The following is a 49,556-nucleotide window of genomic DNA, read 5'->3' on the forward strand; positions in this document are numbered from 1 at the left end:
CCCACTGTCACGGTGCTGGACTACGGCTCCGGGAATGTCCGGTCCGCCGTCCGCGCGCTCGAGCGGGCCGGCGCCGAAGTCGTCCTCAGTTCCAAGCCTGAGGACGTCCTTAACGCCGACGGCCTGGTGGTCCCCGGTGTCGGCGCCTTCGAAACCGTCATGCGCGAACTCAAAGCCGTGGACGCCATCCGCATGATCGGCCGCCGTGTCGCCGGAGGCCGCCCTGTGCTGGCCATCTGCGTCGGGCTCCAGGTGCTGTTCGAGGCCGGCGTCGAGCACGGCACGGAAGCCGAGGGCATGGGGGAGTGGCCCGGCAAGGTGGAACTGTTGCCTGCCGACGTCGTACCGCACATGGGCTGGAACACCGTCTCCGCCCCTGAAGGGTCCAAGCTGTTCGCCGGGGTCGAGGGCGAGCGCTTCTACTTCGTGCACTCCTACGGCGTCCAGCACTGGGACTTCGACGTCATCCAGCCGCGGATGGCCGCGCCGCTGGTGACCTGGTCCGACCATGGTGCCCCGTTCATCGCGGCTGTGGAAAACGGCCCGCTGTGCGCCACCCAGTTCCACCCGGAGAAGTCCGGCGACGCCGGCGCCCGACTGCTGCGCAACTGGGTCCAGGGCCTGCGTCCAGCCGCGGAACAAACCGCGGCGCCGGAACGGACCGCCTAGATGTGGTCCCTGGTGCTCATGGGCGTCGCGGGCCTGCTGGTTGGCGGCGCGATCTCTTTCCGGCAGCAGAAAAGTCCGTTGTGGGTGCAGATCGTTTTCTATGTCCTGGCCGGAATGTCGCTGCTGGCCGCCTACCTCCTGACCCTGCCGGCGTCCTGACGGCCGCTCCCAACTACCATCCCCAAGCTGAGGACTCCACGATGACCACCGAATCCCCGTTGCCCGTACTTGAGCTCCTGCCCGCCGTCGACGTCGTCAACGGCCAGGCCGTCCGCCTCGTTCAGGGCGAAGCCGGCAGTGAGACGAGCTATGGCACCCCGCTGGAGGCCGCCCTCAACTGGCAGCAGCAGGGGGCCGAGTGGGTGCATCTGGTCGACTTGGACGCCGCGTTCGGGCGCGGCTCCAACGCCGAGCTCCTGCGCGAGGTAGTTGGGCGGCTCGATATCAAGGTGGAGCTCTCCGGCGGCCTGCGTGACGACGAATCCCTTGAGAAGGCCCTCGACCTCGGCGTCGCCCGCGTGAATCTGGGCACCGCGGCACTGGAGAACCCGGACTGGACGGCCCGGGTGATCGAACGCTTCGGCGACAAGATCGCCGTCGGCCTGGATGTCCGCGGCACCACCCTCGCCGGCCGGGGCTGGACCAAGGAAGGCGGGGACCTCTGGGAGGTGCTCGGCCGCCTCGAGGACGCCGGCTGCGCCCGGTACGTCGTGACCGATGTGACCAAGGACGGCACGCTCCAGGGCCCCAACGTCGAACTCCTGCGCCAGATGGTCGAGAAGACCGGCAAGCCAGTGGTCGCTTCCGGCGGCATTTCCAGCCTTGAGGACCTCCTGGTCCTGCGTTCGCTGGTGCCGCTCGGGGTCGAAGGCGCCATCATCGGCAAGGCCCTCTACAACGGCAATTTCACCCTGCCTCAGGCCCTCGACGCCGCCGGCCGCCGCTAGGCGGTCAGTGTCCATGACGCCCACCGACAGTCCTCACGGCCTCCACGACCCAAACGATGCAGTGCAGCCGGGCTCCGGGGCGGGTCCGGTCCGGCATCTGCCCGGACACATCGCGGCCGCCCTGGCCGGCTCCGGCGGGGCCGCTGACTCTGCCGGCCAACCCTGGGCGGGCCGCAGCCTGTCCGGCGATGACGCGAAGATCCACAATTTCGAGGACGACGACGGCACGGCCGACGCCGGCTACCTTGCGGCTTTGGCCGACCTCGCCGCGGGCACGGGCGACGAGGCGGCCGTGGTGGCCGCACTTGCCACCGCAAGGGTGTTCGTGCCGATCCTCGCCCAGCTCGCCGAAGAGGGCGAAGCCGCTGCGGGGGCGCACGGGGACCAGGCGCACGGGGACAAACTTCGCTCCGACAAACAGGCCGACATGGCCCTCGTGACGCTCAAGGCGCCGGACGGGCGGACGGCCATGCCGGTGTTCACCTCGGCGGCGTCGCTGACGGCGTGGCATCCGGAGGCCAGGCCGGTCGCCGTGTACGCGGCCCGGGCCGCCCTGTCCGCGGTCGCGGAAGGCGCCGAGCTGCTGGTGCTCGATCCCGGCTCCGACCTGACGTTCGTGGTGCGCCGGCCTGCGGTTTGGGCCCTCGCGCAGCAGCAGGCCTGGACGCCGTCGTACGCCGATCCCGATCTTGCAGCAGCCCTCGGGGAGGGCGCGGTTAGCTTTCCTGCGGTCCGCCGTGTTGAAATTCATCCGGGGGGAGGAGTTGCCACGGCCACGGCCGATGGCAGGCCGCTCCCCGGTGGCGGAGCCGGCCCGGAACTCCGGGTGGTCCTCTACCTTGAAGACGGGCTCGACGCCGCCGGCGTGCAGTCCATTGTCGCTGGCCTCAACAACGCCTGGGCCCGGAATGAAATCTTTGCCGAGCGGGTTGATTCGATCGAGGTCAAGCTGCAGCGCGCAGCACCATAGCTGACGGCCCAACGGGGGGACTTCCCGGTGCTGCCGTGGGCAGTACCAGAAGGAAGTAGTTTCGTGAATTTCGCGCTTTACCGTCAGCTGCTGGCCGTCCGGCCCATCCGGCGGCTCCTGCTGGTCGGCATGATCGCCCGCATACCGCACTCGGCGGCCGGAGTCTTGCTGACCCTGCACATCGTCCTGACCCTCGGCCAAGGCTACGCGGCCGCCGGCGCAGCCGCCGCCGTGATGACGATCGGAATCGCTGTCGGTGCCCCCTGGCGCGGGCGCCGGGTCGACACCGTGGGGCTGCGTAAGGCGCTCATCCCGTCGATGGTCTCCGAGACCGTGATCTGGTCGATCGTCCCGCATGTCTCTTACGAGGTCCTGCTGCCCCTGGTGTTCATCGGAGGCCTGCTGACCCTGCCCATCTTCAGCGTGGTGCGGCAGTCCCTCGGCGTGCTGGCCCCCGGGGAACAGCGCCGCACGGCCTTCACCCTGGACGCCATCGCCACCGAACTGGTCTTCATGATCGGCCCCGCTGTCGGAGCCGTCGTCGCCACCAGCGGCCAGTCCGTCCTGGGCCTGACAATCGTGGGAGTGGCAACATCCGTCTCGGGACTCTTCCTCATGTGGTTCAACCCGCCCACCCGGAGCGCTTCTCCCGACGCCGGGCTCGAGGCTCAGGAGCTGGAATGCGCGGAAGCCGCCGTCGTCGCGGCCGCGCCGGCCCGCCTGCAGGAGGCCGCAGCCGAACTGGCACCCCTGGCAGCCGCGGCCGGGGAACGGCGCCGGCGGGGCTCCGGCCTGCGGCACAGGGTCATCCACAACTTCAGCTGGTTCACCGCCGCCGTGGCCTCCGTATTCGCCGTCGCGGCCGGTGCGGGCATGGTCCTCAGCGGCACCGACGTCGGCATCGTCGCGGCCCTCCAGACCGGCGGCCACGAGGCGGAAATCGGCCTAGTGTTCCTCTTCTGGTGCGCGGCCTCGGTGGTGGGCGGCATCCTCTATGGCGCCATGCACCGGCCGATCTCCCCGATCCTCCTGTTGCTGGGGATGTCAGCGCTGACCGTCCCGATGGCGTTCGCGACCGACGTCTGGACGCTCAGCCTGCTCGCGTTGCTGCCGGGTCTGCTGTGCGCACCGGTGTTGTCCGCGGCCTCGGAAAAGGTGGCGGAACTGGTTGACGAGAGCCGCCGCGGCGAGGCCATGGGCTGGTACGGCTCATCGCTCACCGGCGGAGTGGCCCTCGGTGCGCCGCTGGCGGGGCTGTTCATCGACCTCATCGGCCCTTCGGCCGGTTTCGTGTCCGTGGGGCTGGCTGGGGTGGCCCTCTGCCTGGTGGGACTCGTCCTGCAGCGGGTGCGGCGCCACCGCCTGGCCCGCGTTTGACCGTCCGGTGACGCCGCTTCAGGCGCCCGAATCCGGAGAGCAAGGGCGTTAACGACGGCGGCGGCGGTCGGACCGAAGTGTCCGCCCGCCGCCGCTTTATGGCTGGCTTTTGTGCTTAGATGACCGTGCTTAGTTGACTCTGCTTAGTTGACCGGGCCGGTGTACTTCTCGCCCGGACCCTTGCCCGGAGCATCCGGGATGATCGATTCCTCGCGGAAGGCCAGCTGCAGCGAACGGAGTCCGTCGCGCAACGGTCCCGCGTGCTGGGAGCCGATTTCCGGCGCCGCCGCAGTTACCAGGCCGGCAAGGGCGGTGATCAGTTTGCGGGCTTCGTCCAGGTCCTTGAGCTCCTGGGCATTTTCCTCGGCGGCGAGGCCGAGCTTTACCGCGGCGGCGCTCATCAGGTGCACGGCGGCCGTGGTGATGACCTCGATCGCGGGGACTTCCGAGATGTCGCGGATCTGCTGCGAGACGTCGGCCTGGGCGGTTGCGGGCTCGAAGACGTGGGAATTACGGTCTGATGTGCTCATGCTGGTAAGCTTGTCACAGACCGACTAAATGTCGTTATTCTCAGGCTTATATAGAACGCAGTGCTTCTGGCTGAACTTGGAGCCTGAAGATGGCGCCCGGCGACGCACATGTGCGTTGAACGGGTATCTTTCTGTAGAGTTGACTTTAGTTTGCAAGCGGAGTTCTCTCCCACCCGCGTCAGCCGCGAAACTTCCTTCGGGAAGCCCCTCCCTCCGGGAGTCAAGGTTGCCGGGTACCTGGTCGGGCACCACCTCGGACTCCGGTTCGCAGGAAAGTGCATGCCACCTCATTGAGGGCGGCAGCTCCGATCTCGAGGCCTTCGATTGCTCCGGCAATTGGGGGCCTTCTCTTTTTGCCGGTGGAATACCTCTCACGAACACAGGAGCTTTAACATTAGCGAGCCAAGAATCAATGAGCGTATCCGCGTCCCCGAGGTGCGGCTGGTCGGCCCTGCAGGCGAACAAGTAGGAATTGTCCGTATTGAGGATGCCCTGCGTTTGGCTGCCGAGTCCGATCTTGATCTCGTTGAAGTTGCACCGCAGGCGAAGCCTCCGGTGTGCAAGCTGATGGACTTCGGCAAGTACAAGTACGAAGCCGCCGTCAAGGCACGCGAGGCCCGGAAGAACCAGACCAACACGGTCCTGAAGGAAATCCGCTTCCGCCTGAAGATCGACACTCACGACTACGAGACGAAGCGCGGCCACGCGCTCCGCTTCCTCGGTGCCGGCGACAAGGTCAAAGCCATGATCCAGTTCCGCGGCCGTGAGCAGCAGCGCCCCGAGATGGGCATCCGCCTGCTCCAGCGCTTCGCCGACGACGTCGCCGAAGTTGGCGTAGTGGAGTCCAGCCCCCGGATCGATGGCCGCAACATGGTCATGGTGGTTGGTCCGCTGAAGAACAAGGCTGAAGCCAAGGCAGAGGCACGCCGCGCAACGCAGCGCGCAGAAGCCAAGGCTGAGAACGAAGCCAAGGCTTCGGGACGCGTCGATGTCTCCGGTGACAGCAACGCCCCGCTGACCCAGACGCTGGCAGACCTCCTGCCGGAAGGCTACGTCGTATCGCCGGAGGCTCCCGCAACGGAGGCTCCCGTCGAGGAAACCAAGGTTGAAACGGCCCCGGTCGAAGAAGCCAAGGTTGAAACGGCCCCGGTCGAAGAAGCCAAGGTCGACGAGGCTCCCGCGCAGGAAGCACCGAAGGCGGCTGCTCCCAAGGCCGCCGAGAAGCCGGCAGTGGCCAAGGCTCCCGCGGCTCCGAAGGCAGCAGAGAAGCCGGCAGTAGCCAAGGCTCCCGCCGCTCCGAAGGCCGCTGAGAAGCCGGCAGCAGCCAAGGCTCCCGCGGCGGCTCCGAAGGCCGCCGAGAAGCCGGCAGCCGCTCAGGCTCCCGAGGAAAAGACGGCCGCTCCGGCGGCGGCACCGAAGCCGGTTGCCGCTCCGAAGCCGGTGCCGAGGCCTTCAGCGCCGAAGCCCGCTGCACGGCCGGCCGCCCCCCGGGCTGCCGCCAAGCCTGGCAGCAAGAAGACCAACTAGTTCACGGCTGCCGGACAGCAATGTCCGGCAGTAGGCAACCAGCATGCCGCCCGCAGGGGCGGCTGCACGAAAGAGCTGCAGACTTTTCTGCGGATACGTAAGGAGATCGGTTCCCATGCCGAAGATGAAGACCCACAGCGGTGCTAAGAAGCGCTTCAAGCTGACCGGTAGCGGCAAGCTGCGCCGCCAGCAGGCCAACCGCCGCCACTACCTGGAGCACAAGTCCTCCCGGCTGACCCGTCGCCTTGCCGGCGACAAGATCGTCTTCAAGGGCGACGCCAAGGTCATCCGGAAGATGCTCGGCATCTAAGTTCCAAGTTTTCTGACTGTTCGCCACCTGGCAGCAGTCAACTACCAAAAAGGCTTCTCAGGCCAGCCGGACCGATCCGGCAGTAGACGCTTGGGATCAGAATTTTCTAAGGAGTACGCACGTGGCACGTGTGAAGAGGGCGGTTAACGCCCACAAGAAGCGCCGGGTTATCCTCGAACGCGCAAAGGGCTACCGCGGACAGCGTTCACGCCTGTACCGCAAGGCAAAAGAGCAGCTGCTGCACTCGTTTGTGTACAGCTACGGTGACCGCAAAAAGAAGAAGGGCGACTTCCGCCGTCTTTGGATCCAGCGCATCAACGCTGCATCCCGCGCCAACGGCCTGACCTACAACCGACTGATCCAGGGCCTGAAGGCCGCTGAGGTTGAGGTTGACCGCCGTATGCTGGCCGAGCTGGCCGTCTCCGACGCCAACGCCTTCGCCGCGCTGGTCAAGGTCGCCAAGGACTCGCTGCCCGCCGACACGTCCGCTCCGGCCGTTCAGGATGAGGCCGCTCCGGCTCCGAAGGCTGCCAAGAAGGCTCCCGCGAAGAAGCCTGCTGCCAAGAAGGCTGACGCCGAGGCCGCAAAGTAGTTCCTGCCGTAGTCGAAGACTGCTTCGTTCAAGAACCGGCTGTGAAAGCAACTAAGGTTCTTATATGAACGAAACCGGGCGCCCGCAAGATTTTCCACTTTCCAATCCTCGAGCTGATCGGGTGAGGAAGGTGGCACAACTTGCCGGGCGCCCGGCCCGTTTAAAGCGCAGCGAGTTCCTGGCGGAGGGCCCGCAGGCTGTCCGGGAGGCCCTGGTCCTGCACCAGAAGAGGATTGCCGCGGGGGAGCCCGGGATCGTCTATGAGGTGTACGCGAGCGAGGCCTGCCTCGACCGGCACCCTGACCTGGAGACACTCGCAGAGGGCACCACCGCATTCCTCGCCACCGACGAAGTGCTGGCAGCGATGGCAGACACGGTTACCCCGCAGGGCATCCTCGCGGTCTGCGGTTTCCTGGACGTGAGCCTTGAGCAGGTACTCGACGCCGGCCCGCAACTGATCGCGGTGCTGTGCCAGGTCCGCGATCCGGGCAACGCCGGAACCGTGCTCCGGGCAGCCGACGCGGCCGGCGCGGACGCCGTTATCCTGACCGCATCCAGCGTTGACATCTACAACCCCAAAGCCGTGCGCTCGACGGCGGGATCCCTCTTCCACGTGCCAGTGGTGCTGGGCGCTGATGTCGAGGAGCTGGTGGCCCGCTGCAAGGAACGCGGCATCGGAGTCCTCGCAGCGGACGGCCAAGGCCAGCTGAACTTGGACCGTCTCCAGGACGAGAATGCGGCCAGGCGCCTGGGCGCCTCCGCTGCCGAGTCGGTCTTTGCGCTGGAAAGCCCCACGGCCTGGCTCTTCGGCAACGAGGCCCAGGGACTGTCCGAGGACGAGATCGCGCTGGCCGACCACCGCGTGGCCGTGCCGGTCTATGGGGGAGCGGAAAGCCTGAACCTCGGCACCGCAGCCACCGTCTGCCTCTACGCCAGCGCCCGGTCCCAGCAGACGTCCTAGGGGCTCTGCAAGGAGCTGGCACGTCCGGCAGGGAAATCCGGCCAGAAGCCCTCCGAACAACGAACGGCGGGGCCCACCGAATGGTGGGCCCCGCCGTCGTACTGTCACCGCCGCCCCACACACAGTGTGCGGTCAGTGCCTTGTGGAATTTATGAGGTCTTGTTGCGCCCTGTGATGGCGCCGTAAATGCCCGCTACGGCGAGACCGCCGACAATGGCCAGGAGCCAGGAACCGAGATTCCAGAATTCCATCTTGCCGCCGCCGAACAGAAGGTCCCCGATCCAGCCGCCGACAATTGCGCCGACGACGCCGAGCACGAGGCTGGTAACCCAGCCACCGCCGACCCTGCCGGGCATTACTGCCTTGACGATTGCACCTACTATGAGTCCGAGAATGATCCAGCCAAGAAAGCCCATGTCTCCTCCTACATATTCGTCGGCACCCAAATTGTGGATCCCGAATATGGCTTCAAGCTAACATAGGGCGGATTCGTTGTCAGCAGGGGACTACCCAATCGTTACGTGGCCCCGATGGCCCCTGCCGCGGTTCGGCTATGGCCCGGAAACGGGTACGGTATTCCTTGTGGGCGCTGGGTTCTTCCGGTGTTCGCGTACACCCTGAAGAACCCCATAAGGAGAAGCTCACGTGGCTGCAAATGGCGGTACCAAGGCGATTCTCGCGGCACTGGCCGCAAACCTGACCATCGCCGTTTTGAAGTTCGTCGCCTACTTTCTGACGTTTTCCTCGTCCATGCTGGCCGAGGCGATTCACTCACTCGCAGACTCGGGCAACCAGCTGTTGCTCCTGGTCGGCGGCAAGCGCGCACAGCGGAAAGCCAGCCCCGAGCACCCCTTCGGCTACGGCCGCGAGCGGTACATCTACGCCTTCATCGTCTCGATTGTGCTTTTCAGCGTCGGCGGCCTGTTCGCCCTGTATGAGGCCTGGGAAAAGATCCAGCACCCGCACGCCATCGAGGGTGACTTCTGGTGGGTGCCGCTTGCCGTCCTGATCGGCGCAATCATTGCCGAGTCCTTCTCCTTCCGGACGGCGATCATCGAATCCAACCACCTCAGGGAAAAGCAAAGCTGGGTCAAATTCATCCGCAATGCCAAGCAGCCGGAACTGCCGGTGATCCTGCTTGAGGATTTCGGCGCCCTCGTGGGCCTGGTGTTTGCGCTCTTCGGCGTGGGCATGACGCTCTTGACCGGGAACGGCATCTGGGACGCCCTCGGCACTGCCATGATCGGCCTGCTGCTCGTGGCGATCGCCGTGGTGCTGGCCATGGAGACCAAGTCCCTGCTGCTGGGCGAGTCGGCCACCCGCGATGACGTCGCCAAGATCCGCGGCGCGATCGAAGCCGGCGGCACCACCATCATTCACCTCAAGACCATGCACCTTGGCCCGGAGGAGCTGCTGGTGGCGGCCAAGATCAGCATCGGCCGCTCGGACTCGGGCCAGGACATCGCGAAGGCGATTGATGAGGCAGAGGTCCGGATCCGCGAGGCCGTTCCGATTGCCCGGGTCATCTACCTGGAGCCTGACGTACAGCGCGTCAACGCCCCCTGAGCCGCCCGGTTCTAAATCGGCAAGGGCCCTAGACACTACGCAGTCCAGATAGACAACGGCAGTACCTAAAGAAAACGGCAGTCCTGTCCAGTACTCCACTGGACAGGACTGCCGTTCATTTTGAGCATGTCCGCCTTTGCTTGGCTGCATTGCCGGCCGCTTTGCCGCGGCTGAGGGAAATGGCTAGGGGCGGCTAGGAGGCCAGCGGCCGCCTGCGTTCCACGGCGCCGCTGATGGCAGCGACCCCGAGCCCCAGCACGGCAAGGACCGCGCCTACGAGCGCGGGAGCGACGTAGCCCCAGCCCCAGGCGATCACAAGGCCGCCCAGGAAGGCGCCCAGGGCGTTGGCGACGTTGAGCGCCGCGTGGTTAAGCGAGGAGGCCAGCGACGGTGCATCGGGAGACGCATCCAGAAGCCTGGTCTGCAGCGCCGGAACCAGCATGGACCCGGCGGCGCCGACCACGAACACCATGACCAGCGCGGACCAGGCCCAATGGACGCCAATGGCGTAGACCACCAGTGCCACCGCAGTGCCGGGCAGCACCCAGTAGATCGTGCCCATGACTGACCTATCGGCGATCCTGCCGCCCACGATGTTGCCCGCCACCATGCCCACGCCGTACAGCGCCACGACCAGCGGCAGCCAGGGCGCCGGGACACCGGCGACGGAGGTCATGGTGTGCGAAATGTACGTGTAGGTCGCGAAGAAACCGCCGAAGCCGACGATGCCGACCAGGATGGCGAGCCACACCTGGAGCCGCTTGAGCGCGCCGAGCTCACGGCGGAAGCTGGCATCTGCGTGCGGCCTCTGGAACGGGACGAACTTCCACAGCATGGCGAGCGTAATGATGCCGATCACGCCCACCAGCAGGAACAGGAGCCGCCACCCGTAGCTCTGGCCCAGCCAGGTAGCGAAGGGGACGCCAACGACGTTGGACACCGTCAGCCCGGCCATGACCATCGAAATGGCCCAACCCCGCTTGGTCGGAGCCACCAAAGAGGCAGCAATCACTGCGGCGACTCCGAAAAAGGCGCCGTGGGGCAGTCCCGCGGCGAACCGGGACACCAGCATGGAACCGTAGTCCGGGGCGAGGAAGGAACTGAGGTTGGCGATGCTGAAGAAGAGCATGAGCCCCAACGCCAGATACTTCCGCGGGAGTTTGGCCCCGACGGCGGCCAGCACCGGCGCGCCGATCACGACGCCGAGGGCGTAGGCCGAAATAAGGTGGCCGGCCTCGGGCGTGCTGATGTTCAGGCCCTGTTCAATCTCCTTGAGCAGGCCCATCATGGTGAATTCCGTGGTGCCGATGCCGAATCCGCCCATCGCCAGGGCGATGATGGCCAGGGCAACGTGACGGGTGCCGGTCTTGGACGGCGCCGGGGCGCGTGTGGTGGTTGTCATTCGTCTTTTCGGGGAGATTTTCCGGAAGGTCCGGAGGGATCGGACAGATAAATATGCTTTAAAGAACTGGGGAGCGGCGCCGAATATTCCGTAACCGGCCGCAGCCGGCCTGCACGGCCGCCTCCACCATTGTCCCTTACCCGGCCGCTCGCGGGTCCGGTCCGACGCGGGACCCGCTCCCGGGGCGGTCCCGGCTCCCGGCCACCGTCCAGGCCCGGGAGCCGGACCGGCCCCCGGCTGGGTGCCCGGCGGCGGCAATAGACTGGTGGGCGTGACTGGACTCATTGGCGTCGTTGGCGGCGCAGTAGTGGACTCCCTGGCCGAACCGGGCCTGCTTCTCGTGGCCCGGCGCACGGCGCCGCCGCAGTTTGCCGGAATGTGGGAGTTCCCGGGCGGAAAGGTGGAGCCTGGCGAAGCGGCCGAAGACGCCCTGCACCGCGAGCTCCGCGAAGAACTGGGCGTGCTGGTGCGGCTGGGGTCCGAGCTGCCGGCGGAAACCGCCACGGGCTGGCCGCTCAACGAGAGGGCGGCGATGAGGGTCTGGTTCGCCGAACTCGCTGAGGGAGAGCCGCGGCCGCTGGAGGACCACGACGAACTGCGCTGGCTCGACCTCCGGAACCCGGCGGAGGTCCTGGGCCTGCCGTGGATTCCGGCGGACTTCCCCATCGTAGAAGCCCTGCTGGCCGCAGTCCGGGCCACCGGGCCACGCGGAGTGGGCGCCGGGCTTAGCCGCTGACCCGCACGGGCCGACGGGCTCCGAATGCCCGCCTCTCGCCAAACAGTCAGGCATGTGCCTACTCTGAACGCAATCGAGAGGAGTGGCCGTGCAGGTCGGTGTCGGACGAGAGCAGCGAGCCGGAGAACGCCGCGTTGCGGCCACACCGGAGACGGTCCAGCAACTGACGGCCCTCGGGCTCCATCTCCTGGTGGAGAGCGGCGCCGGAATCGAAGCAGGGTTCGTGGACGCCGCCTTCAAGGAGGCTGGCGCCACTGTGATCTCCGAACTCCCGCTCGAGGCCCTCGATGTCCTGCTGCATGTCCGCCCGCTCACCCCGGAGGCCGCAGCCCGGCTTCGGCCCGGCACGGTCACCGTCGGCCTGGCGTCGCCGGCCTCGGAACTGTCGACTGTCCGCGCGCTGGCCGCCGCCGGCATCACCTCGTTCGCCCTCGAACTCCTTCCGCGGATTTCCCGGGCACAGTCCATGGATGGGCTCAGCTCGCAGTCCCTGGTCACCGGCTACCGGGCAGTGCTGGAGGCCGCCATGCGGTACCCGCGGTTCTTCCCGCTCTACATGACCGCCGCGGGGACCATCCCGCCGGCGAGGGTGCTGGTCCTCGGCGCCGGCGTCGCCGGGCTGCAGGCGATAGGCACGGCGAAACGGCTCGGCGCCCGGGTGTCGGCCAATGACATCCGGGCCGCCTCCGCCGACGAGGTCGCCTCGATGGGTGGCACTTTCATCAACCTGGACGTGGATTCGGCGGCCGAAGGAGCCGGAGGCTACGCCCGTGCCCTCGGCGAGGACCGGGCACAACGCCAGCGCAGCCTGCTCGCCCCGCACGTCGCCGCAGCGGACATTCTGATCACCACCGCGGCCATCCCGGGCCGGGCCGCTCCCTTGCTGGTGACCACCGCAATGGTGGCCAGCATGCGGCCCGGGTCGGTCGTGGTCGACCTCGCCGCGGAGTCCGGAGGCAATGTCGAAGGCGTGATCGCGGGCCAGGACATCCAGGTGCCGGTCGACGGTGGGTCGGTGACCCTCGTGGGCCTGCAGGACGCGGCATCAGCCATGCCCTCGGACGCGTCCCGGCTTTTCGCCCGGAACGTCAGCAACTTCCTTGCCCTCATGACCGACGCCGGCTCAGTGGCCCCGGACTTCAACGACGACGTGGTTGCCGGAACGTGCCTGACCTACGGCGGCTGCGTGCGGCATGAACCCACCGCGGCTGCACTGGAAATGGAGGCATGATGGGCCCTGTGGCATTGCTGACGGTGGTGGTGCTGGCAGTGTTCGTCGGCTTCGAAGTCGTCTCCAAGGTCACCAGCAAGCTGCACACACCGCTAATGTCCGGCGCCAACGCCATTCACGGCATCATCCTGGTCGGCGCCATCATGGTGGCAGGACAGGCCAGCGACCCCTGGGTGCTCGGCATCGCGTTGCTGGCCGTGGTCCTGGCAACCATCAACCTGGTGGGCGGCTTCGTGGTTACGGACCGGATGCTTGAGATGTTCAGCGGTCACAAGCGGCCGCGCGTAGGAACAGGCGCCGCTATAGCCGGCGGAACCGCGGGAGAAGGACACTCCGGCAACGGAGGCTCCGGCGGCGGCGGGGCGGGGGAGGGCCGATGAGTCTTCTGGGCCCGGAATGGACAGCCCTGCTCTACCTTGCGGCCGCCGTCTGCTTCATCCTTGCGCTCAAGGGCCTCAGCTCGCCACGGACCGCCCGCCGCGGCAACGCCATCGGTGCGGCCGGGGCGCTCCTCGCCGTCGTCACCGTGTTCTTCTCCGCGCGGCTGGAAAATATTCCGCTCATCCTGGCAGCCATTGCCGTGGGCTCCGCGATTGCCGTCCCCGTGGCCCGGCGGGTGCAAATGACCCAGATGCCCCAACTGGTGGCGCTGTTCAACGGCGTCGGAGGCGGGGCCGCCGCACTCGTGGCCGTACTGGAACTTGGCCACAACGAGGATCCATGGGTCCGCCTGGCCGTGGTCTTCACCATGCTGGTGGGCGCGCTGTCCTTCGCCGGCTCCGCGGTGACTGTGGGCAAGCTGCAGGAACTCATCAGCACCCGCCCCCTGCTCTTTCCCGGCATGCCGTGGGTTATGGGCGCCGCCCTGCTGGGTGCAGTGATGTCAGGGGCGCTGGTGGTCCTGACCGGGTCGCTCGGCTGGTCGCTCGCGCTGCTGGGCTTTGGGTCCGCCGCCGGGCTGCTCCTGGTGATGCCCGTCGGCGGTGCGGACGTGCCGATCGTGATCTCCCTGCTGAACGCCTTCACGGGACTGGCAGTGGCAGCGTCCGGCGTGGTACTGGGCAATGTCCTGCTGCTCGTCGCCGGGACGCTTGTCGGCGCGAGCGGCACAATCCTGACCAAGGCGATGGCCTCGGCCATGGGACGCGGAGTCGCGGGCATCCTGTTCGGGGCGTTCAAGGGCGGCTCGACGGCGGGTTCCACAGCCGTGAGCGACCGGCCCGTGCGTTGTTCGTCGCCGGAGGACGTTGCCGTTCAGCTTGGCTATGCCCAGCGGGTGGTCATCGTTCCCGGCTACGGACTTGCAGTGGCGCAGGGCCAACACACCGTGGCGGAACTTGCCGCGGCCCTGGCTGCCCGCGGCGTGGAGGTGGTCTTCGCCATTCACCCCGTGGCGGGACGCATGCCGGGGCACATGAACGTGCTGCTGGCCGAGGCCGACGTGCCGTACGAGTCACTGCGGGAGCTGGCCGAAATCAATCCCGAGTTCGCTAACACGGATATTGCGCTGGTGGTCGGCGCCAACGACGTCGTCAACCCGGCGGCCAAGACTTCCCCCGGTTCGCCGATTTACGGGATGCCGATCCTGGAAGTCGTGCAGGCCCAGCAGGTCGTGTTCCTGAAGCGATCGATGCGCCCGGGGTTTGCCGGCATCGAGAACGAGCTTCTGCACGATCCCAAGACCTCGCTCCTGTTCGGGGATGCCAAGGATTCGCTGTCCAGGGTGCTCGGCGCGGTCAAGGCACTCTAGTTCACTGCACACCAGGTTCACTGCACTCGAGGTTCACGGCTTAATCCGTTCACGCCACTCTAGGTTCACGGCACTCCAGGTTCACAGCGCGCAAGGTTCACAGCGCTCTAGTTGAAGCGGGCTTCAAAACAGTGTGGGCTGCGCTGAACTGGGAAGGGCTGTGCTGGAAGAGGCTGCACCGGAGTGGGCTGCGCCCGCGTGGCCCGGGTGGCCGGCGCGCCAGCCACCTGCGTGCCCGGCAGTGTCCGGGATGCTTCCGGCCGGATACTGGGCTTCTTCCTCGCGGGCATCGTGGTGGTCGGTGCCGCCGTCGAGATCCCTGTGGCTGAATCCCTGCGAGCCGGAAAAGCCGTGCAGGTCCTTGAAATAGCGGATGCGGCCGGCCAGCCATGCCCGGTATTCCTTGGACGCATAGGACCCGCTGCCGTACAAACGACGGTACTTGCCGGCCAGCTGCGGATGTTCACGGGCGATCCACTGCATGAACCATTCACGGGTGCCAGGTTTCAGGTACAGCGCGCCGGCAGTGACCCCTGTGGCGCCGGCCGCCGCCAGGGCTCCGAAGAGGGAGTCGAGGGCCTCGTCGCTGTCCGAGAGCCACGGCAGGATGGGCATGGCCATGACGCCGCAGGGCAGGCCTGCCTCCCGCAGCCGGCTGATGAGCTTCAGCCGCGCGCGCGGGCCCGGCGTGCCCGGTTCCACGGCCTCGGACAGTTCTTCATTGGTCATGGCCAGCGAAATGCCTACGCCCACAGGCACCTGGGCGGCGGCATGCTTCAGGAGCGGGATGTCCCGGGCAAGGAGCGTGCCTTTGGTGAGGATGGACAGGGGAGTGCCGGAGTCGGCCAGCGCGCCGATGATGCCGGGCATGAGCTGATAGCGGCCCTCTGCGCGCTGGTACGGGTCCGTGTTGGTGCCAAGGGCCACGTGCTCGTGCTGCCAGGAGGGCTTGGCCAGCTCCTTGCGCAGGATCTCGGCGGCGTTGATTTTAACCACCACCTGGCTGTCAAAGTCCAGGCCGGCGTCGAAGTCCAGATAGGTGTGGCTCTTGCGCGCGAAGCAGTAGACGCAGGCATGGCTGCAGCCCCGGTAGGGGTTGATGGTCCACTCGAACGGCATCCGCGAACCGGCGACCACCTTGTTGAGCACCGATTTGGCGGTGACCTCATGGAAGGTGATCCCGGCAAAGTCGGGGGTGGACACGGAGCGCACCAGCCCGGCCAGCGGCAGCAGGGCTGGTGCGGCTGGTGAATCGGCGGAAAGGGCGGCCGGGGAATCGCCGCGCTCAAGTGCTTGTGCGTCCCATCTCATGCCTATATTCGAATATATGTTCGACTGATTGTCAAGGATGCCGTCAGGCCGGCGAGGCGCCATGTCTGCGGGTGGGCGTGCCGTTCGCGGGGCGGGGGCAGCCAGGTCGCAGTGGGAGGGCGGATTGCTAGGCTGGGGCGATGATTCTCCTGACCGGGTTCGAGCCGTTCGGCGGCGATACCGCCAATCCGTCCTGGGCCGCGGCCCGTTCGGCGGCACGGTTGCTCCAGGCCGAAGGGCTGGATGTCCAGGCCGTGGAACTGCCCTGCGTCTTTGGGGACTCGGCCGAGGCGTTGGTTGAGGCCCTCGAGCGGTTCCGGCCGGAGCTTGTGCTGTGCGCCGGCCAGGCCGGCGGGAGGGCGCGCATTTCCCTGGAGCGGGTGGCCATCAATTGTGACGACGCCCGGATCCCGGACAACGCCGGCAACCAGCCGGTGGACGAACCCGTGGTCCAGGGTGGACCGGCGGCCTATTTCACGTCGCTGCCTGTCAAGGCTGCGCTCGCGGCGCTGACGGCGGAGCAGATCCCGGCTGCTGTGTCCCAGAGTGCCGGGACCTATGTCTGCAACCACGTCTTCTATGCGCTCATGCACGCCCTGCAGCTCCGTCCCGGCACCAGGGGAGGCTTTGTCCACATTCCCTACGCGGACACACAGTTACCGGCCGGGAGCAGCACCCCGTCGCTGCCGGCGCATCAGATGGCGGCGGCGCTCGCCGTCGTCGTCCGCACCACATTGGCGACGACGGCGGATCTCAGGCTCGCTGCCGGCGCAACGCACTAGCGGCCGGCGGGCCATTCGACGGCTCTTGCCGGTCGCGGCCGCCGCCGGTGACTCGGGGGCAATTACCCGGCCAAATACCCGAGCTTTACTCGAACAATGACTCGAACATCAGGCGAGCAGTTCCCAGACGACGCCGACCGTGGCGGTGACGCTCGACTCGCCAGCCTCAACGGTGAGCGAGTCCGCCGCCACCGCGCGCTGCATCTTCGCCACCGGGATCGGCGCCTGGAAACCGGTGTGCTGGGTGAGGGATAGGACCTTGCCCAGGCTGGCCCCGGAGAGGGTGGCGTAGTGCGCGGCGGTGGTGCGGGCGTCCTGCCAGGCGGCCTCCCGGGCCTGGGCCTCGACGGCGGCGGGGTCCGCGAAGCCGAGGCTCAGTCCGTTCAGCCGGACGGAGTCGCCGCCGGCGGCAACGGCGCCGGCAAGGATCTGTGAGGACGCGGACAACGCGCGGATCCTGACGGTGAGCGTGTTCGAGGCCAGGTAGCCGGTCACGGTCTGGCCGCGGCCATCCTGCCAGTTCAGCTCGGCCCGGACATTCAGCCCGGAGGTGGACATGTCAGCGTTGTCCACTCCGTGTTGCCGGAGCTCCGCCGTGATGGCGGCTGATCGTGTTCCTGCCTCGGCGTAGGCCTCGGCGACAGTGTCGCGGCGGCATTCAACGCCGATCGACAAGGTCAGCAGGTCCGGCGCCGCCTCGGCGCTCCCGGTTCCTGTGACCGAGATGCTTCTGGGGGTCTCTGTCATGTCAGGCCTCATAACGGTTGGGGGCTGCCGTGCCGATTCTTCGGTGCTTCCGAGGAGCGGTCCTGGGCGTGGTGGTGCCGGGCGGGGCGGTCCTGGGCATGCACGGCATACCGGGCCGGGGGTAGCCGCCTGCCTCCAAGCCGGCGCGGCGCTCGAAGAAGTTGGCGCTGCCGGGGTTGCCGGTCCGCCAGAGGGACCAGCCCGCGGCGATGAAGTACAGGGGAAGGAAGGGCCATCCAAGGCACCAGGCGTACTGCGTGCTGTGGCGCTCCTCGTGACCGAGCAGTGCCGGATTTGCGACGGCGGATTCCGGGCCGGCACGGAACAGGATCACGTTGCCCACAGTAAAGGCCGCGGCAAATGGAAGCCGCCAGCGGTAGCGGCTCGCGATCAGCAGCCCGCGCGGACCGGAGCTGACGGTTGTCCGGGCGCAGGCCGCCAGGAGGAGGCCCAGAAAGGTGGACCCGTTCAGCAAGTTGGCTATCTGGCGCAGCCGTTGTCCGGACGTCATGAGGCCATGGTAGCCGGGGGTATGCCCGGCGGTCAGGGGCCCGGCAGCACGTCCCGGTGCCCGTGGGGACGTGCGCGGGTTCAGCGTCCGGGTTCAGCGTCCCGGGTTCAACGTCCGGGTCCAGCGTCCATGGGGGCCGCGGCGACGGGGCGTCACGAACGCCTGACGTTCGACTGGCGATTGGCTGGCGGCCGACGGCCGTCTACTAGACTGGGGACAGTGACCATAAGCCTTGCCGAGAACCCGCGCCGTGCCCTGTGCCCGTGCCGTGTGCTGTCGGCATGATCCGACTCGTAGCTAAGAACAGTAGATGACTGAAACTTTGCCGGGCGCCGCCGTCCCGAACCCTCTGGATGAAGCCGCCATTACCGCCGCCGTAGACCAGGCCGTTGCCGCCATCGCCGCGGCCTCCACCCTCGATGAACTCAAGGCCGTGCGCCTCGCGCACACGGGCGAAAAGTCCGCGCTGAGCCTCGCCAACCGTGAGATCGGCGCGCTGCCCAAGGACCAGAAGGCCGCCGCCGGCAAGCTCATGGGCGCCTCCCGGGGACGCGTCAACAAGGCGCTCGCCGACCGCACGGCGGAGCTCGAGGCCGAGAACGACGCGCGGATCCTCGTCGAAGAGACCGTGGATGTCACGGCGGCGCCGCGCCGGCGCCGGGCCGGTGCGCGCCACCCGCTGTCCACGCTGCAGGACCGCGTAGCGGACATCTTTGTCGGCATGGGTTGGGAAATCGCCGAGGGGCCCGAGGTGGAGTCCGAATGGTTCAACTTCGATGCCCTGAACTTCAAGCCGGACCACCCTGCCCGCGACATGCAGGACACCTTCTTCGTTGAGCCGCCCGAGGCCCACCTGCTCATGCGCACGCACACCTCGCCGGTGCAGGTCCGCTCCATGCTGGAACGGGAGCTGCCCATCTACGTCCTGTGCCCGGGCAAGGTGTTCCGCACGGACGAGCTCGATGCGACGCACACCCCGGTGTTCCACCAGTTCGAGGGCCTGGCCATCGACAAGAAGCTCAGCATGGCAGATCTCCGCGGTACCCTGGAGCACTTCGCCCGCCAGATGTTCGGCGCGGAAGCCCAGATCCGGCTGCGCCCCAACTACTTCCCGTTCACCGAGCCGTCCGCGGAACTCGACATCTGGCACCCGGGCGCCAAGGGCGGCCCCAGCTGGATCGAGTGGGGCGGCTGCGGCATGGTCAACCCCAACGTCCTGCGCGCCGCCGGCATCGACCCGGAGGTCTATTCAGGTTTTGCCTTCGGCATGGGCATCGAACGCACCCTCATGTTCCGTAATGAGGTTGGCGACATGCGCGACATGATCGAAGGCGACGTACGTTTCAGCGAGCACTTCGGGATGGAGATCTAACAGTGCGTATCCCACTTTCCTGGCTGCGTGAATTCGCGCAGGTACCGGCCGGAGCATCGGCCGAAGACGTCATGGCCGAGCTCGTCAAGGTCGGCTTTGAAGAAGAAGCAGTCCACCGCCCCACGGACACCCTCCGGGGGCCCATCGTGGTGGGCCAGGTGCTCAGCATCGTCAAGGAACCCCAGACCAACGGGAAGACCATCAACTGGTGCCAGGTCCGGGTTGTTCCCGAGGGCCAGCCGCAGTCCCTCACGGGCGACGGCATCGACCCCTCCGGCGTCCAGGGCATCATCTGCGGCGCCCACAACTTCGTGGAGGGTGACAAAGTGGTGGTGACCCTTCCGGGTGCGGTGCTGCCGGGCGACTTCCACATTTCCGCGCGGAAGACCTACGGTCACCTCTCGGCCGGCATGATCGCCTCGGTGCGCGAACTGGGCATCGGCGAGGACCACGACGGCATCCTGGTGCTGTCCCGGATCGGGCTGGATCCAGAAATCGGCACCGACGCCATGGAGCTGCTGGGCCTCTACGACCAGGCGGCCGAGATCAATGTGACGCCGGACCGCGGGTATGCGTTCTCCATCCGCGGTGTGGCCCGTGAGTACGCGCACGCCACCGGCACGGTGTTCACGGACCCGGCGTCCAAGGTCAAGGCCCCGGCGGCGCTGTCCGGCGGCTACGGCGTCAAGCTCAACGACGACGCCCCCATCTACGGCAAGCCCGGCTGCGACCGCTTTGTGGCCCGCACCGTGCGCGGCGTGGATGCCACCCGGCCCACCCCGCCGTGGATGACCTCCCGTCTCCGGCTCGCCGGCATCCGGTCCATCTCCCTCCCGGTGGATATCTCCAACTACGTCATGCTCGAGCTGGGGCAGCCGAACCACTGCTACGACCTGGACAAGCTGGCCGGCGACATTGTGGTCCGGCGTGCCACGGCAGGGGAGAAGATCACCACCCTGGATGACAAGGAGCGCACGCTCGACGCCGAGGATCTGCTGATCACGGACGCATCCGGCCCCATCGGGATCGCCGGCGTCATGGGCGGTGCCCACACCGAAGTCTCGGACTCCACCACAAACGTCCTGGTCGAGGCCGCGCACTTCGACGAGGTCTCGATCGCACGCTCGCGCCGCCGGCACAAGCTGCCCTCCGAGGCGTCCAAGCGCTTCGAACGCGGCGTGGATTGGCAGGTGGCCGATGTTGCCGCCCAGCGGGTGGTGGACCTGCTGGTCGAATTCGCCGGAGGCACGGCGGATGAGGCCGGGACCGACGTCGGCACCGCACCGGACGCCGTCACCATCGAACTGCCGGCAGGGTACGCCGCAGCCCGGATCGGGATCGACTTCACCGAGGAACACATCGTGACCTCGCTGGAAGACCTCGGCGCCGTCGTCGAAAACAACGGCAACGGCCACACGGTGACCGCGCCGAGCTGGCGCAGCGACCTCGAAACCAAGGACGACCTCACCGAGGAAATCGCCCGCCTGGTCGGCTACGACCAGATCCCGGCGACCCTTCCCGTGGCGCCGCCGGGCCGTGGCCTGACCCGCCTCCAGCAGCAGCGCCGCCGCCTGATCCAGGCCCTCGCCGACGCCGGACTCACCGAGGTCCTGAGCTACCCGTTCGTCTCCAAGGCGGCCAATGACACCTTTGGCGTCCCGGCCGAGGGTGCAGAGCGCAAGGCCCTGAAGCTGGCTAACCCGATCAGCGAGGAGCACGGCTTCCTGCGGACCTCCGTCCTGCCGGGCCTGCTCGAGGTAGCCAAGCGCAACCACTCCCGTGGCTTCCGCGACCTCGCCCTCTTCGAGGCCGGGCTCGTGTTCCTGCCCGGCGACCAGCTTGGCACCGCCACGATTCCGCCGCTCGGCGTCAAGCCCAGCGACGAGGTGCTGGACGGCCTGTACGACGGCGTCCCGGACCAGCCGCTGCACCTCGCCGCCGTACTCACGGGGCACGACTCTCCTACCGCCCCGGCCCACACCCCGCGGGCCTGGGACTGGGCGGACGCGGTGGACATCGCCCGGATCGCCGGCGACGTGCTCGGCGTCGAACTCCTGGTCACGCAGGGCCGGCACCAGGCCTTCCACCCGGGCCGAACAGCACAGCTTGAGCTGCGCACCGGCGAGGTAGTGGGCTACGCCGGCGAGCTGCACCCGAAGTTGCTGGCGGCACATGACATGCCGGCCCGTTCCGTGGCGCTCGAACTGAACGCCGACGCCCTCTTCGAGGCTGCTGCCGACGTGATCGTGGCCCGGCACATCTCGACGTACCCCGTGGCCACCCAGGACGTGGCCCTCGTGGTGCCGCAGGACGTCCCGGCAGAAGAGGTGCTCACCGCCCTGCGTGAAGGCGCAGGCGAGCTGCTCGAAGACGTCGCCCTGTTCGACGTCTACGCGGGCAAGGGCATCGAGGAGGGCAAGAAGTCGCTGGCGTTCAGCCTGCGTTTCCGTGCCAACGACCGCACCCTGACGGCCGACGAGGCCTCAGCAGCGCGTGAAGGTGCCGTCGCCGCTGCGCACGAACGCTTCGGAGCGGTGCAGCGCTGAGAACTGCGCTGGTGACAGCGCTGATGAGCTGAAAGGGGGCGGGTCATGGCATCACACCTTGTTGTGCGTGCCTGCCCGCCCTTTGGCGTTCCCGGGGTTCCCGGGGCTCTTGGGGCCCCCGGTGTGCCGGGGCCCGGGACGGAATCCGCGGCTGGCTCCGAGCTGGAACGCGAGTCGCGTTCCCTGCTGGACGGGGCCGAGCTCGAGCGGGCCCGGGCCATGACCCCGCGGACCCGGCAGGAGTTCCTCGCCGGACGGCTCGCACAGCGGCGGTTCGCCGCCGGCCTGCTCGGCGTCCCGGCGTCGGACCTCACCGCCTGGTACAGCTGTCCACGCTGCGGCACCGGCGCTGACATCTCCCACGGCAAGCCCGGGTACCGGCTCCGGGGCGAGGCCGTGCCATTGCTGCTGAGCCTGTCCCGCGCTGCCGGCTGGACGCTTCTGGCCGGCGTCGTGGACCCGGAGCCGGGCCAGCGCCTGGGCGTCGACGTCGAGGATCCGGCCCGGGCAGACTTCGATGGGTTCGACGACGTCGTGCTGACCGCGGCGGAGCAACTCCACCTCGCCGGGCTGGACGGTATCTCCCTGCTGCGGGGCCGGGCCCGGCTATGGGCGCGCAAGGAGGCGTGGCTCAAGATGCTGGGCACGGGGCTGCAGACCGCCCCGGACACCCTCGACGTGCTGGGCACAACCGTGGACGGCCATGCCGGGCTCCGGGACCTGGCGCCGGCAGAGACAGGACTGCCCGCGGACCTCGTGGCCGCTGTCGCGGTCGCGGTCCTGCCCTAGCGCTTCCGGCAGAACAGTCCTTCCCTCAGAGCCGGGGCGGTGCTGGCTGCGGGAGCGGCGGGAGGGCGTGTTCGAACAGCCAGGGGTGCAGCAGGGCCTCTGCGTCGAGGCCGGTGGTGTGGGCGGCCGCGACGATGAAGTCGGCAGTGGTCACTGTGCCGTGGCGGAAGCGGTCCGCCCAGTCGTGCAGCAGGGCGAAGAACGCGAGGTCGCCGGAGCGCACCCGCAGCGCGTGCAGGGCAAGGGCTCCGCGTTTGTAGACGCGATCATCAAACATCAGCTCCGGGCCGGGATCGCCCACCATCAGGTCCTGTGGGGTGGCGGACAGCCTGCGCCAGGCGGCGCGGGCGCGGCCCGCCGCCGACATGACGCCGGCCTCTTCAGACCAGAGCCATTCCGCGTAGCAGGCAAAGCCCTCGTGCAGCCAGATGTCCTTCCACGTCGCCGCGGTGAGCGAGTTCCCGAACCATTGGTGCGCGAGTTCGTGGGCGATCATCCGCTGCGAATCCCAGTCCTGCCGCAAATGATTTGGGCCCAGGATGGACAGTGTCTGCGCTTCCAGGGGGATTTCCAGCACGTCGCCGGTGACCACCACGGTGTACTCCGGGAACGGGTACGGCCCAAAGCAGTTGGTGAAGGTCCGCATCATCTCGGGCTGCCGGGCCAGGGCGGTCCGCGCCGCAGCCGCCAGCGTCGCCGGAACGGCCACATACTGCGGAACGTGCCCTGACGGCCGCTCGGCATTGAGCGTCAGGAGCTCATAACGGCCGATCTGGACCGTTGCCAGGTAGGTGGCCATGGGTTCGGCCTGCTCGTACACCCAGGTCTCGCGGCTGGCCCTGCTGGTGCGGGAGAGCAGCACGCCGTTACACACGGCCCGGTAGTTCGCGTCGGTGGTCACCGTGATGAGGTAGCTCGCCTTGTCCCGCGGGTGGTCATTGCACGGGAACCAGGAGGCGGCGCCGTTGGGCTGGCCGGCCACCAGCACACCATCGGAGAGCTCCTCCCAGCCGACTTCGCCCCACAGTCCGCGGCGCGGCGCAGGGTAGCCCTCGTAGCGGATGTCCAGGGTAAAGGCCTCGTTGGCCAGCAGGGGAACGTCGGGATAAACCACGAGCTGCTCCGCCCGCTGGGTGAACCTGCGCACCCGGCGTCCGTCGAGCTGGATCTTCGTGGCCCGGAGTCCAGCCAAGTCCAGGACGATCGCCGACGTCGGGAACTGCGTGACCGCGTGCAGGACGGCGTGCCCGGCGAGGCGGTTGCTGCTGACGCGGTAGTCCAGATTCAGTTCATACCGGGTGACGCGGTAGGCATTGGTCCCGTGGCCCGGCATGTAGGGGTCAGGGGCGCCGGCTTCAGGGCCGGTTGCCCGGCTGATCTCCCGGCTGATTTCCCGGCTGACTTCCCCGCTGATAGGCCCGCGGGGGGCGGAGGCGGCGCCGCTGCTTGGTGCGCTGGTGCTCAATGAACGGACCTTCGGGTTGTCGTGCAGGTGGACGTGCGCTGGCGGGGCTACCGGGGCCTGGCGGGCGGTGCCGGCCCGTCCCACGGACTGACCGGATTGCCCATCCAGTACGTCCCGGCGGGGACGGTTTCGCCCCGCATGACGAGGGACGCCGGCCCCACCGTGCCGCCGCTGCCGATCCTGGCCTGCGGCAGGATGACGCCGTGCGGCCCCATGGTGGCTCCGTCATCGAGCCTAACAGTGTCGATGCTCATGACCCGGTCATGGAACAGATGGGTCTGGACGACGCAGCCGCGGTTGACGGTCGAGTTCCTGCCGAGGGTGACGAGGTCCGCCTCGGGGAGCCAGTAGCTTTCGCACCAGGTCCCCGCACCGATTTTCGCGCCGAGTGCCCGCAACCACCACACCAGGGCCGGGGTGCCGGTGGCGGCGCGCGCGAACCATGGGGCGCTGACCATCTCGATGAAGGTGTCCACCACCTCGTTCCGCCAAATGAACGAGCTCCACAGCGGGTGCTCGCCGGGGCGGATGCGGCCCACAAGCAGCCACTTGGCCGCCACGGCACTGGCCGCGGCCGTGGCCCCGGCCAGCAGGACCACCACCCCGCTCAGGACAGCGGCGATTCCGTAGTTGAAGACTGTCGCCATCGCGTCGAAGGCGAGCATCACGCCGGCAGCGATCGCGACGGTCAGCATGACCGGGACGAACCGGCACAGCTCCCAGAGGGCGCGCGCGACCTTCAGCTTCCGGGGCGGCTGGTAGGTCCGTGTGTCGTCCGAGGCGATGGCGGTGCGTCGCAGCCGCACGGGCGGGCTGCCCAGCCACGATGTCCCGGCCTTTGCCTTGGCCGGCGTCGCGGAGAGGACCGCCACGAGGGAGTTCTTGGGCACGTTGCGCCCGGCCGCCGTCATGCCCGAGTTGCCCAGGAAGGACCGTTTGCCGATCTTGGCCGGGGCGATCCGCATCCAGCCGCCGTCGAGTTCGTAGGACGCCACCATGGTGTCATCTGCCAGGAACGCGCCCTCGCCCACGGTGGTCATGCTGGGGATCAGCAACACTGTCGAGGCTTCCACGTTGCGGCCCACCTTCGCGCCGAGAAGCCGCAGCCAGACCGGCGTAAAGAGGCTGGCGTAGAGCGGGAACAGCAGATCCCGGGCCAGATCCAGTACCCGCTCGGTCGCCCAAACCTGCCATCCGATCCGGCTCCGGACCCGGTAGTAGCCCTCTGCGAGGCCCGCGCTGAGGAGTCTCGTGGTCGCCAGGATCAGCAGCAGGTTGGTCAGGAACCATGCCAGCGCCGCCAGGGGGATCGAGAGCACAATACCGGGCAGGGCCGCGGGCAGGGAAGAACTGCCCTGGATGAACGCGAATATCACGAAGGCCGCGACGGCGGCGGAGACATAGGGGATGAGCGCCAGCACGGCGGATGCCGCGGCGAAGCCGGCGAACCACAGCCGGCCCATCAGCCGGTGCTCGGACGGGGAGTCCGGCCATGAGTGCCGTGCCTTGCCGCGGCGCTCGGCCGGTGAGCCGGCCACCAGCTGTCCTGCCTTGACCTTCCCGATCACCGCGGAGCCCGGCTCCACCTGCGCTCCTGCGCCCACGGTGGCACCAGGCATGAGTGTGCTGCGGGCGCCGACGCTTGCGCCGGCGCCAATCCGGATGGCGCCGATGTGCACACGGTCGCCGTCGATCCACCAGCCGGACAGGTCGACTTCAGGCTCGATATTGGATCCGGCGCCCAGGGACAGCAGCCCGGTGACGGGCGGGAGCGAATGCAGCTGCACGTTCTCGCCGATCTTCGCGCCGAGCGCCTTTGCGTAGTACGGCACCCACGGCGCGCTGGCCAGGCTGATGGCGCCGGCGAGGTCCTGGATCTGTTCCGCGAGCCAGAGCCTGAGGTGCACCCGCCCGGAGCGTGGATACGTGCCGGGCACGACGTTGCGGAGCAGGACCCGGGCGGCGGCAACGGAGATCAGCATCCGCCCGGCCGGGCTGACAAAGACCAGCCAGGATGCGCCCACCCACCACCACGAGATGGTGGGCGCTGCGCTGAATCCGGCGAAGGCGGCCAGGAGATTGTTGGCGGCCATCAGGTAGGTCAGCCAGCGCATGCCGACCAGGATGTGCAACGGAATGCCAAGGAGGGTCTGGAAGGCCTGGGACTTCCGCGCCGTGGGCCGGACGGTGCGCTCCTGCACGGCGACTGTTCCGCCCTCCGGGAGCGACTGGCGCGCCTCGTCCACCAGGGCGCCCACCCGGGGTGTTGCATAGATGTCGGCCACCGTGATGGTGGGGTAGCGGACGCGCAAGGCGGACACCAGCTGCGCGGCAGCCAGCGAGCCGCCGCCGTAGGCGAAGAAATCGGCGTCGAGGCTAGTGACCGGGCTTCCGAGCACGGCGCTCCACTGTTCAACGATCCACTGCGCGTCATCGGGCAGGTTCAGCGGGGCACCTTCGGCCTCGGCAGCTCCTGTTCCGCTGAGCGGCCAGGGCAGGGCATGGCGGTCCACTTTGCCGCTGGTTTTGGTCGGCAGCGAATCGACCAGCGTCAGCAGCGGGATGAGGGGCGCGGGCAGGCTCTCGCCCAGCAGTTCGCGCGCGGCCGCGAGGTCGATGTCACGGCCCGATACTGCGGCCAGGTAGCCGACCAGGATCTGGTTGCCGGCCGGGGTGGTCTGCACGGCGGCGGCGGCGCCGGCGACGTCCGGCAGGGACTGCATAGCGGCGTCGATTTCTCCGAGTTCGATCCGGCGGCCGCCGAGCTTGACCTGTTCATCGGCGCGGCCCTGGAAGATGAGGCCTGCTGCTTCGTACCTGACGAGGTCGCCGGAGCGGTAGGCGCGCGGCCAGCCCAGGGACGGCATGGGGGCGTATTTTTCCGCGTCCTTGACCGGGTCAAGGTACCGGGCCAGCCCCACACCGCCGATGATCAGTTCACCCACCTCGCCTTCGGCAACAGGCAGCGCATCGGCGTCGACGACGGCGAGGTCCCAGCCGTCCAGCGGCAGGCCGATCCGGACGGGGCCGGGCGCGCCGAGCCGCGCGGCACACGCAACCACTGTGGCTTCGGTGGGCCCGTAGGTATTCCACACTTCGCGTCCTTCGACGGCGAGCCGCTCGGCAAGGTCCGGCGGACAGGCCTCCCCGCCGAAGATGAGCAGCCGGACGCTTTCCAGCGACTCCACGGGCCAGAGCGCAGCGAGCGTGGGGACGGTGGAGACCACAGTGATGCCGTGGCTGATGAGCCAGGGGCCCAGGTCCATCCCGGTCCGGACCAGCGCCCGGGGTGCCGGAACAAGGCAGGCACCGTGGCGCCACGCCAGCCACATTTCCTCGCAGGAGGCATCGAAGGCAACGGACAAGCCGGCCAGCACCCGGTCCTGTGGGCCCACCGGATCGCCCTGCAGGAAGATGCGGGCCTCGGCGTCCACGAATGCGGCGGCCGAGCGGTGCTGGACCGCGACGCCCTTGGGTGTGCCGGTGGAGCCGGAGGTGAAGATGACCCACGCATCGTCGTCCGGGCCAGGCGGCCTGGCTCCTGGGAACGGCCGGGGGTGGTTGCTGTCCGTGACAATCTTCCCGCCGGCGCGGAGGATGGCGGCCACCCTGGCCTCGCCGAAGACCAGTTTGGCCCGCTCATCCGGATCGTCGGCGTCTACCGGGACGTAGGCCGCACCGACCAGCAGTACCGCCAGGATCGAGACGTAGAGCTCGTTGGTGCCGGAGGGGATCCGGACGCCGATCTTGTCGCCGGCGCCCAGCCCGGCGAGATGCAGTTTCCTCGCCGTTGCCCGGACTTCGTCCATGAGCTGGGCGTAGCTGAGCGAGCGGTGGCCGTCGTCGAGGGCGGAGGCGTCCGGGAACCGGGCGGCGGCATCGCGGAGGATGTCGATGAGCGTCCGCTCCGCCGGGGCCGAGAGCGCCCCCGGCAGCTGGGGGTCGTAGACGGTGGCGCGGGGTACCGGAAGACTCTGCACCGCAGCGGCGTCGGGGGCTTCACTCGGAGTCAGTCGTTGCTCGGTCACTGGCGCATTGTCCCTGCAGGAGATGAACGGATAGTGTCGCAGCGCGGCTTGGGGACCGCGTTTAGGGGACGAGGATGACTTTGCCGGTGGTGCGGCGCTGTTCTAGGTCATCGTGGGCGCGGGCTGCCTCGGCGAGGGAGTAGCGGGCGCCGATCCGGACCTTGAGGCTGCCGTCGGCGGCGGCGGCAAAGACTTCATCGGAGCGCCAGCGGCGTTCCCGGGCGTCGCGCAGGTAGTGGCCCATGGTCGGCCGGGTGAGGTACAGCGAGCCGCCGGCGTTGAGCCGCTGGGGGTCGAACGGCGGGACCGGGCCGGACGCTCCGCCGAAGAGCACCAGCATGCCCCGGATGCGAAGCGACGCCAGGGAGGCATCGAAGGTGTCTTTTCCGACGCCGTCGTACACCACGTCCGCGCCGGTGCCGTTGGTTAGATCCCGGACCCGCTCGGCAAAACCGTCGTACCTCAGCACGTGGTCGGCCCCGGCATGGCGAGCCAGCTGCTCTTTCTCGTCCGTCGACACGGTGGTGATGACATTGGCGCCCTTGGCCTTGAGCAGCTGGATCATCAGGAGCCCGACGCCACCGGCGCCGGCGTGGACCAGGACCGTGTGGCCGGACTCCACCTTGAAGGTGGAGTTGATCAGGTAGTGAGCCGTCACGCCCTGCAACGGCAGGGCCGCGGCGGTGAAATCGTCCAGGCCGTCGGGAACCGGGAGGGCCTTGTCCTCATCGACGAGTGCATAGCCGGCATAGCACTCAGCGCCCTCCGCCGTGGCCACCCGGTCGCCGGGAGCGAACCCGGTGACGGCGTCGCCGACCTCCTCCACGGTGCCCGCGGCCTCCGAACCGGGCGTGAAGGGGTAGCTGACCTTGTAGACGCCGCTGCGCTTGTAGGTGTCGATGAAGTTCACGCCCACCGCGGCGACCCTGATGAGCAGCTGGCCGGACCCGGGAACAGGGCGGGCTGCCTTGTCGAGCTCCAGGACCTCGGGGCCCCCGGCCTGGCGGGCGACGATTGCGTGCATCATGTGGCTCCTTTTCCGGGCGGGAAAGTCTGTCCCGGTCCCTGGGTCCATCCTAGGGACACTGGCGGTAACCATGAAGGGGCGGTCCGTAACCGACCGTCACGAGATGCTTCGCCATCAAGGTGACGCCGTCCAAACGCGGCGGTCCTGCGCGGCCGCCGGGGTGATGCGTCGTTTAGTAGCGGGGGAGACTAGTAGCGGCGGGTGACCGTTGCCATCGGGCATTCGAAGTGGCGGCCCGCGGCGAGTCCGACGTCGTTGAGGTACCGGACCATGATGGCGTACGACTGCATCAGCGTGGTTTCCGTGTACGGGACCTGGTGCTTGGCGCAGTACTCGCGGACGATCTTGGCGGCCTTGTCCAGCTGGGGGCGGGCCATGTCCGGGAAGAGGTGGTGTTCTGCCTGCCGGTTCAGGCCGCCGAGCAGGATGTCCATGAAGCGGCCGCCCGAGATGTTCCGGGAGGTGAGGACCTGGCGGCTGAAGAAGTCGACCCGGCTGTCCGCCGGCAGTACCGGCATGCCCTTGTGGTTCGGTGCGAAGGAGGCGCCCATATAGAACCCGAACACGGCCAGCTGGACGCCGATGAAGGCGAACGCCATGCCCAGCGGCAGGAAGGAGAAGGCGAGAACCGGCAGGAGGCTGAGCCGGACGGCGAGGATCGGGATTTCAACCCAGCGGTGCGTGACCTTGGCGCGGCGGACGATGAATTTCACGGAATCGATCTGGAGGCCCAGGCCCACCAGGAACAGGAGCGGGAAGAAGAACCAGCCCTGCTTGCGGGTCAGGAACGCGAGGCGGCCTTGGCGGTCGGCTACGGCTTCAGCGTGGAAGGCGATGGGGCCGGGCGCGATGTCCGGGTCCTTGGAAATGACGTTCGGGTGATTGTGGTGCGCGCCGTGCTTCTGCTCCCACCAGGAGTAGCTGATGCCGGCCACGGACGTGGCGAGCAGCCGTGCGGCCCAGTCGTTGGCGCGGCGGGACGCGAAGATCTGCCGGTGCCCGGCCTCGTGGGCCAGGAAGCTCAGCTGGGTGCAAATTATGCCCAGGGCGGCGGCGATCAGGAGCTGGAACCAGCTGTCACCGATCAGCGCGAAGCCGAACCAGGTGGCGGCCATCAGGAGGGCGAGCACCGAAAACACGGTGATGTAGAAGCCGACACGCCGTTCCAGGAGACCGGCTGCCTTCACGGTCTTGAGCAGTTCCGAATAGCTGAGAACGACGGCGTTGGGCTGCCTGACTCGCGATTTAGGGCGCTCTGGGGTGGTGAGCGTAGTGGTCATGCGGGGCCTGCCTCGTTGCTGTTACGGGCAACGCTGCAGCTGACATTTGCAGCGGCACGGTCTGGATCACCCTTCACCAAGCATACGCCCCCGGGTTTCTGCGGCCCGCCGATCGGGTGCCGTTGACGGGTGCGTTTAGGCACAGACCCATCGATGCATAAATATCGGTATCTATGCATACTCTTGCTGTATAGTCGTGCTTATGACTATTTCTGTTGCCGTTTCAGGGGCGAGCGGCTATGCCGGCGGCGAGGTCCTGCGGCTCCTCGCCGGTCACCCTGACGTCACCATCGGTGCCATCACGGCCCACAGCAACGCCGGTTCCAGACTAGGGGAATTGCAGCCGCATCTCCATGGCCTGGCGGGCCGGATCCTCGAAGACACCACCGTGGATAACCTGTCCGGGCACGACGTCGTGTTCCTGGCGCTTCCGCACGGGGCATCCGCCGAGATCGCGGCCCAGCTGCCTGCCGGAACCCTGGTGATCGACGCCGGCGCGGACCACCGCCTCGAGGATCCCCAGGCTTGGGAGAAGTTCTACGGTTCCGCGCACGCCGGGACCTGGCCCTACGGCCTCCCGGAACTGCCCGGCCAGCGCGAGGCCCTCCGCTGCGCCACCCGGATCGCCGTGCCCGGCTGCTACCCGACGTCGGCCCTGCTGGCCCTCACGCCCGGCTTCAGCAGCCAGCTGCTGGACGGCGACGACGTCGTGATCGTCTCCGCTTCCGGCACCTCGGGGGCCGGCAAGGCCGCCAAGGTCAACCTGATTGGCGCCGAAGTCATGGGCTCCATGAGCCCCTACGGGGTGGGCGGGGGACACCGGCACACCCCGGAGATCGAGCAGGGGCTCTCCAAGGCGCTGGGGGCTCCGGTCACCGTGTCCTTCACGCCCACGCTGGCACCGATGAGCCGGGGCATCCTCACCACGGCGACAGCGAAGGTCCGGCAGCAGCCAGGACGCAGCGTCACCGCCGCGGAGCTGCGCGCCGCCTGGGCCGAGGCCTACGACGACGAACCGTTCGTGCACCTGCTGCCCGAGGGCCAGTGGCCCACCACCAAGTCGGTCCAGGGGTCGAACCACACGGTCATGCAGCTGGCCTTCGATGAGCACACCGGCCGCGTGATCGTGTGCTGCGCCATCGACAACCTGACCAAGGGGACCGCCGGCGGGGCCGTGCAGTCCATGAATATCGCCCTCGGCCTGGCGGAATCCGCCGGCCTCGACCTCCAGGGAGTCGCACCGTGAGCATCACCGCACCGCAGGGATTCCGCGCCGCCGGCGTGACGGCCGGCCTCAAGGCTTCCGGCAAGCCGGACGTGGCCCTCGTGGTCAACGACGGCCCGTCCAAGGCCGCCGCAGCGGTCTTCACGTCCAACCGCGTCGCCGCCGCCCCCGTGCGCTGGTCCCGCGAGGTGGTCAAGGACGGCCGCGTGGACGCCGTTTTCCTCAACTCCGGCGGGGCGAACGCCTGCACCGGACCCCAGGGCTTCCAGAACACCCACACCACCGCGGAGAAGACCGCCGAAGCCCTCGGTGTCTCCGCCACCGACGTCGTGGTCTGCTCTACGGGACTGATCGGCGAACAGCTGCCCATGGACAAGATCCTGGCCGGGATCGGTTCCGCCACCGCCGCCCTTGCCGCAGACGGCGGCCCTGCGGCAGCCACCGCGATCATGACCACGGACTCCGTGTCCAAGCAGGCCGTCTTCACCGGCACGGACTCCAATGGCACCCAGTTCACCATCGGCGGCATGGCCAAGGGCGCCGGCATGCTGGCCCCGGGCCTGGCCACCATGCTGGTGGTCCTCACCACGGACGCCGACGTCCAGCCGGGCACGCTCGACGCCGAACTCCGCAACGCCACCCGGGTCACCTTCGACCGGGCGGACTCCGATGGCTGCATGTCCACCAACGACACCGTGGTGCTGCTGGCATCCGGGGCCTCCGGCGCCGTGCCGTCCGCCGTCGACTTCGGCGCGGGCCTGACCCAGGTCTGCGCCGAGCTGGCCCGCAAACTCATCGGCGACGCCGAGGGCGCCAGCCACGACATTGCCATCCGGACGTTCAACGCCGCGAGCGAGCGGGACGCCGAAATCGTCAGCCGCGCCGTCGCCCGCTCCAACCTGTTCAAGACCGCGATTTTCGGCAAGGACCCCAATTGGGGCCGTGTGCTGTCCGCCGTCGGCACCACTGACGCCGCATTCGATCCGGACCAGCTGAACGTGTCCATGAACGGCGTGCAGATCTGCCGCAACGGCAGCATCGGCGATGACCGGAACCTCGTGGACCTCGAACCGCGCGAGGTCCTCGTCGAAATCGACCTGCAGGCCGGCGGGGCCGAGGCCACGATCCTCACGAACGACCTCACCCACGACTACGTCCACGAAAACAGCGCCTACTCCAGCTAGGCCTTTCCAGCAAGGACGAACAGCATGAACACCCAGACACGCGAGACCACGTCCCAGTCGGACGCCCGGGACAAAGCCGCCACGTTGATCGAGGCGTTGCCCTGGATCCAGCGCTTTGCCGGCAGCACCATGGTGATCAAGTACGGCGGCAACGCCATGGTCAACGACGATCTCCGCCGAGCCTTCGCGGAAGACGTCGTGTTCCTGCACCACGTCGGCATCCACCCCGTGGTGGTGCACGGCGGCGGCCCGCAGATCAACGCCATGCTCAGCCGGCTGGGCATCGAGTCCGAATTCAAGGGCGGGCTGCGCGTCACCACACCCGAGGCCATGGACGTGGTCCGGATGGTCCTCACCGGCCAGGTGGGGCGCGAACTCGTGGGCCTGATCAACTCCCACGGCCCGTACGCCGTCGGCATGTCCGGGGAGGACGGCGGCCTGCTCCGCGCCGTGCGCACCGGCACCGTGGTGGACGGCGAGGAAGTGGACCTGGGCCTGGTGGGCGAGGTGGTGGGCGTGAACCCGGAAGGGATCGTGGACATCCTCGCGGCGGGCCGGATCCCGGTGGTCTCCACCGTTGCCCCGGAGATCTCCCCAGACGGATCCACCACCGGGCAGGTACTCAATGTCAACGCGGACACGGCGGCGGCGGCGGTCGCGTCGGCACTGGGCGCCTCCAAGCTGGTCATCCTGACCGATGTAGAAGGCCTCTACGCCAACTGGCCGGACAGGTCATCGCTCATCTCGTCGCTGACGGCTTCGGAGCTGCGCGAGATGCTGCCGCGCCTGGAGTCCGGCATGATCCCGAAGATGGCGGCCTGCCTGAAAGCGATTGACGACGGCGTCGAGCGCGCCCACATCGTGGACGGCCGCCTGCCGCACTCGATGCTGCTGGAAACCTTCACGACCGCCGGTATCGGCACCCAGGTCGTCCCGGACGAGGAAGTGAACGCATGAACGAAACTGTAGGCGTGAGTCCGACCGGCGATGGGGCCCCCACAGCCTCCGTCATGACTGGAAAGAGTAGCGGCGCACAGTGGCTCTCCCGCTACTCGTCCTCGCTGCTCGGCGTCTTCGGCACACCGCAGCGGGTCCTGGTCCGCGGCGCCGGCTGCCTCGTGTGGGACGCCGACGGCAAGGAGTACCTGGACCTGCTCGGCGGCATCGCCGTGAACGCGCTCGGCCACGCCCACCCGTTCGTCACCTCGGTGATCTCCAGCCAGCTCGCCACCCTGGGCCACGTCTCGAACTTCTTCACGAGCCCCACCCAGATCGCCCTGGCGGAGAAGCTGCTGGAACTGTCCAAGGCGCCGGCCGGCTCCAAGGTGTTCTTCGCCAATTCTGGCACCGAGGCCGTTGAGGCGGCCTTCAAGCTGGCGCGCCGGAACAGTGGATCGGACGAGAAGCCACGCACCAAGATCGTCGCGCTCGAGGGCGCCTTCCACGGGCGCACCATGGGCGCCCTCGCGCTGACGGCGAAGGAGGCGTACCGGGCGCCGTTCGCACCGCTGCCCGGCGGCGTCGTGCATATCCCGTTCGGTGACATCGAGGCGCTCCGCGCGGCCGTGGACGACACCACCGCAGCCGTTTTCCTCGAACCGATCCAGGGCGAGGCCGGCGTCCGGCCGCTGCCCGCCGGCTACCTCAAGGCCGCCCGTGAGGCCACGAGCGCGGCCGGCGCCCTGCTGATCCTTGACGAGGTCCAGACCGGCATCGGCCGCACCGGCAAGTGGCTGGCCAGTGAGGATGCCGGAATCGTCCCCGACGCCGTGACCCTCGCGAAGGGCCTCGGCGGCGGTTTCCCGGTGGGCGCGCTGGTGACGTTCGGACCGGTAACGTCCGCCCTGCTGACCGCCGGCCAGCACGGGACCACCTTTGGCGGCAACCCGGTGGCCACCGCGGCCGCCCTCGCCACCCTCCACGTCCTCGAAAACCAGGACATCCTAGCCCACGTCCGGAGCCTGGGGGAGCACCTGCGCGCCGGTCTCGCAGGAATCGCCGGCGTCACGGAGGTCCGCGGCGAGGGGCTGCTGGTCGGCTTCGACCTCGACGCTGACGTCGCCCCCGGCGTCGTCACCGCAGGTCTCGACGCGGGGTTCATCGTCAACAGCCCGGGTCCGCGCACCATCCGGCTGGCGCCGCCGCTGATCCTGACTACCGAGCAGGCCGACCGTTTCTTGGCCGGGCTGCCCGCGTTGCTCGAAACCGCAAAGTTCACTGCCGAAAAGACTGCCGAACAGCCAGCCACTTCCAGCAACAACGCCACAAAGGACGCCAAGTGACCGCCCCCGTGACCACATCTGTGCCCACCCGCCACTTCCTCAAGGACACGGACCTCAGCCCCGCCGAACAGGCCGAAGTCCTCGAGCTCGCTGTCCGGATGAAGGCCGCTCCCTACAGCGTGCAGCCCTTCGCCGCGGCGGGCAGCGGCCGCCAGACCGTGGCCGTCATCTTCGACAAGACCTCCACCCGGACCAGGGTCTCCTTCGCCACCGGAATCGCGGACATGGGCGGCAATGCGCTCATCATCAACCCCGGCGAGGCACAGATCGGGCACAAGGAATCGGTCGAGGACACCGCCAAGGTGCTCGAACGCATGGTGTCCACCATCGTGTGGCGCACCGGCGCGCATGCCGGGCTCGTCGCCATGGCCGCGAATTCCCGCGTTCCGGTCATCAACGCGCTGTGCGATGACTACCACCCGTGTCAGCTCCTGGCCGATCTCTTGACCGTCAAGGAGCACAAAGGCTCGCTCGAAGGCCTGACCATGGCATACCTGGGCGACTCGGCCAACAACATGGCCAATTCCTACCTCCTGGCCGGCGTCACGGCGGGCATGAACGTCCGGATTGCCGGACCCGCCGGGTACCTGCCGTCCGCTGAGATTATCGCCGCCGCCGAGGACCGCGCCGCGGAGACCGGCGGTTCCGTGCTGGTGACGGTCGACGCCGCCGAGGCCCTCCAGGGCGCCGACGTCGTGGCCACCGACACATGGGTGTCCATGGGCCAGGAGGCGGAGAAGGAAGCACGGATGAAGTTGTTCCGCGACTATGCCGTGGACGGCGCGGCGATGAAGCTCGCGGCGCCGGACGCCGTCGTGCTGCACTGCCTGCCGGCCTACCGGGGTTACGAGATCGCCGCGGACGTCATTGACGGTCCGCAATCGGTGGTCTGGGACGAAGCCGAAAACCGGCTCCATGCCCAGAAAGCGCTCATGGCCTGGCTTATGCACCGCTCCGGTCTGGCTGTTGTCGATGGGCTGGCACCAGTCGATGGGCTGGCACCCGTGGACGGCCAGGCCTGATGTCCGTCCAGCCAGCCTCACCGGGGGCCAGCCCGGCCACCAAAACGGCCAGGCAGGCACGGATCACCGCGATTCTGACGGGCGAATCGGTCCGTTCCCAGGCCGAGCTCGCGGCGCTGCTCGCGGACGACGGCGTCCAGGTCACCCAGGCCACGCTTTCCCGCGACCTCGTGGAACTCGGCGCCGTCCGGGTCCGCGGCAAGGACGGCGTGCTGGTCTACGCCGTCCCGGGGGAGGGCGGCGAACGGGCGGCCAAGAGCGGCGTCACCCAGGAAATCCTCGACGCCCGGCTGACCCGGCTGTGCGGGGAACTGCTCGTCACCGCCGAGGCCTCGGCCAACCTCGTGGTGCTCCGGACCCCGCCGGGCGCCGCGAACTTCCTGGCCCTCGCCATCGACCACTCCGTGATGCCCTCGATCCTGGGCACCATCGCTGGGGACGACACCGTCCTGCTTGTCACCCGGGACCCCCTGGGCGGCGCGGACATCGCCGCACGCTTCCTGCAGTTCGCCGAGGAAGCCGGCCAATAAAGCCGCACCATGAGCCTTTCAAGGGGCCGGGCGCACCGGGGTTGTGACAGGCTTGCAACAGAGATTTTTCCCAGACTTACAGCATCACCAAAACAACTAAGGAGCATTTCCGTGACTGAGCGTATTGTTCTGGCCTACTCCGGTGGCCTGGATACTTCCGTAGCCATCGGCTGGATCGGTGAAGCCACCGGCGCCGAGGTCATCGCCGTGGCGGTCGACGTCGGACAGGGCGGCGAATCGCTGGAGACCATCCGCCAGCGCGCGCTGGGCTGCGGCGCCGTCGAAGCCTACGTGGCCGACGCCAGCGACGAGTTCGCCAACGAGTACTGCGTGCCCACGCTGAAGGCCAACGCCCTCTACCAGGGCCACTACCCGCTGGTCTCGGCCATCTCCCGCCCGGTGATCGTCAAGCACCTGGTCAAGGCCGCCCGCGAATTCGGCGCCACCACCGTGGCCCACGGCTGCACCGGCAAGGGCAACGACCAGGTCCGCTTCGAAGTCGGCATCCAGACCCTCGGCCCGGACCTGAAGTGCATCGCACCGGTCCGCGACCTCGCCCTGACCCGCGACAAGGCCATCGCCTTCGCCGAGGAAAAGGGACTGCCGATCGAGACCACCAAGAAGAACCCGTACTCGATCGACCAGAACGTCTGGGGCCGCGCCGTCGAAACCGGCTACCTCGAAGACATCTGGAACGCCCCCACCAAGGACATCTACGACTACACCGCCACCCCGGAATTCCCGCCGGCGCCGGATGAGGTCACCATCTCCTTCGAAGCCGGCGTGCCGGTCGCGATCGACGGCGTCAAGGTCACCCCGCTGCAGGCCATCAAGGAACTCAACCGCCGCGCCGGCGCCCAGGGCGTCGGCCGCATCGACGTCGTCGAGGACCGCCTCGTGGGCATCAAGTCCCGCGAAATCTACGAAGCACCGGGCGCCATGGCGCTCATCACCGCGCACAAGCACCTCGAGGACATCACCATCGAGCGCGAGCAGGCCCGCTTCAAGGCGACCGTCGGCCAGCGCTGGGCCGAGCTGGTCTACGACGGCCAGTGGTTCTCCCCGCTCAAGCGCTCCCTCGACGCCTTCATCGAGGACACCCAGCGCTACGTGACCGGTGACATCCGCATGGTGCTGCACGGCGGCCAGGCGATCGTCAACGGACGCCGCTCCGAGACCTCGCTCTACGACTTCGATCTCGCCACGTACGACACCGGCGACACCTTCGACCAGTCGATGGCCCGCGGCTTCATCGAGCTGTGGGGCATGTCCGCCAAGGTTGCCTCCGGCCGCGACATCCGCGTCGCAGGACAGTGAGTCAGCAGCAGGGCCCACGGGCACAGGGGTCCCCGGCCGGGCGAAGCGAGGCTGGGGTGCGCCCGGGGACAAAATCGGAGGCGACCAATACGGGCGCGCTGTGGGGCGGCCGGTTCGCCGGCGGCCCTGCGGACGCCCTCGCCGCGCTGAGCAAGTCCACGCACTTCGACTGGCGGCTGGCCCGGTATGACATCGCCGGGTCCAAGGCGCACGCCCGCGTGCTGCACAAGGCCGCGCTGCTGGACGACGCCGAACTCGAGGGCATGCTGGCCGCCCTGACCCAGCTGGATGAGGACGTCGCCTCCGGCGCCTACCTGCCGGCGGAGTCGGATGAGGACGTTCACGGTTCGCTGGAGCGCGGCCTGATCGAGCGCGCCGGCACCCAGCTCGGCGGCAAGCTCCGCGCCGGGCGGTCCCGCAACGACCAGGTGGCCACGCTGGGACGGATGTTCCTGCGTGACCACGCCCGGATCATTGCCCGCGGCGTGCTCGCCACGATCGACGCGCTGGTGGACCAGGCCAAGGCGCACCAGGGGGTGGCCATGCCCGGCCGCACCCATCTGCAGCATGCCCAGCCGGTCCTGCTCAGCCACCACCTGCTGGCCCACGCCTGGGCGCTGCTGCGAGATGTGCAGCGGCTGGCGGACTGGGACAAGCGCGCCGGCGTTTCGCCCTACGGCTCGGGCGCCCTGGCGGGCTCCTCGCTGGGACTGGACCCGGAGGCCGTCGCAGCCGACCTCGGCTTCTTCTCGGCGACGCACAACTCGATCGACGGCACCGCCTCCCGCGACGTCTTCGCCGAGTTCGCCTGGATCACGGCCATGATCGGTGTGGACCTGTCCAGGGTCTCGGAGGAAGTGATCCTGTGGGCCACGAAGGAGTTTTCCTTCGTCACCCTGCACGATTCCTACTCCACTGGCTCCTCGATCATGCCGCAGAAGAAGAACCCGGACGTGGCGGAACTGGCGCGCGGAAAGGCGGGCCGGCTGATCGGCAACCTGACCGGGCTGCTGGCCACCCTGAAGGGCCTGCCGCTCGCGTACAACCGTGACCTGCAGGAGGACAAGGAACCGGTCTTCGACGCCGCCGACACGCTGGAGGTCCTGCTCCCGGCAGTGTCCGGCATGATCGCGACGCTGACGTTCAACACCGAACGGATGGCAGCACTGGCACCGCAGGGCTTTGCGCTGGCGACCGACATCGCCGAGTGGCTGGTCCGCCAGGGGGTTCCCTTCCGCGAGGCCCACGAGCTGTCCGGTGCCGCGGTGAAGCAGGCCGAAAGCCGCGGCGTCGAGCTCTGGGACCTGACGGACGAGGAATACGCCGCCATCTCGGGGCACCTGACGCCGGAGGTCCGCACGGTCCTGTCCACGGAGGGTTCGCTCAACAGCCGGAACTCCCAGGGCGGCACCGCACCGGCCGCCGTCGAACGCCAGTTGCTGGCCCTCGACGGCGAGCTCGCCGGCGTGCGGGAGTACGCGGGGTAAACGTACCTCCGGCCCGCGAGACGACAGTTCGCGGCAATGTTTTTCGAAAACACTGCCGTGAAGTGTCGTCTCGCGGCGTTTAAGGTGGGTGCATGAGCGAAACATTCCGGCAAATGCTCCGTGCCCTGCCCGATTTCCCCGAAATGCTTCCGGACTTCGATCCTGCCACAGCGCCGGCGGACCCCGCCGAGCTGTTCCGGCTGTGGCTGGCCGAGGCGCTGGCGGCCGGAGTGCCGCAGCCCAACGCGTGCAGCCTGGCCACCGCCGACGAGCAGGGCCGGCCGTCGTCGCGGATGCTGATCCTGAAGGACATCGACGCCGACGGCTGGCACTTCGCGACCTCCCGGGAATCCCGCAAGGGCAAGGAGCTTGCGGCCAATCCGCACGCGGCGGTGAACTTCTTCTGGCAACAGCAGGGCCGCCAAGTGCGGGTGGCCGGGGACGTCGTGGAGCTGTCCGCCGAGGCCTCGGCCGCGGACTGGCAGGCCCGGCCGGGAGCAGACGGCGGCGAGAATCCAGATTGGCAGCTCTACGCCCTCCGGCCCCGCGAAATCGAATTCTGGCAGGCCCGGCACGACCGCCAGCACATCCGGCACCGCTACGCGCCCCGCTGACCGGGTTCCGCTCAGTTAATCCAAGTTAATTGGGCGGCTCGGTTTAGGATGGGCGCCATGACCTCAATCACACCAGAGAACCTTCGGGCCGAACTGCACCGCGCCGCCGACGTCGTGGCCGGAATCGCCGGGAAACTGACGGAACAAGACGTCAAATCGCCGTCGGAACTGTCGGGCTGGAGCCGCGGGCACGTGCTGGCCCACATCTGCGGGATCGCCAACGCGATGGGCCGCCAGCTCGAATACGCCGCCCGCGGTGAGGGCGTGGAACTCTATGACGGCGGCTCCGAGGGGCGAAACCGCGCCATCGACATGGCGGCCGGCCACAGCCTCGCACAGCACCGGGCCGACCTCGACGCAGCGTTGGGCAGGGCCCTGCGCGCCTTCGACTCCCTCGACGCCGCGGGCTGGCGCGAGCCCATCACCTACCGCGGGGGAGTCGTGTTCGACGGCGGCTTGGCGCTGTGGCGCGAACTCGTCATCCATGCGGCAGATCTCGGCACCGGCCACGGACCGGAAACCTGGAGCCGCCCCTTCTGCGGGCACCTCTTCGATTTCCTCTCCGCCCGGGTGCCCGAGGGCCAGCGCTTCGTGCTGCAGCCGCTCGGCCTGCCCGCGGTGGCGATCGGGAGCGGCGGAACATCGACGGTGATCAACGGCATGCTCACGGACATCGCCGCGTGGCTGGCCGGCCGCACGCCCACGCTCGGCAGCCTCCGCGCTACTGCCGCAGCCGACGGCGTGGACCTTCCGGAGCTGCTGCCCTGGCCTGCCGGAGTGCCCGTCAACAACTGAGTACCGGGCCTTCGCGGGCCAGCCCTCGCCCGCTGCGGTACCCGGCGCGGTGCCCGGGCCGGTGCAGGGCCCGCTGCAGGGCGCAGCGCCTGTGGCCCCCCTACAGGCCTAGGGCCGTGCCGTTGCGAGGGCGAGTTCGCGTTCCCGGTCCAACAGGCTGCCCTTGACGGCCAGTCCCCAGCGGAAGCCGCCCAGGGTCCCGTCGGTGCGGATGACGCGGTGGCAGGGAACAAACAGGGCCGCCGCATTGAAGGCGCAGGCACTGGCCGCGGCCCGGACTGCCTTGGCGTTGCCCGACAGCTCCGCATACTCCGTGTAGGTCACCGGGCGCCCCGGAGCGACCGTGCGCAGCACGTCCCAGGCGTGACTGCGGAAAGGACCGGACTTCTGCAGCACCTGCACCGCCATGGCCGGCTCCGGATCGCCGGAGTAGAACGCCTCCACAGCCGCGGAGATGGAGCCCAGCCCGGAAACGGTCTCGAATTCGCCCGGCAGCAGGTCCACGTGGATCTGCCCGGTCAGCTCGCCGGGAACGGCGGTCCAGCCCGATGACAGGACGGCGCCGTCGCGGGCAATGATGGTGAAGGGACCGTCCGGGGTGGACATGGTCAACAGCTGGGCTTTCATGGTTTCGCTTTCTTCGGAATCTGCTTCGGATCCTGTGACGGAGTCTGCTTATTCAGAGACTTCTTCAGAGACGGTTTGCGTGCCGCGGCCTGGGCAGCCGCTGCCGCGCGCCAAAGGTGCATGGTGGCGTAGGAGCGCCATGGACTGACCTCACGGAAGTCGTTGGTCAGGACGGCCCCGGTGGGGGTCTGGGCGAGTGACCGGATGCCGTTGCGGACCGCGGCATCGTTGGCCAGGAACACGTCCGGTGCCCCGATGACGCGCATCGCGACGTATCCCACGGTCCACGGCCCGACGCCGGCCAGCGGCAGGAGCTTGGCCTCCAGCCCGTGCACGTCATCGCCGTAGCCGAAGTCCAGATCGCCCGAGGCCATCGCCGCGGCGGCCCCGCGGACGGCATCGATCCGCCGCTGTGGCCCGCGGAGCAGTTCGAAGCCGGTCTCCGCAATCTGGGCGGCCGTCGGGAACAGCCGGTGCAGGCCGTCGTCGGGCACCATGCTTGCGCTCCCGGCCGCGGACAGTTGGACCAGGGCGGTCCGCGCTGCTGCCACAGTAATCTGCTGGCCGATCATGGCCCTGATCAGCAGTTCCTGCGGATCAACGGCGCCGGGCATCCGCATGCCGGGCGTGCCCGCAACCGTTGCGGCCAGGCGGGGGTCGGCGGCGAGGGCGGCATCGATGGCGACCGGATCGGCGTCCAGGTCCAGCAGCCGGCGGACCCTGCTCAGCAGGGCGGCCAGGTCACGGAGATCGACGGCGGCGATGGTCAGCACGAGCGGACGCCCGGGCGCCCCGGCGTCGTAATCCACCCGGAAGCGGGCATCGCCGTGCGTCAGCCGCAGGGTGCGGGCGTACGAAGTAGACGTACCTTCCTCGATCCCGGGGATGGCGCGGACGGCGAGGAAGTCGAAGACGCCGGGGTCGAACGGTTCGCGGTAGGGAAGGTTGAGCGTGAGCGCAGTGGTGGCCGCGGGGGAGCGGTGATGCCGGGCAGTGGCCCGGAGCGCGGACGGCGTCATCGCAAAGACCTCGCCGATGGTCTCGTTGAACTGGCGCACGCTGCTGAATCCGGCGGCGAAGGCGATGTCCGAGACTTTCATGGCCGTGGAGACCAGCAGGGTGCGGGCGGTCTGGGCGCGGCTCGCCCGCGCCAGGGACAGCGGACCGGCGCCGAGTTCGTGGCTGAGGATCCGGTTGAGCTGGCGCGAGGAGTAGCCCAGCCGGGCCGCCAGCCCCTCAACGCCGTCGCGGTTGATCACGCCGTCGTTGATGAGTCGCATGGCCCGGCCGGCGATATCGGAGCGCACATTCCAGGCCGGCGTGCCGGGCACGGCCTCGGGCAGGCAACGTTTGCACGCCCGGTAGCCGGCGTCGTGCGCGGCAGCGGACGTCTCGTAGAAGGTGACGTTGTCCGCCTTGGGCGTCCGCGCGGGGCACGAGGGCCGGCAGTAGATGCCGGTGGTCCGGACAGCCGTGTAGAACTGCCCGTCGAAACGGGTGTCCCGGGCGTCGATTGCCCGGTAGCGCTGCCAGAAGTCCATGACCCCATCCTGCCAGCTTCACTGACCACCTGCTAGCGGAATTCGGACACGGCCATGTGGGCCCCCGGCGGCGTTTGTTAAAGTCTGAACATGACTTCGAGCCCGCTTCCCGCCCAGCCCGGCACGGTTGCCGGTGCCCAGCCCGGCACGGTTGCCGGTGCCCAGCCCGGCGCGGCTACCGGCGCGGCTGCGTCGCTCCGGGAGCTGCTCTCGGCCGATGCGCGGCACGTGGCGCCGCTGATCCTCGGGGCCGTGATGACGCACGACGGGCGCGACGGCTCCGTCTCGGTCCGGATTACCGAAGTGGAGGCGTACCTCGGCCCGCATGATTCGCGCCACCCGGACCCCGGGTCCCATACCTACCGCGGCCCAACGGCCCGCAATGCGCCGATGTTCGGCCCGGCCGGCCACCTCTATGTGTATTTCACGTACGGGATGCACCATTGCGCCAATATCGTGTGCGGGCCCGAGGGCGTGGCGTCCGCGCTGCTGCTGCGGGCCGGCGAGGTGGTGGCGGGACATGGGCTGGCCAGGGCCAGGCGCCCGACGTCGAAATCGGACATCGACCTCGCCAGCGGGCCTGCCCGGCTTGCCACCGCGCTGGGATTGACGACGGCGGACAGCGGGCGGGACGCCCTGGCGCCGCCGTTCCGGCTGGAGTTGCCCGCGAATCCGCCGGAAGGGGCCGCTGTTGGCATCAGCTCCGGCCCCCGTGTCGGCGTCTCCGGAGCCGGCGGCAGTCACGACTACCCCTGGCGGTTCTGGCTCAGCGGCGACCCGACCGTCTCCCGCTACAAGGCGGCGAAGGCGGCAAGGACAGTAAAGGCGCGCAACGCCCGCGGCGCGTAGCGTGCCAGGCGCTTTGCACACGCCGTGCCCGTACACCCTGATGCCGGCACACGCGGTGCGGGATGATGGAGCATTATGGGCGAGGGGAAACGCGGAAAACCGGGCAGTGAGCTGGAACGGCTTCAGATCTTTGCGCAGCTGGCCACCGAGTACTTCCGCATGGTCGAGCTGTTCACGCCGGACGGAGGGCAGGCTGCGGCGGGCTCCGTCGAGGCAGAGCGCAGGCATTGGGTTGAGCTCTTCCGGGCCGCCCTGCTGCGTAAATTCATCGTTCCGGAAGAACACGTTTCGCTCAAACTCGTCGTCAGGGCCCTGCGCCTGTGCAACTACTCGTCGGACGCCCGGATAACTGAGGGCACGGCAGAAGCGGCCAGTCTGTTCACGAACGGGATGATCCGGGACCGTCAGGCGCTGATGGCCGAAATGGCCCTGGATGACCACGACCTGTTCGAGGACGTCCTCTACGGGCGGCTCCTGCATGGTGACGCCGACCGGTTCCGCCGGTCCGGGTGGGCCGGGGACTACGCCCGGCTGAGCAGGGTGGCGGCCGGACGGTTCGATGCCGAGCGCGCGCTCAGAAAAGCGCTGGGCGTGGTCTCCTACGGGCTTGCCAACGAACTCCTGCGCCCGCCGGAACTCGGCGGCGACGCCGAGCCTCCAGAGCCAGAGGCAGACGCCGAGCCTCCGCCGCCAGAGGCATAGGGACTTCTCGGAGACGCCGGAACCGGCCTATCCGGGACGGCCCGGGAGCCCGCCGGCCCGGGGGACGTCCAGCGGCCAGCCAGTAGGGTGGATGGGTGAATCAAAGCGAACCGAACCAGACGAAGACTGCAATGCCGGTGGATGAACTGATCAAGGGCCTGTGTGCCACCATCCCGGACTATCCCAAACCGGGCATCAGCTTCAAGGACCTGACCCCGGTGTTCGCCGACGGCGCCGCCTTCGGGGCCGTCGTCGATGCTCTGGTGGGACCGTTCCAGGGCCAGTTCGACGCCGTCGCCGGTGTGGAAGCCCGCGGCTTCCTGCTCGCGGCAGCCGCCGCCTACGCCACGGGGACCGGGGTCATCACAGTCCGCAAGGCCGGCAAGCTGCCGCGCGAAGTGTTCTCCGAGGACTACGCCCTGGAATACGGCACGGCCACCCTGGAGCTGCACACCACGGACCTGGCGCCGGGGAGCCGGGTGCTGATCCTCGACGACGTGCTCGCCACCGGCGGTACGCTCGGCGCCGCGGCACGGCTGTTCGAGCGGTGCGGGATCCACGTGGCCGGCATCGGTGTGGTCATGGAACTGGGCGAACTCGCCGGCCGCACGGCCCTGACCGGCCACGACGTCCGCTCCCTGCTGCGGATATAGGAGGACCGGCGAGGCTGGACCAGCCGGGACGTGTCGGTAGAATTCCCTGACGAAGACTGCCTTGGCATTGTTTGGCGACATGCAACAGCCGTGCCCGCCGAAATGGCTGTAGAATGGTAGGTCCGTCTTTTTCGATAGGGGAACGTTCGATGCACGACGCTGATTTGGCCCATGAACGCGACTATGTGGCCGGACTTTATGCCCGGCTCGATGAGTTGCGGGCGGAGAAGCGCGCCCAGCTGGCCCAGGTGCGCCGTGCCGGTGCCGTGGGCACCATGCAGAACGTTTCCGAACGCGATGCCTTCGCGGCCCTCTACGAGGACCGCCTCGCCCAGCTCGACGCCGTCGATGACCGGCTCGTGTTCGGCCGCTTGGACCTGGATTCCGGGGAAGCCCAGTACATCGGCCGCATCGGCCTGACCACCGAGGACCTTCAGCGGCTCATGGTGGACTGGCGTGCGCCCGAGGCCGGCCACTTCTACCAGGCCACGGCGTTCGACCGGCAGGGCGTCCGCCGCCGCCGTCACCTGATCCTGCAGGGCCGCGAGGTCAAGGCAATCGAGGATGACGTGCTCGACGCCGACATGCTCGCCGACAACGATTCGCTCCAGGGCGAAGGCGCCCTGCTGGCTGCCCTGAACTCCAAGCGGACGGGCCGGATGTCAGACATCGTCGGCACCATCCAGTCCGAGCAGGACCGGATCATCCGTTCCTCCATCTCCGGCGCACTCGTGGTCCAGGGCGGTCCGGGCACGGGCAAAACCGCGGTCGCCCTGCACCGCGCCGCCTACCTGCTCTACACGCACCGGGACAGGCTCAAGAGCGCCGGCGTCCTGCTGGTGGGGCCGACGTCGTCCTTCATGAAGTACATCGAACGCGTGCTGCCCTCGCTCGGCGAGACCGGCGTCGTGATGGCGAGCCTGGGCAGGCTCATGCCGGGCATCACCGCCGTTGCCGAGCCGGACTCCGCCGTCGCCGCCATCAAGGGCCGGCTGGACATGGCCGAGGTGGTTGCCAACGCCGTGGCCAACCGGCAGCGCATCCCGGCCGGAAACCGGATCCTTGAGGTCGACGGGCGCAAGCTGGTCCTCACTCCGCGGCAGGTCCGCCGCGCCAAGGAAAGGGCGCGCGCCACCGGCAAACCGCACAACGAGGCCCGCGTCTCCTTCGTCAAGATCCTGCTGCGCGAACTCACCGAACAGATGACGGAACTGGTGGAGGCCGGCAACATCGGCAACAACGCCGACCGCTCCTACCTGGCGGAGGATGTCCGCTCCGCCCGGGATGTCCGGATCGCCCTGAACCTGTGCTGGATGCCGATGACCCCGGAGAAGCTCGTGGGGGAGCTGCTGAGCAAGCCGGCCATCCTCGAAGCCTGCACCCCGAACCTCAGCCCGGAGGAACGCGCACTGCTGCTGCGTCCTGCCGGTTCGCCCTGGACCGAGTCCGACGTTCCGCTGCTCGACGAGGCCGCCGAATTGCTTGGCGAGCTTGATGCCGCCGCAGGACGGGGCCTGGCGCAGCAGGAACAGGACCGTGCCCGCGACCTCGCCAACGCCAAGCAGACCCTGGTCAACATGGAAACCGCCGGCGTGGACGTCCTCGTCACGGCCGAAGAACTTGTGGACCAGAACCAGGAGCGCGAGACGCGGCTGACCGCTGCCGAGCGTGCCACCACGGACCGCAGCTGGGCCTTCGGGCACATCGTGGTGGACGAGGCCCAGGAGTTGTCACCCATGCAATGGCGGCTGCTGGTCCGCCGCTGCCCGCTGAAGTCGTTCACGATCGTGGGCGACATCGCCCAGACGAGTTCCGTGGCCGGCGCCAATTCCTGGCACAGCGCCCTGGGCCCCATGTTCGGCGACCGTTGGCAGCTCGAGGAACTGACCGTCAACTACCGCACCCCGTCCCAGATCGCCGAGGCCGCCGCCCGCATGGCTACCGCGGCCGGACTGGTGGTTTCGGCGCCCAAAGCCGTCCGGGAAGGGCGCTGGTCCCCGGTTATCGACAATGTCGGCACCGGCCAGATCGTCAACAAGCTCGTCGAGGTGTTGCCCGAGGAACTCGACGCCATCGAGGGCGGCCTGATGGCGGTCATCGCCGACGGCGATCTTCTGCCCGAGGCCAGCGCGGCGCTGCGGGCCGTGTACGGCCACCGTGTCGGGACCGGAGCGGGGAGTTACGCGCAGGACATCGTGGTGATCAGTCCCCGCGAGGCAAAGGGCCTGGAATTTGACGGCGTCGTGGTGCTGGAACCGATGGACATGCTCAACCACGAGCACGGCCGGGTAGGCGACCTGTATGTGGCCATGACCCGGCCTACGCAGCGCCTGCGGCTCATCGCCGCCGCCGGAATCCCGGCAGGCATCGAGGAGTAGACCTGCTGCCGGGTGGGGTTGGCTGCCGGCTTCCGGGCCGCAACGGCTGCCCGGCATCCGGGCGCACGGCGTCAACTGCGGTGCGGGTCTGTTGATCCTGCTAACTTAGATTCCGTGTCCCAGCTAAATATTCTCGATGCCCAGCAGAACGACCCCAGCTTTGCCAATGTCTGGCAGGAGCTGAAATGGCGCGGCCTTGTCCACGTCTCCACGGATGAGGCGGAGCTCGAAAAGCTGCTCGCCGGCGAGCCCGTAACGTATTACTGCGGTTTCGATCCGACCGCGCCGAGCCTGCACCTGGGCAACCTGGTCCAGCTGCTGCTCATGCGCCGGATCCAGCTGGCCGGCCACAAGCCCCTCGGACTGGTGGGCGGTTCCACGGGCTTGATCGGGGATCCGCGTCCGACGGCGGAACGTACCCTCAACACCAAGGACACCGTGTCCGAATGGGTGGGCTACCTGCAGGCCCAGGTCCGTCGCTTCCTGAGCTTCGAGGGCGACAACGCCGCCCAGATGGTCAACAACCTGGACTGGACGGCGCCGCTGAGCGCCATCGACTTCCTGCGCGAGATCGGCAAGCACTACCGTGTCGGCACCATGCTCCGCAAGGACGCCGTCGCATCCCGCCTCAGCTCCGAGGAAGGCATCAGCTACACGGAGTTCAGCTACCAGATCCTGCAGGGTATGGACTACCTGCAGTTGTTCCGCGACTACGGTTGCATGCTGCAGACCGGTGGCTCGGACCAGTGGGGCAACCTCACCAGTGGCACTGAGCTCATCCGCAAGGTTGAGGGCAAGCACGTCCACGCCCTGGGAACGCCGCTGATCACCAACTCTGACGGCACCAAGTTTGGCAAGAGCGAAGGCAACGCGATTTGGCTGGATCCGGCCATGTGCAGCCCGTACGCCTTCTACCAGTTCTGGCTGAACACGGCCGACGCCGACGTCACGGACCGCCTCAAGGTGTTCACCTTCCTGAGCCGGGCCGAGATCGAGGCTCTGGAGCTAGCGGTGGCCGAAAGGCCGTTTGCCCGCGAGGGCCAGCGGAAGCTGGCCTACGAGGTGACCTCGCTGGTCCATGGCGTGGACGCCACGGAAAAGGTCATTGCGGCGTCGGCCGCGGTGTTCGGCAACGGCGACCTCTCGGTGCTGGATGAAGCGACCTTGAAAGCGGCGACCTCCGAGCTGCCGTCCGCCACAGTCGACGCCGGCGCCTTGGGTATCATCGGGCTGCTGGTCGCCTCCGGTCTGTCGGAGAGCAAGTCCGCGGCACGCCGCACAGTGGGGGAGGGCGGGGCCTACGTCAACAATGCGAAGGTGTCGGACCCCGACGCCGTTATTGACTCCAGCCAATTGCTGCATGGCCGCTACCTGCTCCTGCGCCGGGGCAAGAAGAACCTGGCAACGGTGGAAGTCGCCGCGTCCTGATCAGCGCCGAAACGCACCCTGCACGCTCCTCCCCGGCCGATTTGCACGGCCGGTGAGGAGCGTGTATTGTTTTCTGAGTCGCCGCCGTTGAGTGGTGACAAACCCCCACAAATGAGAAGCAATTCTTCATGCGCTAGGCGCACAGAATGAAAATTGCTTTCAATTTTGCTGGGCGGATTCGCTCCACAAAGTGAAATTCTGATGAAAATCCTGAATTTGCAAAGTGGAAATGAATGAAATAAGCTGTAAACATCGCAGCGAAGAAAAACGAAATAAAGAATTCATGGAAATGAATTGTTTCGGCAAGTATTCGAATGTGTCTGTTGTTTGAGAACTCAATAGTGTGCCAAGTTTGTTGATACCAATTTATTGTATTGAATTGGTTGAATTGGCCGGGCCCTGCCACCCCGTGGTGTGGTCTGGTTTTTACAGCTGGTTTCAAATTTTGTGCATTGTGTGTTTCCCGTTTTCCCGGGGGCGCATGGTGTGTCTGTTT

At 68.1% G+C, this 49,556-nt stretch carries 46 protein-coding genes (1 of these 46 only partly in view); 33 read left to right on the top strand and 13 right to left on the bottom strand.

Going from position 1 to position 49,556, the window contains the following annotated elements; genetic code table 11:
• The 5 genes from hisH to ACFRJ8_RS21515 all read left to right on the top strand — a co-directional run.
• Positions 1-669: the 3' portion of an imidazole glycerol phosphate synthase subunit HisH gene (gene hisH, locus ACFRJ8_RS21495; RefSeq protein WP_377988391.1), read on the top strand. It extends 78 nt beyond the left edge of the window; only the last 669 of its 747 coding nucleotides appear in the window; its start codon lies off the left edge, out of view; the stop codon is at positions 667-669.
• A complete protein-coding gene (locus ACFRJ8_RS21500) occupies positions 670-828 on the top strand; it encodes a hypothetical protein (RefSeq protein ID WP_277525990.1) in 159 nt (52 codons plus the stop codon).
• A 41-nt stretch (positions 829-869) separates the two neighbouring features.
• Entirely contained in the window at positions 870-1,616 is a 747-nt protein-coding gene (gene priA / locus ACFRJ8_RS21505; RefSeq protein ID WP_377988392.1) for a bifunctional 1-(5-phosphoribosyl)-5-((5-phosphoribosylamino)methylideneamino)imidazole-4-carboxamide isomerase/phosphoribosylanthranilate isomerase PriA, read from the top strand.
• A 13-nt stretch (positions 1,617-1,629) separates the two neighbouring features.
• Complete coding sequence (locus tag ACFRJ8_RS21510; RefSeq protein WP_377988393.1) at positions 1,630-2,586, top strand: SseB family protein; 957 nt, start codon at positions 1,630-1,632, stop codon at positions 2,584-2,586.
• Positions 2,587-2,649: 63 nt separating this feature from the next.
• Positions 2,650-3,963 carry an MFS transporter gene (locus tag ACFRJ8_RS21515; protein ID WP_377988394.1) on the top strand — a complete coding sequence of 438 codons (1,314 nt, stop codon included), beginning with the start codon at positions 2,650-2,652 and terminating at the stop codon, positions 3,961-3,963.
• A 143-nt stretch (positions 3,964-4,106) separates the two neighbouring features.
• On the opposite strand, the gene ACFRJ8_RS21520 is transcribed toward ACFRJ8_RS21515, so the two are convergent.
• Entirely contained in the window at positions 4,107-4,493 is a 387-nt protein-coding gene (locus ACFRJ8_RS21520; RefSeq protein ID WP_377988395.1) for a DUF1844 domain-containing protein, read from the bottom strand.
• Positions 4,494-4,928: 435 nt separating this feature from the next.
• Between ACFRJ8_RS21520 and infC the strand changes: the two genes are divergently transcribed.
• From infC to ACFRJ8_RS21540, 4 genes are all read left to right on the top strand, one after another.
• Positions 4,929-6,020 (top strand): translation initiation factor IF-3, encoded by a 1,092-nt coding sequence (infC, locus tag ACFRJ8_RS21525; protein ID WP_377988396.1) that lies wholly within the window; start codon positions 4,929-4,931, stop codon positions 6,018-6,020.
• Positions 6,021-6,135: 115 nt separating this feature from the next.
• Positions 6,136-6,330 (top strand): 50S ribosomal protein L35, encoded by a 195-nt coding sequence (gene rpmI / locus ACFRJ8_RS21530; RefSeq protein WP_009358635.1) that lies wholly within the window; start codon positions 6,136-6,138, stop codon positions 6,328-6,330.
• Between the two features lie 121 nt (positions 6,331-6,451).
• Complete coding sequence (rplT, locus tag ACFRJ8_RS21535) at positions 6,452-6,922, top strand: 50S ribosomal protein L20 (RefSeq protein WP_377988397.1); 471 nt, start codon at positions 6,452-6,454, stop codon at positions 6,920-6,922.
• Between the two features lie 64 nt (positions 6,923-6,986).
• On the top strand, positions 6,987-7,883 hold the full coding sequence (locus ACFRJ8_RS21540) for a TrmH family RNA methyltransferase (protein ID WP_377988398.1): 897 nt from the start codon (positions 6,987-6,989) through the stop codon (positions 7,881-7,883).
• Between the two features lie 149 nt (positions 7,884-8,032).
• On the opposite strand, the gene ACFRJ8_RS21545 is transcribed toward ACFRJ8_RS21540, so the two are convergent.
• Positions 8,033-8,299 carry a GlsB/YeaQ/YmgE family stress response membrane protein gene (locus tag ACFRJ8_RS21545; RefSeq protein ID WP_377988399.1) on the bottom strand — a complete coding sequence of 89 codons (267 nt, stop codon included), beginning with the start codon at positions 8,297-8,299 and terminating at the stop codon, positions 8,033-8,035.
• Positions 8,300-8,528: 229 nt separating this feature from the next.
• Here ACFRJ8_RS21545 and ACFRJ8_RS21550 point away from each other — a divergent pair, with 229 nt between their 5' ends.
• On the top strand, positions 8,529-9,449 hold the full coding sequence (locus ACFRJ8_RS21550; protein ID WP_377988400.1) for a cation diffusion facilitator family transporter: 921 nt from the start codon (positions 8,529-8,531) through the stop codon (positions 9,447-9,449).
• Positions 9,450-9,642: 193 nt separating this feature from the next.
• Here ACFRJ8_RS21550 and ACFRJ8_RS21555 read toward each other — a convergent pair whose 3' ends face one another.
• Positions 9,643-10,851: an MFS transporter gene (locus ACFRJ8_RS21555; RefSeq protein ID WP_377988401.1), complete on the bottom strand. Its 1,209-nt coding sequence runs from the start codon at positions 10,849-10,851 to the stop codon at positions 9,643-9,645.
• Positions 10,852-11,122: 271 nt separating this feature from the next.
• On the opposite strand from ACFRJ8_RS21555, the gene ACFRJ8_RS21560 reads away from it, so the two are divergent.
• From ACFRJ8_RS21560 to ACFRJ8_RS21575, 4 genes are all read left to right on the top strand, one after another.
• A complete protein-coding gene (locus ACFRJ8_RS21560) occupies positions 11,123-11,587 on the top strand; it encodes a (deoxy)nucleoside triphosphate pyrophosphohydrolase (protein ID WP_377988402.1) in 465 nt (154 codons plus the stop codon).
• A gap of 88 nt (positions 11,588-11,675) precedes the next feature.
• On the top strand, positions 11,676-12,818 hold the full coding sequence (locus tag ACFRJ8_RS21565; RefSeq protein WP_377988403.1) for a Re/Si-specific NAD(P)(+) transhydrogenase subunit alpha: 1,143 nt from the start codon (positions 11,676-11,678) through the stop codon (positions 12,816-12,818).
• Entirely contained in the window at positions 12,818-13,198 is a 381-nt protein-coding gene (locus ACFRJ8_RS21570) for an NAD(P) transhydrogenase subunit alpha (RefSeq protein WP_377988432.1), read from the top strand. The genes ACFRJ8_RS21565 and ACFRJ8_RS21570 overlap by 1 nt, the downstream gene beginning before the upstream one ends.
• On the top strand, positions 13,195-14,568 hold the full coding sequence (locus ACFRJ8_RS21575; protein ID WP_377988404.1) for an NAD(P)(+) transhydrogenase (Re/Si-specific) subunit beta: 1,374 nt from the start codon (positions 13,195-13,197) through the stop codon (positions 14,566-14,568). The genes ACFRJ8_RS21570 and ACFRJ8_RS21575 overlap by 4 nt, the downstream gene beginning before the upstream one ends.
• Before the next feature lie 123 nt (positions 14,569-14,691).
• On the opposite strand, the gene ACFRJ8_RS21580 is transcribed toward ACFRJ8_RS21575, so the two are convergent.
• The gene (locus ACFRJ8_RS21580; RefSeq protein WP_377988405.1) at positions 14,692-15,879 is read right to left on the bottom strand and encodes an Rv2578c family radical SAM protein; all 1,188 of its coding nucleotides are present in this window, start codon (positions 15,877-15,879) and stop codon (positions 14,692-14,694) included.
• 140 nt (positions 15,880-16,019) lie between these two features.
• On the opposite strand from ACFRJ8_RS21580, the gene pcp reads away from it, so the two are divergent.
• Positions 16,020-16,661 (top strand): pyroglutamyl-peptidase I, encoded by a 642-nt coding sequence (gene pcp, locus ACFRJ8_RS21585; protein ID WP_377988406.1) that lies wholly within the window; start codon positions 16,020-16,022, stop codon positions 16,659-16,661.
• Positions 16,662-16,769: 108 nt separating this feature from the next.
• Here pcp and ACFRJ8_RS21590 read toward each other — a convergent pair whose 3' ends face one another.
• Both ACFRJ8_RS21590 and ACFRJ8_RS21595 read right to left on the bottom strand, forming a co-directional pair.
• Positions 16,770-17,408, bottom strand: coding sequence for an SIMPL domain-containing protein (locus ACFRJ8_RS21590; protein ID WP_377988407.1), 639 nt, complete (start codon positions 17,406-17,408; stop codon positions 16,770-16,772).
• A gap of 1 nt (position 17,409) precedes the next feature.
• Entirely contained in the window at positions 17,410-17,919 is a 510-nt protein-coding gene (locus ACFRJ8_RS21595) for a hypothetical protein (protein ID WP_377988408.1), read from the bottom strand.
• 310 nt (positions 17,920-18,229) lie between these two features.
• On the opposite strand from ACFRJ8_RS21595, the gene pheS reads away from it, so the two are divergent.
• From pheS to ACFRJ8_RS21610, 3 genes are read left to right on the top strand one after another with little or no spacing between them, the layout of a single operon-like run.
• Entirely contained in the window at positions 18,230-19,291 is a 1,062-nt protein-coding gene (pheS, locus tag ACFRJ8_RS21600; RefSeq protein WP_377988409.1) for a phenylalanine--tRNA ligase subunit alpha, read from the top strand.
• Positions 19,292-19,293: 2 nt separating this feature from the next.
• Entirely contained in the window at positions 19,294-21,837 is a 2,544-nt protein-coding gene (gene pheT / locus ACFRJ8_RS21605) for a phenylalanine--tRNA ligase subunit beta (protein WP_377988410.1), read from the top strand.
• A 45-nt stretch (positions 21,838-21,882) separates the two neighbouring features.
• The gene (locus ACFRJ8_RS21610) at positions 21,883-22,626 is read left to right on the top strand and encodes a 4'-phosphopantetheinyl transferase family protein (protein ID WP_377988411.1); all 744 of its coding nucleotides are present in this window, start codon (positions 21,883-21,885) and stop codon (positions 22,624-22,626) included.
• A gap of 25 nt (positions 22,627-22,651) precedes the next feature.
• Here the strand turns inward: ACFRJ8_RS21610 and ACFRJ8_RS21615 are convergent, their stop codons facing one another.
• The 4 genes from ACFRJ8_RS21615 to ACFRJ8_RS21630 form a co-directional block, all read right to left on the bottom strand.
• Positions 22,652-23,959 (bottom strand): M1 family metallopeptidase, encoded by a 1,308-nt coding sequence (locus tag ACFRJ8_RS21615; protein WP_377988433.1) that lies wholly within the window; start codon positions 23,957-23,959, stop codon positions 22,652-22,654.
• A gap of 179 nt (positions 23,960-24,138) precedes the next feature.
• Positions 24,139-28,071 (bottom strand): Pls/PosA family non-ribosomal peptide synthetase, encoded by a 3,933-nt coding sequence (locus ACFRJ8_RS21620; RefSeq protein ID WP_377988434.1) that lies wholly within the window; start codon positions 28,069-28,071, stop codon positions 24,139-24,141.
• 109 nt (positions 28,072-28,180) lie between these two features.
• A complete protein-coding gene (locus ACFRJ8_RS21625) occupies positions 28,181-29,146 on the bottom strand; it encodes a quinone oxidoreductase family protein (protein WP_377988412.1) in 966 nt (321 codons plus the stop codon).
• 188 nt (positions 29,147-29,334) lie between these two features.
• On the bottom strand, positions 29,335-30,426 hold the full coding sequence (locus ACFRJ8_RS21630) for a fatty acid desaturase family protein (protein WP_377988413.1): 1,092 nt from the start codon (positions 30,424-30,426) through the stop codon (positions 29,335-29,337).
• Between the two features lie 202 nt (positions 30,427-30,628).
• On the opposite strand from ACFRJ8_RS21630, the gene argC reads away from it, so the two are divergent.
• The 10 genes from argC (at position 30,629) to ACFRJ8_RS21680 (ending at position 40,882) form a co-directional block, all read left to right on the top strand.
• A complete protein-coding gene (gene argC, locus ACFRJ8_RS21635) occupies positions 30,629-31,672 on the top strand; it encodes an N-acetyl-gamma-glutamyl-phosphate reductase (protein ID WP_377988414.1) in 1,044 nt (347 codons plus the stop codon).
• The gene (argJ, locus tag ACFRJ8_RS21640; RefSeq protein ID WP_377988415.1) at positions 31,669-32,835 is read left to right on the top strand and encodes a bifunctional glutamate N-acetyltransferase/amino-acid acetyltransferase ArgJ; all 1,167 of its coding nucleotides are present in this window, start codon (positions 31,669-31,671) and stop codon (positions 32,833-32,835) included. The genes argC and argJ overlap by 4 nt, the downstream gene beginning before the upstream one ends.
• A gap of 24 nt (positions 32,836-32,859) precedes the next feature.
• Positions 32,860-33,792 carry an acetylglutamate kinase gene (gene argB, locus ACFRJ8_RS21645; protein WP_377988416.1) on the top strand — a complete coding sequence of 311 codons (933 nt, stop codon included), beginning with the start codon at positions 32,860-32,862 and terminating at the stop codon, positions 33,790-33,792.
• Positions 33,793-33,845: 53 nt separating this feature from the next.
• Positions 33,846-35,117 (top strand): acetylornithine transaminase, encoded by a 1,272-nt coding sequence (locus ACFRJ8_RS21650; protein WP_377988435.1) that lies wholly within the window; start codon positions 33,846-33,848, stop codon positions 35,115-35,117.
• Positions 35,118-35,125: 8 nt separating this feature from the next.
• Positions 35,126-36,139: an ornithine carbamoyltransferase gene (gene argF / locus ACFRJ8_RS21655; RefSeq protein ID WP_377988436.1), complete on the top strand. Its 1,014-nt coding sequence runs from the start codon at positions 35,126-35,128 to the stop codon at positions 36,137-36,139.
• A complete protein-coding gene (locus tag ACFRJ8_RS21660) occupies positions 36,139-36,669 on the top strand; it encodes an arginine repressor (RefSeq protein WP_079551248.1) in 531 nt (176 codons plus the stop codon). The genes argF and ACFRJ8_RS21660 overlap by 1 nt, the downstream gene beginning before the upstream one ends.
• Positions 36,670-36,780: 111 nt before the next feature.
• On the top strand, positions 36,781-37,986 hold the full coding sequence (locus ACFRJ8_RS21665) for an argininosuccinate synthase (protein ID WP_229993928.1): 1,206 nt from the start codon (positions 36,781-36,783) through the stop codon (positions 37,984-37,986).
• A gap of 56 nt (positions 37,987-38,042) precedes the next feature.
• Entirely contained in the window at positions 38,043-39,473 is a 1,431-nt protein-coding gene (gene argH / locus ACFRJ8_RS21670) for an argininosuccinate lyase (RefSeq protein ID WP_377988417.1), read from the top strand.
• A gap of 92 nt (positions 39,474-39,565) precedes the next feature.
• A complete protein-coding gene (locus ACFRJ8_RS21675; protein ID WP_377988418.1) occupies positions 39,566-40,087 on the top strand; it encodes a pyridoxal 5'-phosphate synthase in 522 nt (173 codons plus the stop codon).
• Positions 40,088-40,144: 57 nt separating this feature from the next.
• The gene (locus ACFRJ8_RS21680) at positions 40,145-40,882 is read left to right on the top strand and encodes a maleylpyruvate isomerase family mycothiol-dependent enzyme (RefSeq protein ID WP_377988419.1); all 738 of its coding nucleotides are present in this window, start codon (positions 40,145-40,147) and stop codon (positions 40,880-40,882) included.
• A 108-nt stretch (positions 40,883-40,990) separates the two neighbouring features.
• On the opposite strand, the gene ACFRJ8_RS21685 is transcribed toward ACFRJ8_RS21680, so the two are convergent.
• Both ACFRJ8_RS21685 and ACFRJ8_RS21690 read right to left on the bottom strand, forming a co-directional pair.
• The gene (locus tag ACFRJ8_RS21685; protein ID WP_377988420.1) at positions 40,991-41,509 is read right to left on the bottom strand and encodes a methylated-DNA--[protein]-cysteine S-methyltransferase; all 519 of its coding nucleotides are present in this window, start codon (positions 41,507-41,509) and stop codon (positions 40,991-40,993) included.
• Positions 41,506-43,050 carry a DNA-3-methyladenine glycosylase 2 family protein gene (locus tag ACFRJ8_RS21690; protein WP_377988421.1) on the bottom strand — a complete coding sequence of 515 codons (1,545 nt, stop codon included), beginning with the start codon at positions 43,048-43,050 and terminating at the stop codon, positions 41,506-41,508. Before ACFRJ8_RS21690 ends, ACFRJ8_RS21685 begins: the two co-directional genes overlap by 4 nt.
• A gap of 90 nt (positions 43,051-43,140) precedes the next feature.
• On the opposite strand from ACFRJ8_RS21690, the gene ACFRJ8_RS21695 reads away from it, so the two are divergent.
• From ACFRJ8_RS21695 to tyrS, 5 genes are all read left to right on the top strand, one after another.
• Positions 43,141-43,899 carry a DNA-3-methyladenine glycosylase gene (locus ACFRJ8_RS21695; protein ID WP_377988422.1) on the top strand — a complete coding sequence of 253 codons (759 nt, stop codon included), beginning with the start codon at positions 43,141-43,143 and terminating at the stop codon, positions 43,897-43,899.
• A 75-nt stretch (positions 43,900-43,974) separates the two neighbouring features.
• Positions 43,975-44,601 carry a hypothetical protein gene (locus ACFRJ8_RS21700; protein ID WP_377988423.1) on the top strand — a complete coding sequence of 209 codons (627 nt, stop codon included), beginning with the start codon at positions 43,975-43,977 and terminating at the stop codon, positions 44,599-44,601.
• A gap of 131 nt (positions 44,602-44,732) precedes the next feature.
• A complete protein-coding gene (locus ACFRJ8_RS21705) occupies positions 44,733-45,254 on the top strand; it encodes an adenine phosphoribosyltransferase (protein ID WP_377988437.1) in 522 nt (173 codons plus the stop codon).
• A 149-nt stretch (positions 45,255-45,403) separates the two neighbouring features.
• Entirely contained in the window at positions 45,404-47,632 is a 2,229-nt protein-coding gene (locus ACFRJ8_RS21710; RefSeq protein ID WP_377988424.1) for a HelD family protein, read from the top strand.
• Positions 47,633-47,746: 114 nt separating this feature from the next.
• Positions 47,747-49,060, top strand: a complete 1,314-nt coding sequence (gene tyrS / locus ACFRJ8_RS21715) for a tyrosine--tRNA ligase (protein WP_377988425.1) — start codon at positions 47,747-47,749, stop codon at positions 49,058-49,060.
• 133 nt (positions 49,061-49,193) lie between these two features.
• Here tyrS and ACFRJ8_RS21720 read toward each other — a convergent pair.
• Positions 49,194-49,556: hypothetical protein (locus ACFRJ8_RS21720; protein ID WP_377988426.1), on the bottom strand; the 363-nt coding region annotated here is incomplete at its 5' end.

This window comes from Arthrobacter sp. NPDC056886 (assembly GCF_042788715.1).
GTDB lineage: Bacteria > Actinomycetota > Actinomycetes > Actinomycetales > Micrococcaceae > Arthrobacter.

Bases quoted from the DNA above. Each gene is read 5' to 3' on its own strand.
- ACFRJ8_RS21625 (WP_377988412.1), bottom strand. From the start codon at position 29,146: ATGATGCACGCAATCGTCGCCCGCCAGGCCGGGGGCCCCGAGGTCCTG.
- ACFRJ8_RS21575 (WP_377988404.1), top strand. From the start codon at position 13,195: ATGAGTCTTCTGGGCCCGGAATGGACAGCCCTGCTCTACCTTGCGGCC.
- ACFRJ8_RS21630 (WP_377988413.1), bottom strand. From the start codon at position 30,426: ATGACCACTACGCTCACCACCCCAGAGCGCCCTAAATCGCGAGTCAGG.
- ACFRJ8_RS21500 (WP_277525990.1), top strand. From the start codon at position 670: ATGTGGTCCCTGGTGCTCATGGGCGTCGCGGGCCTGCTGGTTGGCGGC.
- ACFRJ8_RS21540 (WP_377988398.1), top strand. From the start codon at position 6,987: ATGAACGAAACCGGGCGCCCGCAAGATTTTCCACTTTCCAATCCTCGA.
- argC (WP_377988414.1), top strand. From the start codon at position 30,629: ATGACTATTTCTGTTGCCGTTTCAGGGGCGAGCGGCTATGCCGGCGGC.
- ACFRJ8_RS21650 (WP_377988435.1), top strand. From the start codon at position 33,846: ATGACTGGAAAGAGTAGCGGCGCACAGTGGCTCTCCCGCTACTCGTCC.
- ACFRJ8_RS21690 (WP_377988421.1), bottom strand. From the start codon at position 43,050: ATGGACTTCTGGCAGCGCTACCGGGCAATCGACGCCCGGGACACCCGT.
- argB (WP_377988416.1), top strand. From the start codon at position 32,860: ATGAACACCCAGACACGCGAGACCACGTCCCAGTCGGACGCCCGGGAC.
- ACFRJ8_RS21675 (WP_377988418.1), top strand. From the start codon at position 39,566: ATGAGCGAAACATTCCGGCAAATGCTCCGTGCCCTGCCCGATTTCCCC.
- ACFRJ8_RS21595 (WP_377988408.1), bottom strand. From the start codon at position 17,919: ATGACGTCCGGACAACGGCTGCGCCAGATAGCCAACTTGCTGAACGGG.
- ACFRJ8_RS21685 (WP_377988420.1), bottom strand. From the start codon at position 41,509: ATGAAAGCCCAGCTGTTGACCATGTCCACCCCGGACGGTCCCTTCACC.
- ACFRJ8_RS21615 (WP_377988433.1), bottom strand. From the start codon at position 23,959: ATGCCGGGCCACGGGACCAATGCCTACCGCGTCACCCGGTATGAACTG.
- ACFRJ8_RS21660 (WP_079551248.1), top strand. From the start codon at position 36,139: ATGTCCGTCCAGCCAGCCTCACCGGGGGCCAGCCCGGCCACCAAAACG.
- ACFRJ8_RS21710 (WP_377988424.1), top strand. From the start codon at position 45,404: ATGCACGACGCTGATTTGGCCCATGAACGCGACTATGTGGCCGGACTT.
- ACFRJ8_RS21580 (WP_377988405.1), bottom strand. From the start codon at position 15,879: ATGAGATGGGACGCACAAGCACTTGAGCGCGGCGATTCCCCGGCCGCC.
- rpmI (WP_009358635.1), top strand. From the start codon at position 6,136: ATGCCGAAGATGAAGACCCACAGCGGTGCTAAGAAGCGCTTCAAGCTG.
- ACFRJ8_RS21695 (WP_377988422.1), top strand. From the start codon at position 43,141: ATGACTTCGAGCCCGCTTCCCGCCCAGCCCGGCACGGTTGCCGGTGCC.
- ACFRJ8_RS21590 (WP_377988407.1), bottom strand. From the start codon at position 17,408: ATGACAGAGACCCCCAGAAGCATCTCGGTCACAGGAACCGGGAGCGCC.
- ACFRJ8_RS21705 (WP_377988437.1), top strand. From the start codon at position 44,733: ATGCCGGTGGATGAACTGATCAAGGGCCTGTGTGCCACCATCCCGGAC.
- priA (WP_377988392.1), top strand. From the start codon at position 870: ATGACCACCGAATCCCCGTTGCCCGTACTTGAGCTCCTGCCCGCCGTC.
- pheS (WP_377988409.1), top strand. From the start codon at position 18,230: ATGACTGAAACTTTGCCGGGCGCCGCCGTCCCGAACCCTCTGGATGAA.
- ACFRJ8_RS21555 (WP_377988401.1), bottom strand. From the start codon at position 10,851: ATGACAACCACCACACGCGCCCCGGCGCCGTCCAAGACCGGCACCCGT.
- ACFRJ8_RS21610 (WP_377988411.1), top strand. From the start codon at position 21,883: ATGGCATCACACCTTGTTGTGCGTGCCTGCCCGCCCTTTGGCGTTCCC.
- pcp (WP_377988406.1), top strand. From the start codon at position 16,020: ATGATTCTCCTGACCGGGTTCGAGCCGTTCGGCGGCGATACCGCCAAT.
- ACFRJ8_RS21545 (WP_377988399.1), bottom strand. From the start codon at position 8,299: ATGGGCTTTCTTGGCTGGATCATTCTCGGACTCATAGTAGGTGCAATC.
- ACFRJ8_RS21700 (WP_377988423.1), top strand. From the start codon at position 43,975: ATGGGCGAGGGGAAACGCGGAAAACCGGGCAGTGAGCTGGAACGGCTT.
- ACFRJ8_RS21520 (WP_377988395.1), bottom strand. From the start codon at position 4,493: ATGAGCACATCAGACCGTAATTCCCACGTCTTCGAGCCCGCAACCGCC.
- ACFRJ8_RS21570 (WP_377988432.1), top strand. From the start codon at position 12,818: ATGGGCCCTGTGGCATTGCTGACGGTGGTGGTGCTGGCAGTGTTCGTC.
- ACFRJ8_RS21510 (WP_377988393.1), top strand. From the start codon at position 1,630: ATGACGCCCACCGACAGTCCTCACGGCCTCCACGACCCAAACGATGCA.
- ACFRJ8_RS21680 (WP_377988419.1), top strand. From the start codon at position 40,145: ATGACCTCAATCACACCAGAGAACCTTCGGGCCGAACTGCACCGCGCC.